We start from the raw sequence: 56,152 nt of genomic DNA, 5'->3' as shown, positions 1-56,152 counted from the left end.
GCTGCCGCCGGGCACGGCCAGCGGGCCCTTCCAAAACCCGTTGAGCACGGTGGGGTCGGGCGGCGTGGGCCGTCGGGCCGTTGGGCCCTCCGGGCCTACGGAGGCGGTTAAGTCGTTGGCAGCGGCGGCCGGCAGCGCCTGGCCTTGGGCGGCCCCAGCCAATAATGCACAACAAATAGGTAGTACGGGTAGCAATGCTTTCACGGGATTAAATATTAGCTATACTATGCAAGATAATGACGCCAAACGCAACCGTCGCCATCCCGCAATAGCCCGTCCAACGGCCCCCCGGACCCGTCGCGTCCGCTCCATTTCCTGCCCGGGCCCTCCAAAAAACGCCCCTGAATTCAGGAATCAAACTTTTCCGCCCAACCGCTCTTCAGCGGGCCGGTAGGCAGTCTAATCCAACGGCGCGGCGGCCCTTTGCTCAGGGCATTTTTTTCATGCAAAAGGCCAACGAAAAATTTCGTTGGCCTTTCAAATAATTGCGTGGGCGGGGCCACGGGGCCCGCGCCGGGCGGCGGGCTAGTGGTTGCGCACGGCAATTTCCACGCGGCGGTTTTCCTTGCGGCCGGCGGCGGTGGCGTTGCTGGCGGCGGGCATGGCCTCGCCCATGGGCTCCACGCTCACGCGGCCGGCATCGATTTTGCCGGTCGCCACGAGGTAGTTTTTCACGGCGTCGGCCCGCTTCTCGCTCAGGTCCTTGTTGTAGTCTTTGTCGCCGCGCGAATCGGCAAACCCCATCACGCGCACGTCGCTCTTGGCGAAGCGCTGGCCGATGGAGCCCGTGATTTGGGCCAGGGCCTTGGCGGCGCTGGGCTTGATGTCGGACTTGTTGGTGTCGAAGAGCACGGCTTCGTCCACGCTGTACACATTGTAGTCGCCGTCGCCGCGCACCGTGACGCCGGGCAGGTTCACCTCCGTAAATTTCACGTCTTTGAGCTTGTCCTTGCTCACCGTCCAGGCGTTGCTGATGGCTGCACCGGCCGAGGCCATGGCCCCTTTGGCCGCATCGGCCATTTTAGCGCCCACGGTGTCGGCAGAGGCTCCGGTGCGGGCCATCACGGCCGTGTCGCGGGTGGCGTCGCCGAGGGTTTCTTTGGTTTCAGACTTCTTGGTTTCGCAACCGGCGAGGAGCACGGTGGCGGCTACGAGGGAGAGGAAAGGCTTGTACATGGGAATTTTGTTAAATGAATGCTGCCATACGCAAGGCTGGGGACCCGCGTTGGGTTATTCGCTCACAAACACCCGCTTCACCCGCTCGCTCACGTTGGTGAGCAGCTCGTAGGCGATGGTGCCGATGCGGGCCGCCAGCGCCGGCAGCGGCAGCCCTTCGCCAAACACCACGGCCACGTCGCCGGCCCGCGCCGCGGGGATGTCGGTCACGTCCACCATGCACATGTCCATGCACACCGCGCCCACCAGCGGGGCCGGCCGGCCGTGTACCAGCACCGCGCCCGCCCCGTTGCCGAAGCGCCGGTCGTAGCCGTCGGCGTAGCCGATGGCCAGCGTGGCGATGCGGCGGTCCAGGGCCCCGGCCGCGCCCCGGCGGCCGTAGCCCACGGTGGCGCCGGCGGGCAGGGTTTTGATTTGCGAGATGGTGGTGCGCAGCGCGCTCACCGGACGTAGCGCGTTGGCGTCCAGCCCGCTGGCGTCGACGCCGTAGAGGCCGATGCCCAGGCGCACCATGTCGAGCTGCGCCTCGGGGAAGCGCCGGATGCCGGCCGAATTCAAGGCGTGCTTAAGTACGGGGTGGCCCAGGGCCTCCTCCAGGGCCCCCGCCATGCGGCCGAACGCGGCCAGCTGCGCGCGGGTGAAGTCGTCGTGGGCGGGGTCGTCGGCCGCGGCCAGGTGCGTCATGATGCCGGCCACCGGCAGGCGGGCGGCGTGCTGGCGCAGCAGGGCCCCCAGCGCCGGCACGTCGGCCTCCTCGAAGCCCAGGCGGCGCATGCCGGTATCGAGCTTAATGTGAATGGGTGAGTTAGTGAATGAGTGAGTTGATGAATCGGGGGCTTCGAAGGCGGCCAGGTAGGCTTCCAGGATTTCGAAGGAATAGATTTCCGGCTCCAGGCGGTGGCGGCGCAACAGCGCGAAGGCGTCGGGGGCCGGGTTCATCACCAGGATGGGCAGGCCGATGCCGGCCTCGCGCAGGGCAATGCCCTCGTCGGCGTAGGCCACGGCCAGGTAGTCGGCCCGCTGAAATTCGAGCAGGCTGGCCACCTCGTACGAGCCCGCGCCGTAGGCAAACGCCTTGACCATCACCATCAACTTGGTGCCCGGCCGCAGCTGCTGGCGAAAGTGCTGAAGGTTGTGGCCCAGCGCGTCGAGGTTCACCTCCAGCACCGTGCCGTGCTGCTGCGCCTGCAGCGCCGCCACGATGCGCTCGAACCCGAAGCGGCGCGCGCCCTTCACCAGAATGGTTTCGTGGGCGAAATCGGCCGGGTTGAGCTGGGCCAGGAAGGCCTCGGTGCTGGGGTAGAATTCAGTTATGAGTTTTGGGTTATGAGTTATGAGTTGCGGGTTTTCAGTCAAAAGTTGGGGGTTAAAAGCTAAAAGTTCTGGCTGTGCATCGTCGGCTTTTAACTCTTCACTTATAATTTTTAACTTGTTCATCTCCGCAGAAATTTCCGGCCCAATGGCCACCAGGCGGGTCACGCCGTGGGCGGGCAGCAGGGCCCCCACGCGGGCGTAGAGCGCGGGTCCCGTCAGGCCCGATTCGAGCACGTCGCTGAGGATGAGGGTGCGGCGGCCGGGGCGGGCCTGGCGGCCCAGCGCGGCCAGGGCCAGGGCCAGGCCGGCGAGGTCGTTATTATAGGTATCGTCGAGCAGGTACGAATCGTGGCGGCCCTGCTTCATTTCCAGGCGCATGGCCACGGGCTGGAGGCGGGCCAGGCGGCGCTGGATTTCGGCCGGCGCCACGCCGCGGGCCAGCAGCACGGCCAGCCCGTGCAGGGCGTTTTCCACGGAAGGCTCGTCGGCGAAGGGCAGCACGAAATCGGCCCGGGGCCCCAGCGCGCCGGCGCGGGCCTTCACGGCGGTGCGGCCGGCATCGGCCGGCGCCACGCGGAAGCGCAGGGCCGCGCCGGGCGCGTCGTGGCGCGTCCAGCCGAAGCCGGGCAGGCCCAGCGCGGCCACGGCTTCGCGCACCGGCGCTTGGTCGGCGCAGTAGTAGAGGCGCCGGAACCGGGGGCCCTCGAACAGCCGCAGCTTCTCGCGCAGCTTCTCGGCTGCGGAGGCGAAACCCGCGTCGTGGGCCGTGCCGAGGGTGGTGAAGATGCCCTCGGTGGGCTGGATGATGGCCGCCAGCTTCGCCATCTCGCCCGCCTCCGAAATGCCGGCTTCGAACAGGCCCAGCGTGTGCCGCTCGGGGCTCAATTCCCACACGCTCAGCGGCACGCCCACCTGCGAGTTGTAGGAGCGCGGCGAGCGGCAGATGACCTCGTCGGGCCCCAGCAGCTGGGCCAGCCATTCCTTCACGATGGTCTTGCCGTTCGAGCCCGTGACGGCCCACACGGGGCCCGCAAACTGCCGGCGGTGCGCCGCGGCCAGCGCTTGCAGGGCCCCCAGCGGGCTGGCCACGGCCACGAACCCCGCCCCCGGGTAGGCGGCCAGGCCGCCGGGCAGCGCGGCGTTTTCTGCCACCACAAACAGGCGCACGCCCTGGGCGTAGGCCTGCGGCAGGTAGCGGTGGCCGTCGTGGCTGGGGCCCCGCAGGGCGATGAACAGGGCCCCGGCGGGTGGCCCGGCGCGGCGGCTATCCAGCAGCAGGTGGCGCACGGCGGCGGCCGGCGCGGCGGGGCCCTGGAGCAGGTGGCCGCTGAGCAGGGCCGGCAAATCGGTGAAGAGCAAGGGAGGTAGCACGCGGCAAAGGTCGGGGCCCCGCCCGATGTAGCGCGGGCGTGTGTAACGATTGCCCGAGCAGGACGATACTCGCGGCGCTTGGGGTAGCGTGGACGCTGCGAGGCCGCGACGAGCGCAGCGGGTACGACGGTGGCCACCCACTACCACACCGGCACCTGGAGCGAAAGCGCCGACGTGACGACCAAAGACCCCTGCGACTCGCCGCACGAAATCGTGAACGAGATTGAGCGACTCCAGAAAACGCCGCCCTCGGCCGACGAGCTGAAGGGCATCCAGAACTACGAGGGCGGCATGTTCGTGCTGCGCAATTCCAACCCCGGCGGCATCATCAACCAGCTGAATGACCTGGACTTGCAGAGCCTGCCCGATTCGTTCCTCACCGAGCAGGTGAAAAACATCAACGCCGTGACGCCCGAGCAGGTGAGTGCCACGGCCCGCCAGTACATCCGCCCCGAGGCCATGACCATCGTGGTGGTGGGCGACCAGAAAGTGGTGGCCCCGCAAATCAAGAAGTTTCAGGACTCGTTGAAGAAGCCGCTGTAGGGCCCCTATCTTACCCCAGGCCGTCATGCCGAGCGCAGCCGAGGCATCTCGCGTGCAGCAGTAATCCAATCGATTGGGATAGTGCAGCACGCGAGATGCCTCGGCTGCGCTCGGCATGATGGCCTAGCCGCCCAGAAACATCCGGCTACCCGGGCTACCCCGGCTGCACCAACTGGGCTGCCTCTTTGGCCGGGCCGATGGTGGCTACGGCCCCGGCGTTGAAACCGAGGAAATCCGACTCCACACCGTCGGAGAAGATGACGCCCCCGGCCGGCATCAGCGACTCCAGCTGGAGCGGCTGGCCGGGGCGCAGGCGGCCGGCCACCAGGCCGCACTGCGTGCGCCGGCTCAAAAACGGCTCGCGCACCACGAACAGCAGCTCGTCGTCCAGCGGCCGGGGAGGGGCAGCCAGCCGCACGTCGCCGCCCGAAAAGGCTTCCACGGCGGCCGTCATGTTGAAGACGGAGCTGAGCCAGCCCGTGCTGCCGGCCGGCGTGGCCACGATGATGCCCGACGAGGAATGCTCCTCCTGGGCCCCGGCGAAGCTGATTTTGTAGCGCGCCGACACGTGCGAAGCGGCCCCGACGAACAGGTCGTTGAAGGCCAGCAGGCGCTGGCCGTCGTTTAGCACGGCCTCGGCCAGCTGGTGGGTGCGGGTGGGGGCCCGGCCGGCCAGCACGCGCTGCACGGCGGCGCGGCAGGTGTCGGGGCGGAAGGGCAGCAGCACGCCGTCGTAGCGGTCGGGGTCGGGGTTGACGGCCACCAGCGGGCGGCCGCGCACGTACTTGGCGGCGTTGGCCACCAGCCCGTCCTGGCCCACCACAATCACCAGCTGGTTGTCGGCAAATAGGAACGAGGGCAGGAAGGCCCGCTCCACGATTTTGCTTTTCACCACGCCCGTCAGCTCGCGCTGCACCTGCGCCACGGCCGCCGCGATGCGGGCGTGCTCCTGGGCGTACTCCTCGAATTCGGCCGCGCCATCGGTGGCCGTACCGGCGTTGGCGCTGGCTCGGCTGAGGTAAAACCGGGCCTGCCCCGCCGTGTTGAAGCGCTCCAGCAGCGTCTCGTAGCGGGTTTTGGCTTTGACGACGATGGCGTATTCAAGCCGGGCGCTCATCTAGCGGCGGCCGTTTTTGGGCGGGTTCGGGCCGGGGTTGTCGCGGCGCGGGGCCTCGGCGTCGCTGCCGTCGGCGGGCCGGTTGCGGCGGGGGCCCCCGGCGCTGCCGGGCCCGCCGTCGCGGTCCAGCAGGCCGTCGAGCAGGTCGGGGGTGATGTTGAGGGTGCCGATTTTGGCGGCGTTTTCGGCCAGCTCGCGGAAGGCCAGGGCGATGTTGAGGCGCGGGTTGGGGTTGTTTTGCAGGGCCGTGAGCGTGCGCCAGTCCAGGCTCTGGAAGGGCCGCAGGGTGGTTTCGGTCACGTAGCCCTGGGTTTCGGCGGCCAGGCGCTCGTTGGCGGTTTGTTGCTCCAACAGCTGGGCGCGGCTGGCCTCCACGGCAATGTCGGCCTGGATTTGCAGCTCGCGCAGCCGGCGCTCGTTGGCGGCCCGCTGGAGCTGGGTTTCGTTGCGCTTCTCGTCGATCTGCTTGCGCTTTTCCTCCACCGCGATGTCCGTGTTCAGCTCGCTTTCCTTGATGCGGCGCTCCTGCTCCACGGCGAAGTTGCGGCGCTCGTACACGGCCTGGTCGGCCTCCTGCTGGAGCCGCTCGCGGGTTTCGGCCTCCAGGGCCCGCTCCATCTCGGGCGTGGCCCGCACGGCCAGGATGTTCACGCCCAGCACCTCGATGCCCAGCAGCGCCACCGCCGCCGAGGCCCGCAGCCCGGCCACAATCTCGGCCTCAATGGCCTTGTTCGAGCGCACCGAATCCTTCAGGCCCAGGCTGTGCACGAAGGCCGAAGTGGCGGTCTGGGCCTCGTTCACGAGGCGCTGGTTCAGCTTTTCCAGCTCGTTCTTTTTGTAGATGCCGCTGCCGTTTACTGTGAAGTCCAGCAGCTCGGCCAGTTGCTTGGGCTGCGTGATGCGGTAGGTAAGCTGGCCCTGGATGCTGATGCTCTGGTAGTCGGCCGTGGTTTCGTTGAAGATGAAGGGCAGGTCGTTCGAGCCCAGCGGCACCGCCGCGATGGAGCTGCCCAGCGTGCCATAGAAGAAGGCCAGCCCCCGCCCCTCGCGCACCAGCTGCCCGTTGCGGTACTGCATGACGTAGGTCATGGAATCGAACTTGGCATAACTAAGGCCGAACATAAGCAAGGGGTTGAATGCAGCGTGAACCATGCAAAAGTAGCCCTACCGTTCGGCTAACCAACGCCCCCGCCACCCCCGGTCCACCGCCTAACCATAAAGCCGCCCCAAAGCACCAGATTAGCTTTTACGTACTTATAACTTACTGTTCAACAAATCCTTGCAGGCCCGGGGCGGAGTGCCACCCGCAGCCCGGCGGCCACGCCGGGGCCCCTGGCACGGAGGAGCAGGGAATAAATAGCCGCCCCGAACACCTATAACCAAAGTCTGTTTTTAAAATTATTTTATAAGTAGGCGTTATATTTGAAGCATGAACCTGCAACAGCTCACTTACCTCGTGGCCCTGGATACCCACCGCCAGTTTGGCCTCGCGGCCGAGAAATGCTTCGTGACCCAGCCGGCGCTGAGCGTACAGCTGCAAAAGCTGGAGGAGGAGCTGGGCGTGCTGCTCTTCGACCGCACCCAGCGCGGGGCCGAGCCCACGGCCGTGGGCGTGAAGGTGGTGGCCCAGGCCCGGCAGGTGCTGCGCGAGGCCCAGCAGCTGCGCGAGCTGGTGCAGGTGGAGAAGGGCGAGATGGTGGGCGAGCTGCGGCTGGGCGTCATCCCCACGCTGGCGCCCTACCTGGTGCCGCGCTTTCTGGTGGGCCTCACCACGGCCTACCCGCAGCTGCAGGTGCGGGTGGAGGAGCTGCGCTCGGAGGAAATCATGCAGCAGCTCAAGGACCACCGCCTCGACGTGGGCCTGCTCGTGACGCCCCTCGACGAGCGCCAGCTGCGCGAGCTGCCCGTGCTCGACGAGCCATTTCTGGCTTACGTGGCCGCCGACCACCCCCTGGCCGGCAAGGCACACATCGCCGCCGCCGACCTCCAGGCCCCCGGCTTGTGGATGATGCAGCAGGGCCACTGCTTCCGCCACCAGGTGCTGAACCTGTGCGGGGCCGCCACCGACCCCGACGCCCACGTGACCTACGAGAGCGGCTCCATCGAAACCCTGAAGGAGCTGGTGCGCCGCCACCACGGCTACACCCTGGTGCCCGAGCTGGCCGTGCTCGACGAGGTGGACGTGAACCCGCTGGTGAAGCGCTTCGCCGACCCCCAGCCCGTGCGCGAGGTGAGCCTGGTGGTGCACCACGGCTTCGTGCGCCTGCCCCTGCTCACGGCCCTGCGCCAGCTCATCCTGGAGAGCGTGCCCGAGCGCCTGTGGGCCGGGCAGTCGGGGGCCAAGGTGCGCTGGCGGTAAGTGTTTGGGTTGACTAAAAAGTCAATAAGGCGGTCATGCTTCGACAAGCTCAGCATGACCGCCTTGTTAATGCTAATAGCTTCTTCTATAAATTTCTACGGAGTGGCGCGTTGGCTCCGCCCACCGAAATATGCTTAGATTCCGCCGTCTGTTCCGCGCGCTCCTGCCGTGCTTGTTTTTACTGGCGGCCCGCAGCGTGGGGGCCCAAAACCCAGCGGGGCCCCTGGCCATAGGCCAGACGTTCACCCTGCCGTCGAAAGTGCTGGGCGAAACCCGGCGCATCAACGTGTACCTGCCGCCGGGCTACGCCGACTCGGCCGCGCTGCGGCTGCCCGTGCTGTACATGCCCGACGGGGGCTTGCAGGAAGATTTCCTGCACGTGGCGGGCCTGGTGCAGGTGCTGGTGGGCAACGGCACCATGCGGCCGTTCCTGCTGGTGGGCATCGAAAACACGGCGCGCCGGCGCGACCTGACCGGCCCCACCGCCAACCCCGACGACCGCAAAATTGCGCCCCGCGTGGGCGGCTCGGCGGCGTTCCGGCAGTTCATCCGCACCGAGCTGATGCCCGACGTCCGGCGGCGCTACCGCACCACGGCGGAAACGGCCGTGGTGGGCGAGTCGCTGGCCGGGCTGTTCGTGGTCGAAACCCTGCTGCTGGAGCCCGACTTGTTCGACACCTACCTCGCCTTCGACCCCAGCCTGTGGTGGAACAACGCGTACCTGGTGCACCAGGCGGGGGCCCTGCTGCGGGCCCGCCCCGGCCCGCCCAAAACCCTGTACCTGGCCACCAGCAGCGAGCCGCAAATCGTGGCCGACGCCCGGCAGCTGGCCCAGGTGCTGGCCGGCCCCGCCGGCCACGGCCTGGCCTGGCACTACGCGCCCCTGCCGCAGGAAACCCACGCCACGATTTACCACCCCGCGGCCTTGCAGGCGTTCCGCGCGGTTTTGGGGCCCCGGCCCGCCGGCCCGGCCAAGTGAGGCCCCGGCGGCCCGCCGCCGCACTACTGCCCAGCGCCGTAGTTTTGCGGCCTTACCCCGCCCCGCCCGCTCCGCATGTCGTCGTTTGCTTCCTGGTTTCAGCAGCGCCCCTGGGCCTTGATGGTGCTGTGCCTGCTGGTGCTGGGCCCGGCGCTGTTCATTCACCTGGGGCTGCTGCCGCTGCAAGTCGACGAGCCCATCCGGGCCCTGGTGGCGCTGGAGCTGAAGGACTCGGGCAACTACTTTGTGTCGACGCTGCAAGGGGTGTACTACTACAACAAGCCGCCGCTCTACAACTGGCTGCTGCTGGGGCTGTTCAACCTCACCGGCAGCCAGTCGGAGCTGGTGGTGCGGCTGCCCACGGTGCTCTCGCTGCTGGGCTACGCGGCCACGCTGTTTGCGGTGGTGCGGCGGTATTTGGGGCCCCGGCTGGGGTTTGTGGCGGCGTTTGCCTTCATCACCTGCGGGCGGATGCTGTTCTACGACGCCTTCCAGGGCCTCATCGACACGCTGCACGCCTGGGTGACCTACCTGGGCTTCGCGGCCGTGTTTTACTTCGCCGAGAAGGGGCAGTGGCGGCGGCTGTTCGCCATCACCTACGCCCTCACGGCGGTGGGCTTCATGCTGAAAGGGCTGCCGTCCATTGCGTTCCAGGGCATTACGCTGGTGGTGTTTTGCTGGTACACGGGCAATTTCAAGCGGCTGTTTTCGGGGGCTCATTTCCTGGGCATCGGCGTGTTTGTGGCCCTCGTGGGCAGCTACTTTCTGGTGTACAGCCGCTACAACTCGCTGCACGATTACTTCTACACCCTCTGGGACCAGTCGAGCCAGCGCACGGTGGCCGCGCAGCCGCTGCTGAAGTCCGTGCGGCACGTGCTGGCCTATCCGTTCGATTTCCTGGGCTGGTTCGCGCCCTGGACGCTGCTGGTGGTGTGCCTGGTGCGGCGGGGCTGGTGGCAGGTGGTGCAGGCGCACCCGTTTCTCAAGTTTAACGCCGTCATCTTCCTGGCCCTGACGCCCATTTTCTGGCTCTCGCCGGCCACCATTCCGCGCTACCTGTTTCCGCTCATCCCGCTGCTTATCACGGTGATGATCTACTTCTACGACCATTTCCAGGCCCAGCGGCCCTGGCAAAACCGGGTCGTGGACGGCGTGCTGACGCTGGTGCTGGCCGCGGTGGCCCTGGCGCTGCTCGCGCCGCCGTTCATCCCGCGCATCGCCGACGTGCCGGGCCTGTACGGCAAGACGGCGCTGGTGTTCGGGGCCCTGGCCGCGCTGGCCTACCTCTACTACGCGCTGCCGGCGCAGCGCCTCGTGACGCTGTGCGCCTACCTGCTGTGCCTGCGGGTGGGCTTCAACTGGTTTGTGCTGCCGGCCCGCTACAAGACCAACGCCGTCGTGCCCTACCGCGCGGCCAGCATCCGGGTGGGCCGGCTCACGAAGGGCCAGCCGCTGTACGTGTACAAGGGCAGCCGCCTCGACAACGACGAGGCCTTTTACATCACCCGCGAGCGGGGCACCATCACCCGCGCCGCGCCCGCCCCCACCGACCCGAACGCCTACTACCTGACCGAGGACTGCTACCTCAACGGCCGGCGCTACCACCGATTTTTCGACTTCGTAATTGACCGCCAAATCCACCTCAACCTGGTGAAGTTTGACGACGCGGAGCCGGCCCCGGGCACCGGGCCGGGCAACTGCCCCCCTGCCGATTACATCGACCCAAGCTACCACCGTTAAGTTCTTAGCCGTCAGACTTATCTTTTAAAAAACACATCAAGAAAGCCGTCGTGCCGAGCGCAGCCGAGGCATCTCGCGTGCCTCGTTGCATGGATTGGATTACTGCCGCACGCGAGATGCCTCGGCTGCGCTCGGCACAACGGCTTCGGAATTGCTATTTGTCGCAAGTAGCTGACAACGAGCAAATCAATACCAAGCACCAAGCACCAAAAAATGCCCCTCCTTTCCCGCCACCCGAAGCTGCGCCACACCCTCGTACTGGGGGCCAAGCTGCTGTTCGTGGTGGGGGCGTTCTACTTCGTGTTTCAGCACATCGGCGTGCGCGACGTGCGGCGGGTGCTGGCGGCGGCGCGGCCGGGGTGGCTGGCGCTGGCGGCGGGGCTGTTCGCGGCGTCGAAGTGGCTGTCGGCGCGGCGGCTCAACTACTTTTTCCGGGCCATCGGCGTGCCGCTCTCGGAGGGCGAAAACCTGCGCCTGTACTGGCTGGGCATGTACTACAACCTATTTTTGCCCGGCGGCATCGGCGGCGACGGCTACAAGGTGTACCTGCTGCGCCAGCGCTTCCCCGGCAAAACCACGGCCCTGGTGCGGGCCCTGCTGCTCGACCGCGTGAGCGGCGTGCTGGCCCTGGGCGTGCTGGCGGGCGTGCTGCTGGCCTTCGTGCCGGTCGTGCCGCTGCCCTGGCGAGGGCTGGTGCTGGCGGGGGTGCCGGTGGGCGTGGCGGCCAGCTACTGGGCCAGCGGCCGGTTTTTCCCCGAGTTCCAGCCGTTATTCGGGCGGGCGGGGTGGCTGGGGCTGGGCGTGCAGGGGGCCCAGGTGCTGTGCGCGTGGGCCATCCTGGCTGGTGTTGGTACTACAAGCCACGCGCAGGCAAGCAATGCGGACGTAGCGGCGCACACAGTGATTATCACAAGTCTTACGGGGCATATAGTGGAATACCTGGTGGTTTTTCTCGTCTCGTCGGTGGTGGCGGTGCTGCCGCTCACGGTGGGCGGCATCGGGGCCCGGGAGGTCACCTTCGTGCTGGGGGCCCGGGTGCTGCACCTCGACGCGGCGGTGTCGGTCACGGTCAGCCTCACGTTCTACCTCATCACAGCGGCGGTGGCCCTGCCCGGGGCGGTGTTCAGCTTTAAGGGCCCGGCCGCGCCCGCGCCGTAGCGGCCGGGGGCCGCCGGGCCTTTTCCTACCTTAGCGGCATGGGCAGAACCTCATTCATTCCAACGGCTGGGCTGCTCCTGGTAGCAGCCGGGCTGCTGCTGGCGGCTTGCGAGTCGCGCCCCACCGTGGCCACAACCGAGCGACCGCCGACAGTTGCGCCGCCTCCCGTAGCTGCGGGGCCCGCCGGGGCCCCGGCGGTGGCCCCGGCTCCCGACACGGTGGACTGCACCGCGCAGCTTCGCGCAGAAGAATCGCCGGCTGATTCGCTGGTGCGCATCGGCTCCCGGCACTACCGCCTGCTGCTGCAAGCCTTCGCGGACTCGGCCCGGCCGCTTTCGTACCGGCCCGACGCGGGAAGAGAGCTGACCAATGGGCAGGCAGACACCGCTTCGGTGCGGGGATACGACGTGCGCTTTGTAGTATCACTGCGCGATTCCAGCGGCCACAAAACCGTTTTTCGGCGGCAGCTGCGCAAGCGTGATTTTACGAAAGCCGTGGCGAACGACGTGCTCGTGCCCAGCGAGCCTTCGCGGCCGTTGTACCTGGGCTACAGCCCGGCCCTGGACGCGCTGCTGTTTTCGTACCGTTTCGTCATCCCCGAAACCGACGTGGGGGGCCGGGCAGCCGTTGCACTTGGCAGGCAAGGGCAGCTGCGCACCGTGAGCAGCAGCGGCGACTACGGCAGCGGCAATCCGGACTGCGACCCCGTGCTCGCGCCCGGCGGCCAAGCCGCGCTGACGTGCTCGGAAGTGCTACGCGCCCACGGGCGGCCTCTCAGTTTGGTAAAGCCCGCCGCCCACCTCATTGGGGCCCGTTTTCTAACGGATTCCGCCTTGCTTGTCGTGTACGAATACGGCACCTGGCAGGAAGTACATTACCCAGCCGAAACAATGCACGCCCCCAACCCTAACGTATTAGATTCGCCGGTGCCGGGGGCCCGCGTCACGGCTGCTTTTGACGCCACGGAACTCGTGACCACGCCCGCCCAACGCCGGGCGCTGAATGCCTTTGTCATGAGCACCGGTGGGCGGGTGCTGAAAAGCTTTCGGTACCCGGGGTGGCAGCAGGAGCTATCGTACTCCTTGCCCCGGCACTTCGTGGCCGCCAGCCGCACGTACTACTTCCTCAACGGCGAGCAAAGCATATTTCTCATCCCCAAAAGCCACCCGGCCGCCGTAGTGGAGCTGCCCTTGAAGCAGCTGGAGAAATTTCGGGCCCCGCGGCGGGCCGGCGAAGTCAGGTTCATGCTCTCGACGGTGGGCCCCCAGTTTGATTTTTACGTTGACTCGCACAACCCCCGGCAGGTGCGCTACCGGCGCGTGGCTGGCGGCGACTGACGGGTTTAAAACATTGGCGGGGCCCCAGCGTCGTCATCCCGGCGGGCAGGCGCAAGGCCGAACCGCCGCGGCCCACTACCCCTTCAAAACACGCCATGCCCGCCCCCCTCACCGCCGCCGATTTGTCCGCCGTCACGGCCTTTGCCGGGCTGCCCGACGACACCCTGGCCTGGCTGCTGGCCCACGGCGAAAACCGCCGCTACGGCCCCGACGAAACCGTGGTGCAGGCCGGCGACGCGGCCCAGTACATGATGGCCATCCTGGCGGGGGGCCTCCAATTTTATGCCGAGCGCAACGGCCGCGCCGAGCCGGTGTTCCGCATCGAGGCCGGGCAGGTGAGCGGGGTGCTGCCCTACTCGCGGCTGCGCACCATCGGCGGCCGGGGCGTGGCCGTGGGCGACACGCGCATCCTGCTGCTGCACCGCGACTTATTCCCCGAGCTGGAGCGCACCAGCCCCGAGCTGATTCAGCGCCTGGTGGCCCTGATGAGCGACCGGGTGCGCGACCAGACCCGCGGCCAGGAGCGCGACGACAAGCTGCGGGCCCTGGGCAAGCTCTCGGCCGGCCTGGCCCACGAGCTGAACAACCCCGCCGCCGCCATCAGCCGGGCCGCCGCCACGCTGGGGGCCCGGCTGGGGGCCCAGCCGGGCCTGCTTTCGGCCCTGGCCGGCCACTGCCCCGCCCCCGAGGCCCTGCACGCGCTGGCCGCGCTGGCCCACCCGCGGCCCGCCGCGGCGGGGGCCCCCACGGCCTCGGCCCTGGCCCGGGCCGACCAGGAAGACGCGCTGGCCGACTGGCTCGAAACCCAGGCCGTGCCCGACGGCTCGGCCCTGGCCGGGGGCCTGCTGGCCGCCGGCCTGGGGGCCCCCGAGCTGGAGGAAGTAGCCGCGCTGCTGCCGCCCGCTGCCCGCCCCGCCGCCTTCGCCTGGCTCGAAGGGCAGCTCGGCACCCAGGGCCTGCTGCGCGACGTGCAGGAGGCCAGCAGCCGCATCAGCACGCTGGTCGACAACGTGAAAACGTACTCGCACATGGACCGCGGCGGCGACTTCGCGCCCCTCGACGCGGCGGCCGGGCTCGAGAGCACGCTCAACATCTTTGGCTACCAGCTACGGGCCAAAAACATCCGCCTCACCCGCGACTACGCCGCCGACCTGCCCCCGGTGCGCGGCCAGGTCAGCAGCCTCAACCAGGTGTGGACCAACCTCATCGACAACGCCGTGGACGCGCTACCTCCTGGCGGCGGCCTCACGCTGCGCACCCGCCGGGTGCCGGGCTTCGTACAGGTGTGCGTGGCCGACGACGGCCCCGGCATCCCGGCCGACGTGCTGCCCCACATCTTCGAGCCCTTCTACACCACCAAGCCGGCCGGCGAGGGCAGCGGCCTGGGCCTCGACATTGCCCAGCGCATCATCCAAAACCACGGCGGCCGGCTCGAAGTAACGTCGGGGCCCCAGGGCACGGAGTTTTGCGCCTGGCTGCCGGTGGCGTAGCCGTTTTCTTCCTTTTCCTCCGACCTAGCGGCCTGCTTTGCGCGGCCTTCTTTCTGCATGAAAAAACCCGTCATCCTGGCCGTCGACGACGACCCGCAGGTTCTCAACGCCATCGACCGCGACCTGCGCGCCGAGTTCCGCCGCGACTACCGCGTGCTCCGGGCCGATTCGGGCGACGGGGCCCTGGCCATCCTGCGCGAGTTGCAAACCCGCGCCGAGCCCCTGGCCCTGCTGCTGGCCGACCAGCGCATGCCCGGCATGGAGGGCGTGGAGCTGCTGGAAAAATCGCGGGCCCTGTTCCCGGACGCTAAGCGCGTGCTGCTCACGGCCTACGCCGACACCGAGGCCGCCATTCGGGCCATCAACGGGGCCCGGCTCGACTACTACCTGCTCAAGCCCTGGGACCCGCCGCAGGAGCTGCTCTACCCCACGCTGCACGACCTGCTGGGGGCCTGGCAGGCCCAGCACAAGCCCGCCTTCCAGGGCCTGCGGCTGATTGGGTTCCAGTGGTCGCCGCTCTCGCACGCCGTCAAGAGCGCCCTGGCCGGCTACATGGTGCCCTTCGAGTGGCTCGATTTTGAAACCAACCCCGCCGCGGCCAAGCTGCTCGAAAGCACCGAATTTGAAGCCGCCGACCTGCCCGTGGTGGTGTACGCCGACGGCCACGCCGTGGCCCGCCCCGCCCGCGCCGACCTCACGCAGTACCTGGGCCTGCTCACGCAGCCCTCGGGCGATTTGTACGACGTGGTGGTGATTGGCGCGGGGCCCTCGGGCCTGGGCGCGGCCGTGTACGGCGCCTCGGAGGGCCTGAAAACCTTGCTCATCGAGCGCGAGGCCCCCGGCGGGCAGGCCGGCACCAGCTCGCGCATCGAGAACTACCTGGGCTTCCCCACCGGCCTCAGCGGCACCGAGCTGGCCCACCGCGCCTGGACGCAAGCCGTGCGCCTGGGGGCCGAGTTCCTGGCCGAGGAAGTAACCAACCTGTGCGTGCAGGATGGCTATAAAGTGCTCACCCTCAGCAATGGCAGCGAGGTGCGCACCCGCGCCGTGGTGCTCACCACGGGCGTCAGCTACCGCAAGCTGGAGGTGCCGGGCATCGACGCGCTCAGCGGGGCGGGCGTGTATTACGGGGCGGCCCGCACCGAGGCCCGCTCCTGCGACCAGCAGGACGTGTACATCGTGGGCGGCGGCAACTCGGCCGGGCAGGCGGCCATGTACCTGGCCTCCTACGCCCGCCGGGTGTTCATCGTCATCCGCAGCAAGTCGCTGGCCAGCAGCATGTCGGCGTATCTAATTGAGCAGATTGCGGGCACTGAGAACATCGAAATCCTGCCCTTTGCCCAGGTGAAGGAGGTGAAGGGCGAAGGCCACCTCGAAGCCGTGGTGCTGCAAATGGGCGAGCAAACCGAGGAGCGGCCCGCCCGGGCCCTGTTCGTGTTCATCGGGGCCAAGCCCAGCACCGAGTGGGTGTGCGGCACGGTCATCTGCGACGGCAAAGGCTACGTCCTCACCGGCCGCGACCTGGTGGCCGACCCGCGCTACGCCGCCAGCTGGAAGCGCCCACGCGAGCCTTTCGCCCTCGAAACCTGCGTGCCCGGCGTGTTCGCCGCCGGCGACGGCCGCGCCGGCGCCATGGCCCGCGTGGCCGCCGCCGTGGGCGACGGCTCCACGGCCATCAAGTTCGTGCACCAGTACTTGGACGAGTAGGGAGTGAGTTAAAAGTTGAGAGTTAAAAGTTAAGAAGGTATCAGCCGCTAGAACAGCTGATACCTTTTTAACTTTTAGAGCGGTTTCCAAGTCCGTGTACAGCTGCTTCTCGCGTGGTTGTAGAACGGAGTGGCACTCCGTTTAACGTTCGCACGGCAACGGAGTGCCACTCCGTTTTACAGGGCCCGGTACACTAACTTGAAAACCGCTCTAACTCCCAACTTTTAACTCAAACCGCGTCGTAGCGTACCAGCTGTATCTCGTTCGCAGCCAGCCACTCGGGCCAGGCTTCGTCGCGCCAGAACTCATACTCGGCCACCCGGTTCAAGTAAGAGGTTTCGCGGTTCGTCAGGGCCGGGTGGGTCATGAACTCGACCAGGGGGCCCCGGCGGAAGGCCCGCGCCAGGCCCTGGGCGAAGAGCGGCAGCGTGGCGTCCTGCGCGGCGGAGAAGTCGGCCACCAGCGCGTTGGGCGAGCGAAACCCGCGCAGGCCGTAGCGCGAGGCCACCCCGAAGGCGTTCAGCAGCTGGCCGCGCAGGGCGTAGCCGGGCTGGCTGCTCCAGCGGCGCAGGCGGCGGATGCCGTGCCGCCGCAGGATGCCCGTGAGCACGGGCCCCAGGGCCGGGTACAAGTGCAGGTGCTGGTGGCTGTCGGCGTGCGACACCGGGACATCGAACCGGGCCAGGCGGGCCAGCTGGGCCACCACTTCGGCTTCCAACTCACTCACCCGCACCCGCCCGCCGAGGAAACGCGCCAGCAGTTGCTGGCCCTTGAAAAACTGCCCGTCGGGCCCCAGCAGCGTGCGCACGGCCGAGGCCCGGCTCAGCGGGGGCCCGTCTATCAGGTTGAGGTGCAGGCCGGTGGAGACGTGCGCTTGCAGGGGGCCCAGGGCCCGCAGGTCGGCGTCGGTGGCCAGGTTGGCCATCACGGTGGTGCTGCTGATGCGCCGCCGACCGGCCAGCTCCTGGATGGCGGCGGTGGCGGGCGCGTCCCAGCCGTAGTCGTCGCAGTTGATGATGAGGCGGCGCATCGGTTACGCTTCCACGGCCTGCGCGGCCACGTGGCGCAGCACGTAGGGGCGGCGGTTGCGGCGGGCGAAGTAGGTGTAGGTACCGATTTCGGCCAGCACCCCGAAGCTCAGCAGAAAGATGCCGCCCATGATGAGAAACAAGCTGAAGATGAACTCCATCGGAAAGCGGGCCGCGATGTTGACGTGAAAGAATACCGAGCCGATGAGGAAGCCCGACGTGAGGGCCCCGCCGATGAGCAGGCTCAGAATGCCCAGCACGCCGAACAGCCGGAACGGCTTGCGGGCGTACACCACGGTGAAGCGCAAAATCAGCAAATCGACGATGACCTTGAAGACTTTGCTGAGGCCGTAGTTGCTGGCGCCGAACGCGCGGGCCCGGATTTCGATGGGGAACTCGATGTAGCGCACGCCCTTGCGGGCCACCAGGGCCCCGAGGAAGCGGTGGGCGTCGCCGAGCATTTCCACGTTGGTGAGCAGGTAGCGGCGGTAGGCCTTGTAAGTGGCCCCGAAGTACTCCAGCTTCACGCCCGACAGGCGGCTGATGATGTTGTGGGCCCCGTTGGAAATCAGCGTTTTGAGGAAGCCTTCGGGGCGCTTGCTCTTGGCCCCGCCCACCATGTCGTAGCCCGCGCGGATGAGGCGCACGAACTCGGGCAGGTAGGCCGGGTCGTGCTGCAAGTCGCCGTCCATGGCCACCACGATGCTGCCCTGGGCCTGCTCGAAGCCGGCGCGCAGGCCCAGCGTCTGGCCGTAGTTGCCGGCCAGGTCGAGGCCGATGATGCGCGGGTTGGCGGCGGCCAGGGCGCTGATGTGGCCCCAGGTTTGGTCGGCGCTGCCGTCGTTCACCAGAATCAGCTCGTAGCGGAAGCCGTGGGTTTCCATCACCTCCACGATTTGGCCGGCCAGGGTGCGCACGCTCTGCGCCTCGTTGTAGAGCGGCACCACGATGGAAATCAGCTCGTCGGCGTCGAAGGGCGGCGGGGTGGCGGGGGCCATCGGGAGGTTGGTGGGCATGGGCAGCGGCGGCGAAGGAACGGCTGGCAAAGGTACGGCTGGGGCCCGGGGCGCGGAACGGCCGGCCCCCGGGGGCCCTAAATCCGCAAACCTTACCTTCGGGCCCGGTTTCTTTTACCCTACCCCGCCCCGATGGCCGCCGTTGTTGCTTCTGCTCCTCTTGTTCGTACCGCGCCGCTGTGGCAGCGGGCGCTGCCCCACCTGCTGGCGGTGCTATTTTTCGTGGTGCTGGCCTGCGTTTACTTCGCCCCGATTGTGTTCGAAGGCAAGTCACTGGCCCAACACGACATCGCCCAGTTTCAGGGCGGGGCCCAGGAAGTGCGCAACTGGGTGGTGACGCACAACGGCCACGAGCCGCTGTGGACCAACTCCATGTTTTCGGGCATGCCGACCTACCTGATTTCGGTGCACTTCCCCGGCGACCTGACCCTGTACTTGCAAAAGGCCCTGACGCTGGGCCTGCCCTCGGCGGTGTCGAACCTATTCCTGGCGCTGCTCTGCGGCTACGTGCTGGGCGTGGCCCTGGGCCTGCCGCCGCTGGTGGCGGTGGCGGGCGCGGTGGCGCTGGGCTTTTCGAGCTACAACCTGGCCATTCTGCTGGCCGGGCACAACACCAAGTCGGTGGCCCTGGCCTGCGCGCCGCTGGTGCTGGGCGGGCTGCTCGTCACGTTCCGGCGCGACAAGTGGCTGGGGGCCGCGCTGTTTGCCGTGGGCCTCACGCTGAACCTGCGGGCCAACCACCCGCAGATTACCTATTACGTTGGTTTGTTGGTGGTTATTTACGGCATTGTGGAGCTGGTAGCAGCGGCCCGCGCCGGCCGGCTGCCGGCCTACGGGCAGCGGGTGGCGCTGCTGGCCGTGGGGGGCCTGCTGGCGGTGGGCGTCAGCTTCGGCCGCCTCTACACCACCTACGAGTACAGCAAGTTCAGCAACCGGGCCCCGTCGGAGCTGAAGGCCCTGCCCGCCGCGCCCGGCGAAGCGCCGGCCGCCAGCGCCGCCCAGCAGGACGAGGACTACGCCTTTGCCTACAGCTACGGCGTGGGCGAAACCATGACGCTGCTCGTGCCCAACTTCTACGGCGGCAGCAGCAGCATGGCCCTGGGCCCCGACTCGAACACCGCCCGCGAGCTGGGCACCCTGGGGGCCGACCCGCAGGCCGCGGCGCAGATGCCCACTTACTGGGGCGACCAGAGCTATGTGGCCGGCCCCGTGTACGTGGGCGTGGTGGTGTGCTTCCTGTTCGTGCTGGGCCTGTTCGTGGTGGACCGGCGCACCCGCTACTGGCTGCTGGCCGGCACGCTGGTTTCGTTCGTGCTGGCCTGGGGCAAGAACTTTGAGTCGGTTAACAGCTTGATTTTCCACTACCTGCCCGGCTACCGCAGCTTCCGCGCCGTGAGCATGGGCCTGGTGATGGCGCAGCTGGCCATGCCGCTGCTGGCGGCGCTGGCCCTGGCCCGCATCCTGCGGCCGCGGGCCGTAGCGATGCCCGTTGGCCCCTTGGGGGCCCCGGTGGCACCCGTGCACCCGGCGCTGGCCAAGGCCGCCCGGGCCGCGGCGGGGGCCCCGGCCGCGCTGCCCGGCTCGCCCGAAACCCAGGCGCGGCTGCGCCAGCTGCTCTACGCCGGGGCCGTTACGGCCGGGGTGCTGGTGTTGGCCTGGCTGGCCAGCTTCAGCTTCAGCTTTGCCGCCCCCGTCGACGCCGAGCTAACCAAGCAGGGCTTCACGCCGCAGCTGCTGGGGGCCCTGCGCGCCGACCGCGCCGAGCTGCTGCGCAACGACGTGTGGCGCGGGCTGCTCTTCGTGGGCCTGGCGCTGGGCACGCTGTACTTCTATTTAAAGGGCAAAATCGGCCTGGCCCCGGCCGCCGCGCTGGTGGCGCTGCTGGTGCTGGTGGACCTGTGGAGCGTGGACAAGCGCTACGTGGGCGAGAAGAACTTCCAGCCGGAAACCATTGCCCAGAGCTTCCAGCCCAGCGCGGCCGACCAGGCCATTTTGCAAGATAAAGATCTGAGCTACCGGGTGCTGAACATCCAGAACCCGTTCAACGAGGCCCAGACCTCGTACTTCCACAAGAGCATCGGGGGCTACCACGGGGCCAAGCTGCGCCGCTACCAGGACTTGATTGAGCGCGAAATTTCGCCCGAGATGCAGGCGCTGTTCAGCCCGAGCGGGGGCGACTTCACCCGCACCCCCGCCCTGAACATGCTGAACACCCGCTACTACCTCACCGGCAACGAGAAGCAGCCCGTCATCCGCAACCCCGGGGCCCTGGGCAACGCCTGGTTCGTGCGCCAGGTGCAGCCCGTGGCCACGCCCGACGCCGAGATGGCCGCCCTAACCACCCTCAACCCCGGCCGCACCGCCGTGGTGGACAACGTGAAATTCCCCGCCGTGCGGGCCGCCACCTACGCCGACACCACGGCCACCATCGCCCTCACCAGCTACGCCCCCGATGCGCTGGCCTACCGCTACAGCGCCGCCCAGCCCGGCACCGTGGTGTTCTCGGAAGTCTATTACGCCGACGGTTGGAACGCCTACCTCGACGGCCAGCCGGCCCCCTACTTCCGCGCCGACTTCGTGCTGCGGGCCATGCAGGTGCCGGCCGGGGCCCACAAAATCGACTTCAAGTTCGAGCCCAAAGAGTACGCCACCGGCAACGCCGTGTCGTTGGCCGCCAGCATCGGCGTGCTGCTGGTGCTGCTCGGGGCCGGGGCCTACGTGGCCCGGCGCAAGCCAGAGGAAGCTGCATAATCCCGTATAATCAGGCCACCGTCACACGCAGGCCGTCATGCTTCGGCTCCGCTCAGCATGACGGCCTGGTTATTTATTTCAATCAAAAGCTTGCCGTCCAACCCCTTCCTTCAGGACCTACCCGAGCCCGTGGCCACGGCCGCCGGGGTGCGCCTGCTGCTCTGGCGCGACGACCTGGTGAACCCCGCGCTGCCCGGCAACAAGGCCCGCAAGCTCAAGTACAACCTGCGGGAGGCCCGCCGCCTGGGCCGCGGCCGGCTGCTCACCTTCGGCGGGGCCTACTCCAACCACCTGGCGGCCGTGGCCACGGCCGGGCGCCTGCACGGCCTGGCCACCGTGGGCCTGGTGCGGGGCGAGGCCACCGGGGCCCCGAACCCCACCCTGGCCCGTTGCGCCGCCGACGGCATGGCCCTGCACTACCTCGACCGCGCCGCCTACCGCCGCCGCGCCGAGCCCGCCTTCCTCGCCGAGATGCTCCGGCAATTCGGCCCCGCCTACCCGCTGCCCGAGGGCGGCACCAACGCCCTGGCGCTGCCCGGCGTGGCCGAGCTGGCGGCCGAAATCCGCCAATGCGTGGCGTTCGACGCGCTGGCCGTGGCCGTGGGCACGGGCGGCACGCTGGCCGGCCTGCTCGGGGGCCTGGCGGGCCCCGAAACGGCCCTGGGCGTGGCCGCTCTGAAAAACGGCGGCTTCCTGCGCCGCGATGTAGACGCCCTGACGCTGGCCGCCACCGGGCGGGCACACACTAATTATGGGTTAGCTACGAATTATCATTTCGGCGGCTACGCCAAATATTCGGCCGACTTACTGGCTTTCATTCACGGGTTTGAAGCCCGGCACGGCGTATTGCTCGACCCGATTTACACCGGCAAGCTGCTGTTCGGCGTGCTGGATTTGATCGGGCAAGGGCACTTCCGGCCTGGCAGCACCGTGGTGGCCATCCACACCGGCGGCTTGCAGGCCTGGGCCGGGTGGCACGAGCGTTTCGGCGGCGGCGAGGGAATGGGGGAATGAAGGAATGGGGGAATGGGGGAATGAAGGAATGGAAAGAAGAATAAAAGGCCGTCATTTCCCCATTCCTTCATTCACCCATTCACTCTTCCACAGGCCCAGGGCGGCCAGGGCGAAGACGAACGGCAGCACCGGGGCCAGGAAGCGCACGTCGTAGTCGTCCACGGTCAGCATCACCACGGCGGCTTGCAGCAGCGGCACGGCCGCCAAAAACACCCGCGCCGGGGCCCACACGTCGCGCCGCCCGGCCCCGCGCACGGCCAGCGCGTACAACGGCCACAGCACCAGCACGCTCGTCAGGCGATGCCCGAGCGAGTAGTAGGGCTTGATGCTGCCGAAAAACACGAACAGCTTGCCGGCCATCAGCCGCGCCAGGAAGCCGGGGTTGTGGGCCGCGAAGTAGAGCACCCGCGCCACCTGGCCCGTGCCGGCGGGCGGCAGCAGCAGCGGCGCGGCCGGGTGCAGGGCCCACACCGGCGAGCCGTACATCAGCTCGCCGCGCTGGTAGGTTTCGACGATGAAGTACGTCACGAGCTGGCGGTCGAGGGCCCGCAGCAGCAGCGGCACGGCCAGCACCCCCGCCCCCACCGCCGCCCAGAACCAGGGCCGCCGGCGGGCGTACAGCGCGGCCAGCCCGGCCAGCGCCGCGGCCCCGCCCACCACAAACCCGTTGGGCCGCGCCAGGGCCGCCAGCACCAGCAGGGCCCCCAGCAGCGCCCCGGCCCGCCACCCGCCGCCGCGCACCCGCACCAGGGCCCAAAACGAAAGCACCGAGAGGCTGATGAACAGCGACTCGGTGAGCAGGTAGCTGTTGAATTGCTGCACGTCGGGCCACCCCACCAGCAGGCCTGTGGCCACGGCCGCCGCGCCGCGCCGCCCGCCCGCCAGCCGCCGCACGGCCCCGTACAGGGCCGCCGCCGCCAGCCCCGAAAGCGCCATTTGCGCCAGCACGATGCCCCAGCGCCCGGTGTGCAGCCGCAGCCACACGCTCTGAAACCACGGGTACAGGATGTAGCGCTGGCTGTGCTCGTACGCAAAATTGTTGCTGCCGCCCTCCACCCGGGCCGTGGCCCCGGGCACCGCGGCGCTGGGTTGGTAGTAGCCGTGGGCGGCCACGTTGGCCGCGTACTCGAGGTACAGGGCGCTGTCGTTGGCGAAGTGGGGGCCGTGGAACTTCGCTAGAAATGCCGCTTGCACCAGCAGCCACGCGCCCAGCAGCAGCGGGCGGTGGTAGCGCCCCAGTCGGCGGCGCACTTGGGCAAGCACGGGGCGCACCCGCGGCGGAAGTAAAGGCAGTGGCACCGGCCAAAGCTACGAAGGCCGCCCGGGGGCCCCGGGCCCAACGGCGCGGCCCCGCCGCCGTATTCAACCCCCTATGAACCTCGTCCGTCTGATTCGCCGCCTCATTCCCCTCGTTTTTTTAGTGGCCCTGGGCTGGTTTCTGTGGAAGAAAGTTGGGCCCGCCCTCGACGGCCTCAACCCGCTGGTGCAGGCGCCGCGCGTGACCGTGACGCACAACACCGTGCTTACGCAGGTGGAGGCCCTGGGCAAGCTGGAGCTGGTGCGCTACCGCTTCAAGGACGTGGTGGAGTACAAGCGCGCCAACCGCCTCGCCATTCTGCCCGACGCCAAAGTGGCCCTCATTGTGGCCGGCGAAGCCACGGGCTGCCTCGACCTGCGCAAAATTCGGCCCCAGGACGTGGTGCTGGAAGGCGACTCGGTGGTGCGCGTGTTTCTGCCGGCGCCCGAGCTGTGCAACTTTCAGGTGCGGCACGACCAAAGCCGGGTGTTCAGCACCGAAAACGGCTTTTTCCAGGACGCCGACCTGGTGGACCAGGGCTACAAGTACGCCGAGGCCCAGGTGCGCACCGCCGCGCTGCAATCGGGCATCTTGGCCGAAACCCAGCGCAACGCCCAGCAGATTCTGGTACCCTTGCTGCACACCCTCACGGGCCGGCGCGTGGTGCTGGGCCAGCAAATGGTGCTGCCCGCCCCGGGCCGCAAAGGCTAACGCATCATTAAATTCAGTATGGAAATTGTTGAATACAGCCGCCGCCTGCAATGGGTAGGCAACCTGCGCTGCCCGGCCTGCGAGCAGCTGACGCCCGGCTGGCGCTCCAGTGGCATGAGCGAGTGCTTTCCCCATTTCTTTTGCTCGGATTGCTCCAACGTCATCCACCGCGAAGCCGATAAGGAACTCGTGTACGAGGCCGCCACGCCGGAGCTGTTGGCCCAGATAGCGACCACGTTGCCGGCCTGCCCGTGTGGCGGGCGCTTCACGCCCGGCGCCGGCCCTAAGTGCCAGCACTGCCACGCGAAAATTCCCCTAGTGGCCGATGCCGTTGCGTACTTGCACAACCCCAACATGGTGGTGCTGGACGGGGCCGTTAGCTTCTCAGACCGACGCCCGCCGTACCAGGTGCGCATCGTGGATTAGCGGCGGTTACTCGTCCTCCGGCACTTTGCCCAGCTCGTCGAGGGCAATTTTGATCAGGTCCTGCTCGTAGCCCTTGCCGGTGAGGTACACGCTGATTTTCTGGCGGCGCAGGCGCGGGTTCTTTTCCTTTTCCTGGCGGTCCTTTTTTTCCAGCGCGCTCACCAGGTTCTGGTAGTACTCGTCGCCGTCGATTTCCTTCAGGCCCGACTTGATGCAGTACTCGCTGATGCCTTTCTGCTTGAGGTCCTGCACGATGCGGCGGCGGCCCCACTGCTTGTTGCGGTAGTGGCCGCGCACGAAGGCCTGGGCAAACCGCTCCTCGTCCAGCAGTTTCTCGCGGCTGAGGCGGATGATGATTTCGCCGGCCTCGTCCTCGTCGAGGCCGTAGGAGCGCAGCTTTTGCTCCACCTCCTTCTGGTGGCGCTCCTGGTAGGCGCAGAAGGCGGCAATCTTTTGCAGGGCCTCGCCGGGGGTGTAGGTCTTGGGCGTTTTGTCGGTTTTGAACATCGGGCGGGAAAGAGTGACGGGGCGTAACAGCCAGCGGGGCGGGATAATTGGCAAGGTGCTAAAATATTTTCCGGGGCCAGCCGTCCTGCCCGGCGACCGGGGCTTGGGGGCCGCGTCAGAAATACTTATGGAAACTTTGAATCCGTTTAAAGTTTCCTTTGTATCTTTGCCGCGTTGATTATGGAAACCAAAGACCGCATCCTAACCCACGCCGGGGCCCTGTTCCTGCGCAACGGCATCAAAAGCGTGAGCATGGACGACATCGCCGCCGGCCTGGCCATGTCGAAGAAAACGCTTTACAAAAGCTTCGCCAACAAAGACGACATCGTGCAGGGCGTCATCGTCCGGCACCTGGCCCACTCGCAGAACGAGTGCGCCAGCCTGGCCAGCCACGCCACCAACGCGGTGGAGGAGATGCTCAACATCTCGCACTGGGCCGAGCGGGAGTTCAGCGACATCCACCCCAGCATTTTTTACGACCTCAAGAAGTACCACCCGGCCGCCTGGGCCCTGTTCTCGGCCCACAAAAACACGTTTATCCTCAACCAAATCACCCAGAACCTGCGGCGCGGCATGGCCGAAGGCCTGTTCCGCCCCGACCTCGACCTGGAGGTGCTGGGCCGCCTCAGCCTGGCCCAGATTGAGCTGGCCTTCGACCTGGACCTCTACCCGCCGATGCAGTTCGGGGCCGCGCGGGTCAACCGGGTGTTCGACGAGCACTTCCTGCTGGGGGTGGCCTCGCTCAAGGGCCACCGGCTCATCAACCAGTACCAACACGTGACGGAGGAGGAATAGCCCCCGGGCCCCTCCCACTTTAACACTTTTATCTCTGATGGACAACACGTTATTCAAATCCAAGCGCTGGCTCTGGGCCGCCCTGCTAGGCGCGGCCCCGCTGGCCCTGGCGGCCCAAACTTCCGCGCCGGCCGTCGGCGCGGGGGCCCCCGCCATGCTCCTGAGCCTGCCGCAAGCCGTGCACTACGCCGTGCAAAGCAAGTCGAGCCTGCTGGCCACGCGCCTGGCCGAGCAGACGGCCGCCGCCCGCATCGGCGAAATCAAGGCCCAGGGCCTGCCGCAGCTGAACGTGGGGGCCAACGTGGCCGACAACTTCAAGCTGCAAAAGACCCTGGTGGACTTCGGGTCTTTTGCCGGGGCCCCGCTCAGCGGCACGACCCTGACGCAGGCCGACATTGCCCGGGCCCAAACCGGCCAGGCCGTGACCCTGAGCCCGGCCTACGGGCAAGTGGTGGCCACGTCTCCCCAACCGTTTGCCTTCGGCCTGCAATACGCGGGCAACACGTCGGCCTCGTTTTCGCAGCAGCTCTTCAACGGCTCGTACCTCATCGGCCTGAAGGCGGCCAAGGTGTACCAGGAGCTGGCCCGGAAGCAAACCCAGCAGGCCGAAATCGACGTGGTAGAGCAGGTGAGCAAGGCCTACTACAGCACGCTGGTGGCCCGCTCGCGCCTGGCCCTGCTGGCCCGCAACGTGCAGCGCCTCGACACGGTGCTTTACCAAACCAACCAAACATTTAAGGCCGGCTTCGCCGAGAAGCTCGACGTGGACCGCCTGCGCGTGCAGCGCAACAACCTGGTGGTGGAGCAGCAGAAAGCCCAGCGCCTCACCGAGTTGAGCCTCGCGCTACTCAAGTTCCAGATGGGCCTGCCCCAGGCCCAGGCCGTGCAGCTCACCGACTCGCTCGGGGCGGCGGTAGTGGATGCCGGGGCCCTGCGCCAGCGCCTGGGCGCGGCCAGCTTCGGCACCGGCAGCGGGCCCGGCGGCCTGCCCGCGCCGCCCACGCCCGGCGTGGGGGCCACCGGCGGCCAGCCCGCCCCGACCATCAACAACGGCCAGCCCGTGCAGGCCGACGCGGCCTTTAACTACAACAACCGCATCGAGTTTTCGACCCTGCAAACGCAGCAGGCCCTGGCCGGCCTCGACCTGCGCAACCGCTCCGCCGGGGCCTACCCCATTCTCTCGCTCACGGGGGCCTACGGCTTCACGGGCTCGGCCAACGCGGCGAAGGACTTGTTTGCTTTCCGGGGCCCCGACTCGCGCAGCGCCAACGGCTTCGTGAACCAGAACTGGTTCGGCTTTGGCAACGTGGGCCTGGCCCTGAACGTGCCGGTGTTCGACGGCTTCCGCCGCAAGTACCAGGTGCAGCAGGCCCGCATCGCGCAGCAAACCATCGAGCGCGGCTTCGAAACTTTGCGCCAAAGCATTGACTTACAAGACGCGCAAAGCCGCGCCACGCTCATCAACGCCCTCGACGTGCTCGACAACCAGCAGGACAACCTGATTCTGGCCGCCGACGTGGCCCGCGTGACGCGCATCAAGTTCAACGCCGGCGTGGGCTCCAACCTGGAGGTGATTACGGCCGAAACCTCGCTGCGCGAGGCCCAAACCAACTACTACGCCGCCATCTACGACGTGCTCGTGGCCAAGGTGGACCGCGACAAGGCCACCGGCGAGCTGCTGCCGAAGTAGCTTAAATGGCTGTTGGCTTATGGCTATTGGCTGTTAGCTTTTTCCTTGCCTGAAAAATACTTTTTTCTATATGACTTCTTTTTTTTCAAAAGCCAGCCGCCTAAAGAAAGCTAACAGCTATCAGCTAGTGGCCATCAGCCTGATAATGGCTTCCTGCGGCGGGGCCAAAGACCCCAAGGCCGAGCTGACCAAGCTCAAGGCCGACCAGGCCGCGACCCAGGCCAAGATTGCCGCCCTCGAAGTTTCGACCGGCGCGGGCAAGGCCGACTCGGCCGCCGCGGCCGTGCCGGTGTCGGTGCTGACGGTGGCCCCGCAGCGCTTCGCCGGCTACCTGGAAGTACAGGGCCGGGTGGACTTCGACCAGAATGCCACCGTGGGGGCCCGCGCCGCCGGCACGCTCACCAGCGTGCGGGTGCAGCGCGGCGACCGGGTGCACCAGGGCCAGGTGCTGGCCACCGTCGACGCCGGCGTGCTCGACGCCAGCATGGCCGAGCTGCGCACCCGCCTCGACCTGGCCCGCATCGTGTACCAGAAGCAGGCCGGCCTGTGGAAGCAGCAGATTGGCACCGAAATCCAGTACCTCCAGGCCAAAAACAGCTACGAGGGCCTGGAGCGCAACCTGCGCACCATGCAGCAGCAGCGGGCCATGTACAACGTGGTGGCCCCCTACGCCGGCACCGTGGACAACGTGCTGCCCAAGCTGGGCGAAACCGTGGCCCCCGGGGCCCCCGTGGTGCAGCTCAACAGTGGCCGGGGCGGCAAGGTGCTGGCCGATGTATCAGAGGCTTACGCCGGCAGCATCAAGGCCGGCGATAAGGCCCTGGTGAGCCTGCCCGACCTGGGCAACGAGGAAATTATGAGCACGGTGCGCACCGTGAGCCGTACCATTTCGGCCAACAGCCGCGCCTTCACCGTGGAGCTGCACCTGCCCGCCGGCGCGGCCGCCAAGCTGCGACCCAACATGATAGCCACCGTGCGCATCCAGAACTACGGCCAGGCCAGCGCCACCGTGCTGCCGGTGGACCTGGTGCAGCACGACGAACAAAACGCTTTCGTGCTCGTGGTGGCCCGCCAGGCCGGCAAGCCCGTGGCCCAGAAGCGCATCATCAAGGTGGGGCAGACCTACAACGGCCAGGCCGAAATCACCAGCGGCCTGAAAACCGGCGACGAAGTAATCTCGGCGGGCTACCAGAACCTGAACGAAGGCCAGTTATTGGCCGTTGGCGCTTAGCTGTTGGCTGTTGGCTTTTTTGCAATGAAAAATTACAAGGAACTGAGGGTCTGGCAGCACGGGTTAGAAATTGTGCAGGCCACGTACGACTTGGTTCGCCAGCTGCCGCGCGAGGAGGTGTACGGCTTACGCAGCCAGATGACCCGCGCGGCGGTTTCAATTCCCTCCAACATTGCCGAAGGCAGCAGCCGCACAAGCGAAAACGAGTACAAACACTTTCTGGAAATTGCGCTGGGCTCTTGCTTCGGGTTGGACACGCAATTGCTGGCCGCCACGAGAATTGGGTTTATTACCCTCCTGCCGGACAGTCGGTTGCCGGACCTACTGGAAGAAGAGACTAAAATGCTGCACAGTTTCATCGGCCGCCTGTCGGCCACCCAAAAGCCAACAGCCAATAGCTTACAGCCAAAAGCCTACTAATATGCAAGATATTGAAAAGGAGTTTGGACCTACCAGCTGGTCCATTAACAACAAAACGAGCATCTACGTCATCACGCTGCTGCTGACGATAGCGGGGCTGTTTGCCTACATCAAGCTGGGCAAGGAGAAATTCCCCGACATCGTGATTCCGCGCATCATCGTGGCCACGGTGTACCCGGGCACCTCGCCGGCCGACATCGAAAACCTGGTGACGCGCCAGCTCGAAAAGGAAATCAAGGGCGTGAACGGGGTGAAGAAAATCAACTCCACCTCGAACCAGGACTACTGCATCGTGGACGTGGAGTTCAACTCGAACGTGAACGTGCAGGCCGCCAAGCAGCTCATCAAGGACGCCGTGGACAAGGCCGCCACCGAGCTGCCCAACGACCTGCCCAGCGCCCCGGTGGTGAAGGAAGTCAACATCTCGGAGCAGCCGATTATGTACGTCAACCTGAGCGGCAACCTGCCCGCCGCCCAGCTCAAAAAGCTCGCCGACGACTTTCAGGACAAAATCGAGGCCCTGCCCGAAATCACCCGCGTCGACATCGTGGGGGCCCTGGAGCAGCAGGTGAACGTGGACGTGGACCTCTACAAATTGCAAGCCTCGCAGCTGAGCTTCAGCGACATTGAGAGCGCCATTGCCCGCGAGAACATCACCGTGTCGGGCGGCAGCATCGACGTGGGGGCCCAGAAGCGGGCCGTGCGCGTGGCCGGCCAGTACGTGCGGGCCGCCGACATCGCCAACATCCAGGTGAAGAACCTGCGCGGGGCCCCGGTGCGCCTCGGCGACATTGCCACCGTCGTCGACGGCTTCAAGGACCGCGAGAGCTACGCCCGCCTCGACGGCCAGCCCGCCATTGCCCTGAACGTGGTGAAGCGCCAGGGCGAAAACCTGCTCGACGCCTCCGACAAAATTCATAAGCTGGTGAAAGACTCGCAGGCCAGCATGCCCAAGGGCCTGAAAATCACCATCACCGGCGACTCGTCGAACGACACCCGCAACACCCTCTCCGACCTGCTCAACACCATCATCATCGGCTTTTTGCTGGTGACGCTGATTCTGATGTTTTTCATGGGCACCACCAACGCCCTGTTCGTGGGCCTGTCGGTGCCGCTGAGTATGTTCCTGGCTTTCATTATGTTGCCGGTGCTGGGCTTCACGCTGAACACGATTGTGCTCTTCGCCTTTTTGCTGGCGCTGGGCATCGTGGTGGACGACGCCATTGTGGTGATTGAGAACACCCACCGCCTGCTGCACGAGCACCCCGAGCTGAGCACCACCAAGGCCGCCAAGTTTGCGGCGGGCGAGGTGTTCGTGCCGGTGCTGGCGGGCACGCTCACCACGGTGGCCCCGTTCGTGCCGCTCATGTTCTGGCCGGGCCTCATCGGCTCGTTCATGTACTACCTGCCGGTCACGCTCATCCTCACGCTGGGGGCCTCGCTCATCGTGGCCTTCATCATGAACCCGGTGTTCGCGGTGAGCTTCATGGAGCGCGAGGAGCACCTCGACCGGGTGCAGAAGCCGCAGCTTACCCGCAACTTCCTGCTCGGCATGGGCGGGCTGCTGCTGGTGGCCATCGCCGGCTACCTGGCCGGCTCCACGTTCCTGGGCAACCTGATGGTGACGCTCATCGTGCTGTGCTTCCTCGACAAGTACGTGTTCGTGTACCTGATTGCCGGCTTCCAGCGCAGCATTCTGCCGCGCTTTCAGAACGGCTACGCCCGCCTCGTGGAGCTGGCCGTGGGCGGCCGGGTGTGGCGGCAGCTCGCCATCGTGGGCTGCCTGGTGGTGCTGATGGTGGTGAGCATCATGGCCTTGCAGGCCCGCAACCCCAAAATCGACTTCTTCCCCAAGGGCGACCCCAAGTTCATCTACACCTACCTGCGCATGCCGGTGGGCACCCGCGTGGAAGTCACCGACTCCATCACCCGCATCCTGGAGCAGCGCGTGTACAAGGTCGTCGGCCGCCACAACCCCGACGTGGAATCCATCATCAGCAACGTGGCCATCGGGGCCGGCGACCCCACCGAGGCCACCGCCACGGGGGTTTCGCAGTCGCACCTGGGCAAGGTGGCCGTGGCCTTCAAAGAGCTGAGCGACCGCACGGGCCAGGCCACCCACATCTACATGGACGACATCCGCGAGGCCGTGAAGGGCGTGCCCGGCGCGTCGGTGTCGGTGGACCAGGAGGCCAGCGGGCCGCCCCAGGCCAAGCCGATAGCCATCGAAGTGAGCGGCGACGACTACCCCAAGCTGGCCGCGCTGAGCAAGCGCGTGGAGCGCTACGTGGACTCGCTCAAGATTGGCGGCATCGAGGACCTGCGCACCGACCTGGAAGACCGCAACCCCGAAATCGCCGTCAACATCAACCGCACCCGCGCCAACCGCGAGGGCATCACCACGGCCCAGATTGGGCAGGAGGTGCGCACGGCCATCTACGGCTACGAGGCCAGCAAATTCAAAACCCCCGACGACGAGTACCCCATCCAGGTGCGCTACGCCAAGCCCTACCGCGACAACGTGGACGCCATCGTAAACGCGCCCATCACCTTCCGCGACCTCACCAGCTTCGCCATCCGCCAGGTGCCCATCTCGGCCGTGGCCGACGTCACCTACGGCACCACCTACGGCGGCATCAAGCGCAAAGACACCCACCGCCTCATCACCATCAGCTCGAACGTGCTCAACGGCTTCGCCCCCGTCACCGTGGTGCAGCAGGTCACGCAGGCCCTGAAGTCCTTCCCCACGCCGCCCGGCTACACCATCCGCATGGGCGGCTCGCAGGAAGACACCCAAGAAACCACCAGCTTTCTCGGCATCGCCGCCGTGGGGGCCCTGGCCCTCATCTTCCTGGTGCTCGTCACGCAGTTCAACTCGGTGGCCAAGCCGCTCATCATCCTCACCGAAATCATCTTCTCGGTCATCGGCGTGATGCTGGGCCTGGCCGTGACGGGCATGAACATCAGCATCGTGATGACGGGCGTGGGCGTCATTGCCCTGTCCGGCATCGTGGTGAAGAACGGCATCCTGCTGGTCGAGTTCACCGACATGCTGCGGGCCCAGGGCATGAGCCTGCACGACGCCCTGGTGCTGGCCGGCCGCACCCGCCTCAACCCGGTCATCCTCACGGCCACGGCCGCCACGCTGGGCCTGATCCCGCTGGCCGTGGGCCTGAACATCGATTTCTATGAGCTGTTCAACTCGGGCCACCCCCACTTTTTCCTGGGCGGCGAGTCGGTCGTGTTCTGGGGGCCCCTGGCCTGGACGATTATTTTCGGGCTCACGTTTGCCACCCTCATCACGCTGCTGGTGGTCCCGGTGATGTATTTGCTCAACGAAAAGTTGCAAGCCCGGCTCACCGGCCGCAACGTGAACACGCCCCCGCCCGCCCAGGAAGTAGACGAAGAAGAGGTGAACGCGGCCACGCCGGCAGTACTGGCCTAAAATTTGTACCCCGTGTATTTGCCCCATTAATCGGTCGAGCAACCGCATTCCGTCGATTATCCCGGTCGGCGGCGTGCGGTTGTCCCGCACCCACGCGTTAGGAGCCCGCTTCGCCGCCGTTTTTTATACCCTGCCCCCTAAGCCCTTTGCAAAAAATGTACGTATCCACTGCCGCCGCCCTCCCCGCTGCTTCCATCGAGCAGCAGGTTTTTCGCATCATCAGCAAGCGCAAAGCCATCCGGGCGTCGCGCGTGCGCAAAACGGCCAGCCTGGCCCGCGACCTGCGCTTCGACACCGTCGATGTGGTGGACATCATTTTGGAGCTGGAGCGTAACTTTCACATCGTCATTCCCGACGAAGTGCCCCTGTACACGGTGGGCGACTTCGTGCGCTTCGTGCGCGAGCACGCCGCCGCCTAGGCCCACCGGGCCGGGCGGCAACAAAAAAGCCCCGAAACTTACGTTTCGGGGCTTTTTCAGCACTGTACCGAGCGTGTCTTAGCCGGGGCCCTACCGCACGTTGCCGCCGGTGGCCACGGTGCCGTGGCTGGCGTCGCGGCTGCTGTCGGTGGTGGCAGCGGCCACGCCGGCGTGCGGCGCGGTGACGGTGCCGCCGTACTTGGCCGACCCAGAAGAGGGCACCAGGTCGTCGTGGGCCGCCGGCGCGGGCTTGGGCGCGGCCGCCACCTCGCTGGGCCGGGTCAGCTCCCACTCGTGGAACTTGTCGATTTCGGTTTTGATGGTGAGCGAGAACCAGGCAATCAGGGCCATGTCGTCCACCAGGCCCACCACGGGGATGAAGTCGGGAATCAGGTCGATGGGGCTGATGAAGTAGATGAGCACGGCCACGGCGGCGGCCACCGTGGTGCCCGGCACGCCGGTGTAGTCGCCCGCCACCGACGCCCTGATGAGGCGGAACAGCGTTTGCAGGGTCGTCCAGGCTTCGTGGGCGAGGCTGCCCAGCTCGTTCTTCTGCTGGGCCTTGGTGTAGGCGTCCAGCAGCAGCTTGCGCAACAGCGTGGGCTGCCGCAGGTAATTTTCGGCCTTGGCCAGGAATTTTTTGAACAGGGCCGAGCCGGCCACGTCGGCACCGGAGGGAGGGGTCTGGGTATTCATATAAGCGCAATGTCAAGGGAAGGAAAAAACCCGGGGCCCCGCGGGGCCGCCGGCCCGCTGTTATACCGATTGCGCGGGGGTGGGGTTGGGCTACGCGGCCGCGGGGCGAAAAAAAAGCCCCGCACGGGGTGCGGGGCTCTCAAAACTTTGCGCGGCGCGGGCTACTGCGGCGCGGGCGCGGCGGCCTCGGCGGCGCTGGCCACGGCGTCGGCCAGGGTGGCGGCGTCGGCGCGGGCGGCGGCCGGCACGCGGCCGGCGGCGTAGAAATTGCGGCGGTAGTACGTTTCGTCGAGCGAGCTGACGCGCACGCCCCCGTTGCAGGCCGAATGGGCGAACTTGCCATCTTTCAGGTAAATGCCCACGTGGTAGATGGCCCCCTTGCCGTGGCGGAAAAACACCAGGTCGCCGGTTTGCATGTCGGTCTTGGCCACATGCTGCACGGACCCGAACATCGAGCGCGAGCTGCGTTGCAGCGCGATGCCGTACACCTCGTTGAACACGCGGGTCACGAAGCCCGAACAATCGGTGCCGCGGCGCGAGCTGGCCCCGAAGCGATACGGGGTGCCAATCCAGTCCGTCACGGTCTGGAGCAAGCCCTTGTTTTCGGTGTGGGCCAAGTTCAGGCCCAGGGTTTGGGCGTAGTAGCCGTAGGCGAGCGAGTCGCGGGCAGCGGCGGCTTCGGGTGAGGTGGGCGGCCCGGTGGGCCCACCGGGCTCGTTCGTCATCAGGCCCGAAAGCAGCGATGCTTCGGCCACGGCCGGCGCGTTGAGGGCGCGGGACGTGAGCGAAGCATCGGGGACGCGCTCAAAGCAGAAGGAAAGAACCAGGGAGGCCGCGGCGAGGCAATACAAAAGGCTGTTTTTCATTGTCCGTCGTAGAGGGGGTAAGCCCGGGTTCCGAAAAGTGGCGGAAATACCGGCAAAAAATGGTTTCTTAGGCAATAGGCAAGGCCACAAGCGGCCAAAAACAAAGGGATAAAGCGACGCGGCCCAGGGGTTATTCGCTATGATTAACCACCACCCCGCCGGGTAAAACTAAGGCAAAGTTTCGGTACGGCCGCACCCAAAAAAAGGAGAAAGATGTCTTTTATCAGTAAAACACTAGCCTTTAGCTAAATAATCATACGGTCTTCGACAACCGGCCATAAAGTTGTACCGTATGTGGCAGTTCGCGAATTTTTAGCTATCCGCTCCCATGCCCGACGCCAAGCTCCGCACCTGGGTCAACTCGCCGCTGGCCCGCGTGGCCCGCGCGGTGCTGGGCGGCAACGCCCGGGTGGCGATGGTCATCGGCGGCACCGTGCACCTGAGCGGGGCCTCCCGCGCCGAATTTTTGGCCGACCCCGAGTGGGTGGCCCACGAACAGGTGCACCTGCGCCAGTACCGCGAGCAGGGCCTGCTGCCCTTCCTCTACCGCTACTTGGTGGAGTCGGCGCGGGTGGGGTATTACAATAATAAGTATGAGGTGGAAGCCCGGGAAGAAGCCCGGCGCGTGGTGCAGACCCTGGCCGCCGGCCAGGCTCCCCAGGCCTAAAAAAACCTCCTCAGCGTTGGTCGAGAAGGTTTTACCAAAATTATTTGGGGCTTATTAGAGCTGCGCTAGCCGGCCGCCGTCCACCACCAGCGTAGTGCCGTTGATGAAGTTGGCTTCGTCTGAGGCCAGGAAGCAGATGGCGGCAGCCAATTCGTCGGGCGTGCCCACCTGGCCGGTCACCTGCTCGGTGCCGTTCTTGATGTTGGGGTTATTCCGAAGCATGGGCGTATCGACGGCCCCGGGGGCCACGGCGTTGATGCGGGCGTGGGTGTGGGGAATTTCGAGGCTGAGGCCCCGCACGAAGGCTTCGGTGCCGCCCTTGCTGGCGGCGTAGGGCACTACGTTGGGCGTGGTTTGGAAGGCGTGGACGGAGCTAACGGCCACCACGGCCCCGCCCTTCATGTGGGGCAGGCACAGCTGGCAGAGCCGGAACAGGGCCCGCAAGTTCACGTTCAGCACCAGGTCCCAATCGGCGGGGTCCATTTTCAGGATGGGCTTAAAGGTCATGATGGCGGCGTCGTTCACCAGCACGTCGATGCGCTTCCACTTGGCCAGGGCCTGCGCCACGGCGGCTACTAGGTCGGCGTCCACGCCCACGTCGGCCCGGATGAACAGCACTTTGCCGCGGGTTTTCTTTATCTCGTCGGTCAGCGACTTTCCTTCGGCCACGTCGCGGCCCAGGGCTACCACCCGGCCGCCCTCGCGGGCCAGCTGCAAAGCGGTGGCCCGCCCGATGCCCGAGGTGGCTCCGGTAACGAAGCATACTTTGTCTTTAAAACGACCCATACGGTGGGGATGAGGATGAATGCGGGATGAACAGGCCAAGGCAAGGGCCGGGGGCACAACCGCCGAACGGCCCCACGGTTCAGCCAAAAGCGGGGCGGGGCAAAAAAACCGCCGGTTCGGCAACCCGCCCCGGCCCGTTTGCGAATAACCAGCCCGCACGCACGCCGCGTTCGCTTCACTTTTCTACCCACCCCTTCCCATGCGCTCTACCCCCCACCCCGACGCCGCTTCGGACGCCCCCGCAGCCGCTCCTACCGCCGCCGCACCCCAAGCCGCTCCTACCGCCGCCGCACCCGAAGCCGCCGGCCATCCCCTCGACGACGCCGTTGCCCAAGGCAAGCAGTGGCTCGACGGCGTGGACCTAAACCAGTTGGTAGGCCAGTTACCACAATCGGTGCGCGACTTAGGCACCCAAGTGGCCGGCCGGGTGCGCGGCCTCTCTCCCACCCAGCAGGCCGTGGGCGCGGCCGCGCTGGCCTTCGGCTTAGGCCTATTGGTGGTGCGCAGCCGCCGCAACGACCGCACCGCCGACGCCAAAGCGTCGGGCAAATACCGCTCAAAGTTCGACGGCAAGCCGTTCAAAGGCCGGGGCAAGTCTAAGTTCGCCGCCAGCTAGCCGCCCCGGCCCAGCAGCACGAAGCCCCCGGCAACTGCGTTGCCGGGGGCTTCGTGCTGCTGGGCTCTAAAGAGCCGCTTATTGGACTCGAACCAACGACCTGCTCATTACGAATGAGCTGCTCTACCAACTGAGCTAAAGCGGCATTTCCCGGCTGCCGGTGGCAAATCGGGAGCACAAAGATAAGGCCCCACCCCAAAAAACCGCGTTCCGGGGCGCACTTTTTTCGCGTGGCCGCCGGCCTAGTGGCGGTCGTGGTACCAGGTATTGTAGCGGCGCACCACCGCCGGCAGGGTGCGCGGCGGGTAGCGGCCGGCCCGCAGGTCGGCGGCCAGGGCGGGGCAGTCGGCGAAATACTCGGCGGCGCGGGGCCGGAAATTCCACCAGTACGTGCCTACGAACGCGCCCGTGCCGGTGCGCAGCAGCACGTCGCGCAGAAAAGAGTTGCCGCCCCGCACGGGCAGGTATTGCTCGTACACCTGCACCCGCCCCGCTTGCAGCACCTTCAGCAACGAGCCCAGCCGCAGCCGCGAAGTAGGGTACAGCGCGGCCGCGCTCCGGCTGCTGGCCAGCACCACGGGCACGCTGGCCAGCGCGGGGCCGCAGTTGCGGTAGCGCACCGTGTCGGGCCCCTGCACGTAGCCGTAGGCCCGCACCACGTCGTCGGATAGGCGCAGCGGCTTGGGGCTGTCCGCGGCCAGCGGCACGAACTTCACGAACTGCTGCTGCTCGAAGTCGCTGGTCAGGTACACGGCCCCGCGCAGGCTATCGCCGTTGGCCAGCACCACGTAGCCGGGGCACACGCGCTGGGCCCGCGCGGCGGCGGGCGGCAGGCCCAGGAGTAGCAAACACCAAAGCAAGTGACGCATAACCGGCGGGTGAGCGGTGATGAACGACTACACTGTTTCGAACCGAGGGGGGTTAAACCAAATGTACGGCAAATGCCGTTATGTTGCTACCGGCCCCACCGCGCCGCCTTTTACCTTTGCCCCATGTCTGTCTGGCTGACCCTGCTGTTCTCGTTTTTCCTCATCCGCTACGTGCTGCCCTCGCTGGTGCGGGCCGTGCTGGGCGGCTTCGTGCGCCAGCAGGTGCACAAGGCCCAGCAGCAAGGCGGCGGGCCGTTCGGACCCATGCCCGGCAACCCGTTCGGGCCCCAGGGCCCCGGCCGGCCCACGGGGCCGCCGCCCGCCCCCGGACAGGTGCGCGTCGATTACGTGCCGCCCAAAAACGGCAAGGGCGAGCGTCCCACCGAGTTCCGGGGCGGCGAGTACGTCGATTACGAAGAAGTGAAGTAGCGGCGAGCGTGGACTGAGAAGCAGACGTTTTCTACTGCTTGTTTCTCTTCCCCTAAAAGCCGAACCCGGCCCGCACGCCGGTGCCCGTGCGCTGGCCCGATTGCAGGCCGGTGTAGAAATCGATCCGCAGCAGCTTGAATACGTGCTCGATGCCCGCGCCCAGCTCCACGTAGTGGCCGGCCTGGGCCGTGTGCAGGTAGTTGAGGGAGAGTACTTCCTGCCACTTGAGCTGGCGCAGCAGCGGGACTTTGTTGAAGATGAAACCGTTGAAGTGGTGGCTGTAGTGGGCTTCCTGGTAGGCGGCGCGGGTGCTGTACTCGTAGTAGTCGAGCAGCTGGAAGTCGTTGAAGTTGCCGGTGAGCAGGGTGCGGTTGCCGGAAAAGTGGCGAAAATCGGCAAACGTGAGGCCCTCCTGCTTGCCCACGAAGCCGCCCACCACCACGCGGTACGTGCTGCTGCCGAGCAGGCCCAGGTCGAGGCGCTGGCTCACGCCGGCTTGCAGCAACAGGTAGCGCACGTCGGCGCCCAGCACGTGCGGCACGGCCAGCCGCCCCTGCGCGTTGAAGGTGGGCCACTTCGAGCCCAGGTTGAACTTGCCGTCGGGCCGGTTGACGTAGCGCTGGCCGGGCTTGAAGTCCAGGCTGGCCCCCACCGTCAGGGCCTTGCTTTGGCCGAAGCCGGTGCCGCCGGGGGCCTCCTCGGCCACGGGCTGGTTGGGGGTGAAGGCGCGGTCTTTCACGTCCACCAGCAGCCGGTCGGTGGTGTTGAACAGCTCGCGGCGGTCGAAGTAGCTGGCCGTGGTGCGCAGGGTGAGGCCGTTCACGGGCTCGGTGAGGAAGGTGAGGTCGAGGCCGTCGCGGCGGTAGAGCTTGGCGTAGTTGTAGTTGGCAAACAGGGTGTAGAGCGAGTTGATGGCCGGCGTGAGCTGCGAGTTGCGGTCGAAATTTTCCACCGTGCGGCCCGCCACCAGGCTGAGCTGGCGCAGCACCACGGGGTCGAATTGCCACGTCAGGCCCACGCTGGGGTTGAGCTGCCGGCTGCTGAAGCCGTAGCGCAGCACCGGGGCCAGCGTCACGAAGCGGCGGTCGTCGGTGCGCTTCGCGAACTCTACCCGGGCGTTGGCCACCACGCCTTCCACCGTGTTGTATTGCAGGATGTTGGCCACTGGCTGCACCGTCACGCTCGTCATCCTGAACGAGTTGCGGTAAGTGTAGCCGCCCACCGCCAGGTTGATGGGCTCGAACTGGTTGCGCTTGCGGTCCATCGAGTCCTGGTAGGGGCGCGAGCGGCGGATGACCTCGGTGCTGTCCTTGGTGCGGTAGTCCTTTTTCTCTTCGTCGGACAGCGGCACGGGGCGGATTTGGGCCCAGTAGGCGGTGTCGCGGGCGTTGGCTCCTTTTTCTACCAGCTGCACCTCGCCGCGGGGCATGCGGGCCAGCGGGTCGCGGCGCAGCGAGTCGCGCTGGGCCTGCTTCACCCGGCGGCGCACCTGGGCCCCCAGGCCCCGCAGGTCGGGCTTGAGCTTGCGGATGTCGGCGGCGGTTTCGCGGGCGGCGGGGGCCCCGGGCGCGGCCGGCGCGGGGGCCGCGGCCACGGGCGGCGCGGGGTAGGTGGGCACCACGGCGGCGTAGTTTGAGAGCACCGACGTGATGTAGGCCGAGCCCTTGAAGCCCAGGCCCGACAGGTTGGCCCGCAGCTCCTGCGACTGCATCACCCACACGTTGGGATTACCGGGGGCCGGGGCAAACAGCTGGCCGATGTGCAGGCCGTCCACGTAGTCGAGCTGGGCTTCCTTGCCCAGGTTCAAGTCGATGGAATGCAGGCGCCACGAGCCGTCCACGATGTACACGAAGCCGGTGAATACAGGGTCGGTGCGGCGGCGCGGCGTGACGCGGATTTTGTGCACCAGGGCCCCGTCGGCCTGCCGGGTGCTGCCCACCAGCTCGTACTGGTAAAACAGCATGGCGCTGGCCGCGATGGGCGACACGAAGCCGCGCTCCGAGAAGCCCGATTTAATCAGGTTGTCGTAGAAGTTCAGCCCCCGCCCCGCGCTGGCCCGGTTGAAGCTGATGCCCCGCGAGTCGCCGCTGACCCGGCTCGATAACATCCGTTCCTTGACGACGTTGGGCTGGGTGAAGGAAATATCGGACAGGCTCTCGGAGAGGTAAAAGATACCGGGCTTGATGTCGGGCCCCAGCTTGAAGAGGCCCATGATTTTGCCCGGCGTTTCGAGGATGCGGCCCAGGCTCTTGCTGTAGAGGCGGGCCCGGAAGGCGGCCACCTCGCGCCGGTGGTAGGGCCGCCACTGCTGCGCCTGCTGGATGATGGCGTAGGCCGGGTCGCGGTCCGACGCGCGCACCGTCACCTCGCCTAGGCTGTAGGCTTCGGCGGCCAGCTGCACGTTGAGCACCAAGGTCGAGTCGCCGCCCGGCACGCGCACGGCCTCGGTGCGCGGCCGGTAGCCCACGTACTGGAACACCAGCTCGTAGCGCCCGGCGGGCAGGCGCAGCGCGTACTGGCCCTGGTCGTTGGCCCCGGTGCTGGTGGCGTCGCCGCGCACGGCCACGTTGGCGAAGGCTAGCTTGCTGCCGTCGGCCCCGCTGATGACGCCCTTTACCACGCCCGCCCGGGCCCCCGGCCCCCCCGCCAGCAACAGCAGGCCCAACCACCAATAGCGCATAGCAAACAAAAGCGTAAATAACCGGTCGGGCCGGGTAGACGAATGAAGCACCATAATGTTGTCCCAAAGTACGGCTGATTCGGAGCGGGGCCCGCGGGCGCCCCCCCCGCCGGCCGCCGATACCTTTGTTCCTTTCCCACTTTCTGTTCTGTTTCGTTATGAAAATCCGCACCGGCTTCGGCTACGACGTTCACCAGCTAAAAGAAGGGCTGCCCTTCTGGCTCGGCGGCATCCAGGTGCCCCACACCCACGGGGCCCTGGGCCACTCCGACGCCGACGTGCTCATCCACGTCATCTGCGACGCCCTGCTGGGGGCCGCCAACCTGCGCGACATCGGCTTCCACTTCCCCGATACCGACCCGCAGTACAAGGGCATCGACAGCAAGCGCCTGCTGGCCGAAGTGCTGCGCCTGCTGCGCGGCAAGGGCTACGAGGTGGGCAACATCGACTCGACCGTCTGCCTGGAACAGCCCAAGGTGAACCCCCACATCCCGGAGATGCAGCGCGTGCTGGCCGCCGTGATGGGCATCGCCGAGGACGACGTATCTATCAAGGCCACCACCACCGAGAAGCTCGGCTTCGTGGGCCGCCAGGAGGGCGTGGCCGCCTACGCCACGGTGTTGATTTACAAAATTATATAGCTATAATTTGGTAAAATTACGGTCATGCTGAGCGCAGCCGAAGCATCTCTCCCGCTCACTAATCATGAATTACTGCTGCGGGAGAGATGCTTCGGCTGCGCTCAGCATGACGTTCAAATTAGGTAGTGTTTTCGCCCTTTTCATGTTTTTCATGTTATGCTGAAAAACCTCCTGCTGCCGGCGCTGCTGGCCCTGGCCCTCGGTGGCCCGGCCCACGCCCAGGGCCGGGTGAAAACCAAACCCAGGCCCGGCGTGATGCCCACCCTGGGCACCCCGCCGGCCGACCTGGTGGACTGGGCCCCGCGCTACGCCGACCTGGTGACGGCCGCCCGCCTGCGCACCCACCTGGCCGTGCTGGCCTCGGACGAGTACGGGGGCCGCGAAACGGGCCAGCCGGGCCAGCACCTGGCCGCCGCCTACGTGGCCGCGCAGCTCCAGGCCGCCGGCCTCGCCGGCCCGGGGCCCGACCCCACGGCCCCGTACCTCCAGAAATTCCAGCTCGAAACCGTGGCCTGGGCCCCCGGGGCCACGCTGCAAGTGGGCGGCACCCATTACCAGTGGCCCAACGACTTCTACGGGCGCGGCTCGGCGGGCTTCGACCTGGAAACCGAGGCGCGGCCGGTGTTTGTGGGCTTCGGCATCGAGCAGGCCGGCTATGCTGATTACCAAGGCCTTGACGTGGCCGGAAAGGCCGTGCTCATTATGCAGGGCGAGCCCACCACGGCCAGCGGCAAGCCCCTGCTCAGCCCCGACGGCAGCTACACCCGCTGGGGCCGCGACGACCGCGCCAAGCTGGCCGTGGCCCTGCAACACGGGGTGCGCAGCGTGTTTTTCGTCGATTTCCGGCCCAACGGCAACTTCGAGAAAACGGCCGCCCGCCTCGCCCCCGCCCTGGCCCAGCCCAGCCTGGGGCTGCCCGGCGCGGTGCCTCCGCGCCCGCCGGTGTTTTACCTCGCGCCGGCCGTGGGCTATAAATTACTGAGTACCAACGCCGCCGCCGTGGCCCGGTACCTGGCCCAGACCGGCACGCGGGGCCAGCCGGTGGCGTCGCCCTTCAAAGCGGAGGCCCTGCGCATCAGGGCCCCGAAAACGCGCACGCTGGTGGGCACCGAAAACGCGCTGGGCTTCGTGGAAGGCACCGACAAGAAGAACGAAATCCTGGTCGTGTCGGCCCACCACGACCACCTGGGCGTCATCGACGGCCGGGTGTACAACGGGGCCGACGACGACGGCTCGGGCACGGCCGCGCTCCTCAACCTGGCCGAGGTGTTTGCCCAGGCCAAAAAGGACGGCCACGGGCCCCGACGCAGCCTGCTGTTTCTGAGCGTGACGGGCGAGGAGGAAGGCCTTTTCGGCTCGGAGTACTACGCCGGCCACCCGGTGTTTCCACTCGCCGGCACCGTGGCCGACCTGAACATCGACATGGTGGGCCGCACCGACCCGGCCCACGAAGGCCAGCCGGACTACGTGTACGTCATCGGCTCCGACAAGCTGGCCTCGCAGCTCAAAGTGGTGGTGGAGGCGGCCAACCAGCAGTACACGCACCTCGCCTTGGACTACAAGTACGACGACCCGGCCGACCCCAACCGCTTCTACTACCGCTCCGACCACTACAACTTCGCGGTGCACGGGGTGCCGGTGGCGTTTTTCTTCAACGGCGTCCACGCCGACTACCACCAGGCTTCGGATAAAATCGAAAAGATTCAGTTCGATAAAATGGAAGCGCGGGCCCGGCTGGTTTTTTTCACGGCGTGGGAGTTGGCGAACCGGGAGGCGCGGGTGGTGGTGGATTCTGATAAGCCTTGAGCGCAAGGTTTTGCAAGGTTAAAATAGGTTTCGCTAAAGCTAGATTTTCGTATGCAGGAGCAAGAGCAGTTGTACAAACCAGAGAATGTGGCGGCGGGGCACATCATGCGGGCTGCTTTTCGGGTGCATTCTGCATTGGGCCCCGGCCTATACGAATCGGTGTACGAAGCAGCGCTGGCCCACGAGTTACGCAAGCTTGGCTTGGCTGTCGAGACCCAAGTTGGGCTCCCGGTTGTTTATGACGGGATTAGACTGGACGTAGGTTTTCGGGTAGATATTTTGGTAGAGCAGAAAGTAATCGTGGAATTAAAGTCAGTAGAGCATCTAGCACCTGTCCACAGCAAACAACTCTTGAACTACCTGCACTTATCCCGACTTAAACTTGGGTTGCTGATTAACTTCAATGTCATTTCGCTCAAAGAACACATCATCAGGCTAGTCAACGGGTTATGAAAGACCAATTACCAGCGAAACCTATTTTACCCTTGCGAAACCTCGCGCTTCAATTTCAAATCGACGCCGAAACCAAGGCCTTCGACCGGGAGCACCGCCGCAAAATCCGCTTCAACATCGGTAAGTACGACGCGGCCGTGGCCTTGGGAATGAACTACTTCCAGGACCACGAGCTGGCCCGCGACCGGGGAGCCTACCTCAAGGCGCTGGTGCTGGAGAAGCTCGACGAGTACCTGCTGCAATTCGAGGCCGCCTTCACCGCCCGGGGGGGCCGGGTGGTCTGGGCCCGCGACGCGGCCGAGGCCCTGGCCGAAATTGGCCGGCTGGCCGACGCGCGCGGGGCCCGCACCGTGGTGAAGGCCAAAAGCATGACCACCGAGGAAATCCACGTCAACCAGTACCTGGCCGGCAAGGGCATTGAGTCGGTGGAAACGGACCTGGGCGAGTACATCGTGCAGCTCAACGGCGAGCGGCCCTACCACATCGTGACGCCCGCCATGCACCTGAGCAAGGCCGACATCAACGACATTTTCGTGAAGCACCTGGGCACCGAAAGCACCGACGACGCCCAGCAGCTCGTGCTCACGGCCCGCCACCTGCTGCGCGACAAGTACACGGCGGCCGAGCTGGGCATCACCGGCGGCAACTTCCTGGTGGCCCGGGAAGGGGCCGTGGCCGTGACCGAGAACGAGGGCAACGCCCGCCTGTCGGCCACCTTCCCCAAGCTGCACATTGCGGTGGTGGGCATCGAAAAAGTCATTCCCCAGCTCACCGACCTCGACCTGTTCTGGCCCCTGCTGAGCACCAGCGGCACCGGCCAGCAGGTGACGGTGTACAACACGGTGTACTTCGGCCCGCGCCGGCCCGGCGAGCCCGACGGCCCCGAGGAAATGGTCGTGATTCTGCTCGACAACGGCCGCACCACCCTGCTGGCCCAGCCCGACAAGCGGGCCGCCCTGCGCTGCATCCGCTGCGGGGCCTGCCTGAACGTGTGCCCGGTGTACAAAAACATCGGCGGCCACACCTACGAAACCACTTACTCGGGCCCCATCGGCGCGGTCATCAGCCCGCACCTGAGCGGCCTGCCCGAGCACATGCACCTGAGCTACGCCAGCAGCCTGTGCGGGGCCTGCACCAGCGTGTGCCCGGTGCGCGTACCGTTGCACAACCTGCTGCTGCTCAACCGCCAGCAAGCCGTGCGCGAGGGCCACGCCCCGGTGGCCGAGCGCGCCGCCATCGGCCTGTGGCGCTGGAGCATGCAGCACCGCTGGGCCCTGAACGTGCTGCCCGGAGCCCTAAAAGACTGGAGCCTGGGCCGCCTGCTCGACCAAGTGGGCTGGAGCAAGCGCCGCACCGCGCTGGCCGCCGCCCCCCAGTCGTTCGGGGCCCTGTGGAAAGCCGCCCACTGATTGCTTGTTGGCGGCGTTTTGGGCGGCGCTTCCGTTAGAAGCGGTCTATGCACGCAGAACTTTGGATACACCCGGCCCTGCGCCTGCTGGCGGGCGCGGCCGGCACGGTGGTGGTCGTCACCACGCTGTCGGCGGCGGTGCGCTCGTTTGTGCTGCCCCGCAACGAGTCGGTGCGGCTGAACAACCGCATCTTCGCCGGCATCCGCTGGGTTTTTGACCTGGCCGCCGGCCGGGCCAACAACTACGCCCGGCGCGACCGGATCATGGCCCACTACGCGCCGGTGGCGCTGGTGGCGCTGCCCATTGCGTGGCTGGCGCTGGTCAGCCTGGGCTACACCGCCATCTACTGGGCCCTGGGCCTCGATTCGTGGCTGAAAGCCTACGAGCTAAGCGGCAGCTCGCTGCTCACACTGGGCATTTCCAAAGAAAACGACCTGCTGGTCAACGTGTTCAACTACTCCGAGGCCACCATCGGGCTGCTGCTGCTCACGCTGCTCATCTCGTACCTGCCCACGCTGTACCAGGCGTTTTCGCGGCGCGAAGTGACGGTGGCCCGGTTGGAGCTGCGGGCCGGTACGCCGGCCACGTCCACCCACCTCATCGAGTGGCTGAACTCCAGCGGCTCGCTCACCGACGACGACGCGCAGTGGGCCGAGTGGGAGCAGTGGTTCGTGGAAATCGAGGAAAGCCACACCTCGCTGCCCATCCTGAACTTCTTCCGCTCGCCGCAGCCGGGCCGCTCCTGGGTGATGGCCGCGGGCTTGATTTTGGACACGGCCAACCTCCTGTTTTCGGCCCTCGACGTGCCCCGCACCCGCCAGATGGAGCTGACCTTCAAGGCCGGCTGCCTGTCGGTGAACCGGGTGTACCGCTTCTTCGACGTCCGGGCCGGCGTCAATGCCGCCGCCGAGCTGCCCGGCCCCGCGCCCAGCACCGCGCCCGACCACCCCGAGTTCGACCGGGCCCTCGACGAGCTGGCCGGCCTCGGCCTGCCCGTGTGCGACGAGCGCGCCGCCGCCTGGGGCCATTTCCAGGAGCGCCGCACCCGCTACGCCCCGGCCCTCAAGTACCTGGCCGAGCTGACGATGTCGCCCGAAACCCGGTCGTTGTAACCGCGGCCCGGCGCTATTCGCCGTCGTCGGGCAGGATGTTGACGTCCTGCACCAGCACCATTTTCTCGATTTCGCGGCCCCGCACGGTGTTGGCCAGGCCCCCGAGGGCGGTTTCCTTGTAGCGGGTTTCCATGCTCTGGCCCACCTCGCCGAGGGCCGCCACGCACTGGTCCACGGGAATCACCGGGTCGATGCCGGCGATGGCAATCTGGGCCGAAGAGAAGGCGATGGCCGCCGCCGAGGCGTTGCGCACCACGCAGGGCACCTCCACCAGGCCCGCCACGGGGTCGCACACCAGCCCCAGCATGCACTGGATGGTGACGGCCACCGCCGCCAGCACCTGCGCCACAGGGCCCCCGAGGCAGTACACGATGGCCCCGCTGCCCATGGCCGCCGCCGAGCCGGTTTCGGCCTGGCAGCCGCCCACGGCCCCGGCCAGCGAAGCATTTTGCTCGATGATGAGGGCGATGCCAGCCGCCACCAGCAAGCCCTCCAGGATTTTACGGTCGGACAGCTGGTGAATGCCCTGGATGGTGACGAGCACGCCCGGCAAGATGCCCGAGGCCCCGGCCGTGGGCGCGGCCACCACCCGGCCCATGCACGAATTCACCTCCTTGGCCCCCAAAGCCCGCGTAATCAACTGCTTGAACTCGGGCGAGAGGACGGTAACGGGCGAAGCGGCAATTTTCTTGGCCCCGTTGTTAATCATGCCCGAGCGCGAAGTCATGTCGCCGGTCATGCTTTCTTTCACCGCGTCGCGCATCACGTCGTAGGCCCGCTGCAAGCCCACCCAGATTTCCTCTTCCGTGCGGCCCTTCTGCTCAATTTCGTAATCGAGCACGGGCTGGTACAGGGGCTCGCCGGTGGCCGCGCAGTGGGCCTGCCAGGAAGCAAAATCGGTGAAGAGCAACGACATGGCGGGTGGGGAAGGATGGTAGAAAAACGGATAAACGCAAAGCCCCGGCCGAAGGTGTCTTCGGCCGGGGCTTTAAAGCTACGGGATGCGGCACCGCCTAAGCGGCCGGCTGGGGCGTGCTTTCTGCCACCAGCTTGACGCTGGCCGAGTTGATGCACAGGCGCAGGCCGCTGGGCGCGGGCCCGTCGGGGAACACGTGGCCCTGGTGGGCGTCGCACACGTTGCAGAGCACCTCCACGCGGGTCATGCCGTAGCTGGTGTCTTTGTGGTAGCGGATGGCGCTTTCGTCGACGGGCTGCGTGAAGCTGGGCCAGCCGGTGCCGCTCTCGAACTTGGTGCGCGAGTCGTAGAGCGGGGTGCCGCAGCACACGCAGGCGTAGAGGCCGGCCTCGTGGGCCTCGCAGTACTCGCCGGTGAAGGCCCGCTCGGTGCCGTGCTCGCGCGTGACGTGGTACTGCTCGGCCGTGAGCTGGGCTTTCCACTCGGCGGCAGTTTTCTCGACCCGGCGGGGCGAGGGCACGGGGTGGTTGGCCAAGCGGATGACGTCGTTCCAGGTTTGCATGGTTGGGTTTGAATGAGGAGAAAAGCAAAACGAAAACGCTCGCCGGGACCGGGGCCTTTTCCGTAGCAGGTATAACGAGGGGCCCCGGGCTTTTTGTTTCATTGCCGCGTTCGCCGGCCCGCTCCGCTCATCCATTTGCCCCGTCCATGAAAATCCTTACCGCCGCCCAAACCCACCAGCTCGACCAGGCCACCGTGCAGGCGCAAGGCATTACCTCAGCCGAGCTGATGGAACGGGCGGCCCAGGCGCTGGCCGAGTGGTTTTATGGGACGTTTCCGAACGAAACAAGCGAAATCTTGGTGCTGTGCGGCCCGGGCAACAACGGCGGCGACGGCCTGGCCCTGGCCCGGCTGCTGCACCGGGCCGGCTACGCCGTGCGCGTGGCCCTGCTGCCGGCCGAAAAACAATCGGCCGACTGGCAGCACAACCGCCAGCGCCTGCCGGCCGCCGTACCCGTGGCGGCGCTGGCGGCGGGGGCCCTGCCGCCGCTGGGGCCCGGCGCGGTGGTGGTCGATGCGCTGTTCGGCACGGGCTTGGCGCGGCCCCTGGCCGGGCTGGCCGCCGCCGTGGTGGCGCACCTGAACGCCGCCCCGGCCCGCGTGGTGGCCGTGGACCTGCCCAGCGGCCTGCTGGCCGACGCGCCCCAACCTGCCCCCGGCGGGCCCGTGGTGCGGGCCGCCCACACCGTCAGCTTCGGGCCGCCCAAGCTGGCCTTTTTACTGCCGCAGAACGCGGAGTTTGTGGGCGAGTGGCACGTCGAAGACATCGGGCTCGACCAGAATTTCATCGATCAGGCCGACACGCCCTGGCACTTCACGCAGCTGGCCGATGCCGATGTGGCCCTGCCGCGCCGCGGCAAGTTTGGCTACAAGAATACCTTCGGCCACGCGCTGCTGCTGGCCGGCAGCCGGGGCAAAATGGGCGCGGCGGTGCTGGGCGCGGGCGCCTGCCTGCGCGGCGGCGTGGGCCTGCTCACGGCGCACGTCCCCGGCGGGGGCTACGACATTTTCCAAACCACCCGCCCCGAAGCCATGTGCCTGACCGACGCGCAAGCCGATTTCATTAGCGAGCTGCCCGACCTGGGGCCCTACCAAGCGGTGGGCATCGGCCCCGGACTGGGGCAGCAAGCCGCCACCCGCGCCGTGCTGGAGCTGTTGCTGCGCACGGCCACGGTGCCGCTCGTCATCGATGCCGACGCGCTGAACCTGCTGGGCGCGCACCGCGAGCTGCTGGCGTTGCTGCCCGAAAACACCGTGCTCACGCCCCACATCGGCGAGTTCACGCGCCTCACCGAAAAGGCCCGCGACGACTACCACCGCCTCGATTTGCTGCGCGCCTTCACCCAAAAATACCGCTGCGTGGTGGTGCTGAAGGGCGCCTACACCGCCGTGGGGGCCCCCGACGGCCAAGTGTACTTCAACAGCACCGGCAACCCCGGCATGGGCACCGGCGGCAGCGGCGACGTGCTGACGGGCCTCGTGCTGGCCCTGCGCGCCGACCAGCGCCTGGGGCCCCTGCACGCCGCCCGCCTCGCCGTGCTGGCCCACGGCCACGCCGGCGACCTGGCCGCCGCCGAAACCGGCGAGGCCGGCCTCACCGCCGGCGATTTGGTGCAGCACATCGGGCCCGCGCTGCGCAACTTGACGGTTTGAGCGGGGCCTGGGCCCGGGCCCTGAATTTTTATTGCGCGCCGGGGGTGATGTTTTTCCGAAACCAGGATTAATAAGTGGACTTCATCACCGTGCCCGCCATGACCTCATCCGAAGTTTTGCCCACCGCCCCGGTCGTAGCCCCTGGCCTGCGGGAATCGCTGCTAGCCGACCGCACCCGCGCCCTGACCCGGCTGTACCAGCGCACGTTTCCGGCGGTGCGGCGGCACGTGCTGCGGCGCGGGGGCACCGACCAGGACGCCCAAGACGTGTTTCACGACGCCCTGGTTGTTTTCTACGAAAAAGTAGTGGGCGAAACCCTGGCCCTGACCGCCGCCCCCGGCACCTATCTGGTGGCGGTGTGCCGCCACCTGTGGCTGCGCGAGCTGGACCGCCGCGCCCGCCACCCGCGCGCCGACCTGGCAGCAGCAGCGGATTGCCCCGCGGAACCCGCCGCGGAAGAAGCCACCGAGCCGCTGCCCGTGCTGGCCTACGTGGAGCAGCTGGGCGAGAAGTGCCGCAACATTTTGCTGGCCTTCTACTATTTCCGGCAGCCGCTGGCGCAAATCGCGGCCACCCACGCCTACCGCAGCGTGCGCTCGGCCACGGTGCAAAAATTCAAGTGCCTGGAGCGCTTGCGCAACGCGGTGCGCGCTGCCTCCCCCACCGCTTCGCCCCGCTGACGCCATGCGCCCCGAACTCGAACACCTGCGCCGCCTTGAGCAGCACCTGCTGGGGGCCCCCGACCCAGCCCGCCCGCTCCTGCCCCCCGCCCTGGCCGCCGACGCCGAGGCCCAGCGCCGGGCGTACGGGGCCCTGCACCTGGCCGGGCAGCGGCAATTGCGCCGCGAGCTGGCCGCCATTCACCAGGCGCTGTACGGCCCCCGGGCGGGGCGGTGGGCGTGGACGGCCGCCGCGGACGGCCTGCGCCTGGTGTTTGCGCGCTGGGGCCGCCGCGCGCGGCCGTAGGCGGCCCTTATTTCTGATTCTCACCCCGGGCCGTTGCGGCCGGGGCCCCACGGCTGGGGCCCCGGGTGGCCGCTGCACGCCCATTTTCTTCCCTTTTTATGCGCAATCAACCAGAATTTCGAAAATTTGCCGTGCATAGCCGCGGCGTCAACGGGTTGTTTTTCGACCAGTATTTCCAGCACCAAGCCGGCGCCAGGGCCCCCTCCATCGCGGGCATGACGCGCTCGGTGATTGAGGAGCGCCCCACGCGCTTCGCCGAAATTGACGTGTTTTCACGTTTGATTATGGACCGCATCATCTTCCTGGGCCAGGCCGTGGACGACAACATTGCCAACATCATCAACGCCCAATTACTGTTTCTGGAGTCGGCCGATGCGCGCAAGGACATTTTGCTCTACATCAATTCGCCGGGCGGTTCGGTGTACGCCGGCTTTGGCATGTACGACACCATGCAGTACGTGGCGCCCGACGTGGCCACCACTTGCACCGGGCTGGCGGCCAGCATGGGGGCGTTTCTGCTGTGCGGCGGCGCCCTCGGCAAACGCTCGGCCCTGCCCCACGCCCGCGTCATGATTCACCAGCCCTCGGGCGGGGTGCAGGGGCCCTCGGCCGACATTGAAATCACGGCCCGCGAGGTGGTCAAACTCCGGCAGGAACTCTACGGCATCTACGCCGAGCGCACCGGCAAAACCTACCAGCAAATCCACGACGACTCCGACCGCGACTATTGGCTGCGCGCCGACGAAGCCAAAAACTACGGCCTTATCGACGAAGTATTGACGCGCCAACCGGCCGAATGACGGCCCCAGGCGGTGCCTTCCCCCTCAAAACACAAAAACCGCCGCCGCCTGCACCAGCAGCACGCCATCGGCCAGCAGGGCGAAGAAGTAGTCGCCGCGCGATTCTTCGGCCGCGGCGATGACGGCGGCGGCCAGCGCCGCCGGCAGCAGCACGGCCAAGGGGGGAGCCCCGCGCCCCAGGCCCAGCGCGGCGCTCGCGGCCAGCAGGCCCAGCGCCAGCCGCCGGGCCCCCGCCACCCCCAGCACCCCCGGAAACGTGCGGGTGCCCGCCCGCCGGTCGCGCCCGTAGTCGCGGATGTCGAACACGATGGCCAGGGCCAGCACCAGCAGAAACCGCTGCCCCAGCAGGCCCGCGCCCTCGGCCAGGGGGCGGTGCAGGGCCAGCACGGGCAGCCCCACGGTGATGGCCGCCCACACCCCGGCAATCAGAAACACCTTCAGCAGCGGGATTTCGCGCAGCGAGCGGGGCCGCCCGCGCCAGCGGCCCAGCGGCCACGAGTACAGCAGCGCCAGCGCCGCCAGTGGCACCAGCAGCGGCAGGTAGTGCCACCAGCCATCGGCCAAAAACAGGTAGCCGCCGCCCAGCGCGGCGGCGGCGGCCAGCCCGGCCAGAGCCCGGCGGTGGCGCTGCTGCCAAGCCTTACGGCCCGAGGTGCCGGCCGGCTCGCGGTGCTTGAAGGGCAGCACGGCGTCGAGGTTGTACACGAGTAGGGTGGCGGCAAACACCAGCGCCACCACGCGGTAGCCGGAGGCCCCCACGGGCCCCCAATGGTGTAGGGTGGCCGCCGTTTGGGCCGCGGCCGCGCCCGCCAGCCACGCGCTGCTGTAGAGCACGGCGTCGAGCAGGCGCAGGGGCAGCGGGCGGCGAAACATGTACGCAAAGAACGGCCCCGCACCAGGCGTTTGCCTGAAGCGGGGCCGGATAAAGGCGGCTGCCGGACAGAAATTACTGGACTTGCTGGGCTTTTTCGCCGTAGGTTTCTTCGTAGAGCTTGATGCTGGCGTCGATGATGCGGTAGGCATCCTCGCGGCCCAAAAATTTCTTCACGATGACCTGTTTCTGCTCCAGGGCTTTGTAGTCTTCGAAGAAGCGCTGCATTTCCCGAATCATGTAGGGCGGCAGGTCGTCCAGCTCGTTGTAGTGGTTCACCGACACGTCGTGGGCCGCCACGGCAATAATCTTGTCGTCTTCCTCGTCCTGGTCCATCATCTGCATCACGCCGATGACCTTGGCTTCCACCACGCACATGTGCGGAATGTCCACCGAGCAAAGCACCAGGATGTCGAGCGGGTCTTTGTCGTCGCAGTACGTCTGCGGAATGAAGCCGTAGGCCGCCGGGTAGTGCACGGCCGAAAACAGCACCCGGTCGAGCTTCAGCAGGCCGCTGTCCTTGTCCAGCTCGTACTTGCCTTTACTGCCTTTGGGAATCTCGATGATGGATTGCACGGATTGCGGGACGTTTTCACCGCGCGACACGTCGTGCCAGGGATTGAAATGAGGAGTCATTCAGGAATGAGGGGAGTAATGAGAAATCGAAGAAAGTAGATATGACTGCTTAAAAAAAATTGGCCGGCACCGGCCGCCCCCGCTTGCCTAGTCGGCCGGGGGGTTGCTAAACGAAAAAACCCGAGCTTGGTTGGGGCCCTGGGGCCCGCGGCTGGCCTTAGCGGCCCAGCACCTCGCGCAGGGGCACGCCGGTGCACCCGCTGGGCTCCTGGATGTGCAGCCACTGGGCCACGGTGGGGGCCACGTCCACGGGGTGCACCGGCGCGGCCGACTCGCCGTGCTTCACGCCCCAGCCCCAGAACAACAGCGGCACGTGCGTGTCGTAGGCCCACGAGGCCCCGTGGGTGGTGCCCTTCACCACGGGGTAGCCGTAGGCTTCGAGCCAGCCGGGCTCCAGCACCACCAGCACGTCGCCCGAGCGCGGGGCGTAAAACCCGTTTTCCTGGTACATGCCGGTTCCCTCGCTCCAGTGGCCGTGCTGCAACGTGGTGGCGGTGGTGGTTTGCGCCACGTGGGGCATGCGCAGCAGGATTTCGGCCACTTCGTCCTGGGTTTTGGCCAGGTCGAGGCCCTTCTGAGCCAGCAGCGGCCGGTTCAGGTACGCCTGCTGGTTTTCGTAGTCGAGCACCCACGCGCCGGGGCCGTGGCGGCGCACCAGGGCCCGTTGCAGCGAGTCGCGCATGGCCCCGGGGCCCACGCCGCCGCCGGGCAGGCGGTGGGCTTGCAGGAAGCCGGGGGCCTGGTCGGCGGCGTGGTCGGCGGTGAGGAACACCAGCGCCTGGTCCTTGCCCACGGCGCGGTCGAGGTAGTCCAGCAGGCGGGCCAGGTCCTGGTCGAGGCGCAGGTAAGTATCCTCCGTTTCGATGGCCGTGGTGCCGAACTGGTGGCCCACGTAATCGGTACAGCTAAAGCTCAGGGCCAGGAAATCGGTGGCCCCCCGCTGCCCCAGCTGCTCGGCCCGGATGGTTTCGAGGGCGAAGTCGGCCGTGAGCGAGTTGCCAAACGGCGTGGAGCGAATCAGGTCGAGGTTTTGCGCGGCGGCTTTAGGGGCGGTTTCGTCGGTGGCCTTCAGCGTGGCCTTCACGGTGGGCGAGCCGCCGCTCAGCACGGGCAAATCATGCGGAAAAACGGGCTTGTCCTCGCCCTTGAACGTGCCTTCCCAGGGCTCGTCGTCGGGGCTGCTTTCGGTGTACTCCGCAATGGGCAGCAGCGTGTTCCAGGGCTTGCTGAGGTAGGCGGCGGCGTGCCCGGCGGCGTTGAACTTGCCCACCCAGCCGGGCAGGGCCGGGGTGTAAAAGGTGCTGCTGATGAAGGCCCCGTTGGTGCCGTCGTACCAGTAGGCCGCGCTGGCCGCGTGCCCGGCCGGCAAAATGCTGCCCCGGTCCTTGATGCACACGCCGATGGTTTTGCTCTGGAAGTTGGTGGCCAGCCGCAGCTCGTCGGTGATGGTGGTGGTGAGCAGGTGGCGCGGGCTCTGCTGCCCGGCCGCCCCCGAGCCGCCCACCGCCTGCACGGTGTTGTCTTCCGTCACGTAGGTGCTTTTGCCGGTTTCGCGCACGAACCAGTTGTTGCCCACGATGCCGCTCACCGCCGGCGGGGCCCCCGTGTACACGCAGCTGTGGCCCGGCCCGGTGTAGGTGGGCACGTAGTTGTAGTGGCAGCTGGCGTAGCTGAAGCCCTGCCCCAGCAGCCGCCGAAACCCGCCGCTGCCGTACTTATCCCAGTAGCGGTAGAGGTAGTCGTAGCGCATCTGGTCGACGACGATGCCCACCACCAGCTTGGGGCGGGGCACCGGCGCGGGGCCGGGCTTGTGGGCGGCCGCGGGGCCCGCCAGCAGGGCGGCCACCGGCAGGGCGGCGGCAAATAGCTTTTTCAAAGGCTGAAACCGCGCGTTTAGGGCAGCGGCGGGCAAATATACGCCCCGTGCCAGGGGTGCGGCCAGCCGGTTTTGCCCCCGCTACGTATTCTTTTTGTCATCATTTGATGGACGAATCCTAAATTTTCGCTTTTGAAGCCTGCCCTCATCTTCGACATGGACGGCGTCGTCGTCGATAACACCGCTTACCAGGCCCGGGCCTTCCAGCTCCTGTTCCGCGACCTGGGCCTGACCACCAACGCCCGCCAGCTGCTGAAACGCCTGAACGGCATGCCCGCTACCGACATTCTCCAGACCGTGTTTCGGCACCCCGTGCCCGCCAAGCAACTCAAGGAATACGCCGCCCAGCGCGAGCTGCTCTACCGCACCCTGTACTGGACCAAGCGCCGCGAAATGCCCGGCCTCAGCGCTTTTTTGCAGGCCGCCCGGGCCGCCGGCCACCCCGTGGGCCTGGGCACGGGCTCCGGGGGCCCCGCCCTGCGTTACATCCTCGACCACCTGGGGCTGCGCCGCTACTTCGACGCGGTGGTGGGCGAAGACGACGTTAGCCAGGGCAAGCCCCACCCCGACACGTTCACCGCAGTGGCCCGCAAGCTGGGCGTGGCCCCCGCCGATTGCCTCGTATTCGAAGATGCCGTGCTGGGCGAGCAAGCCGCCTACCGTGCCGGCATGCGTTGCGTAGCTGTTACCTCTACCTTGCCCGCCAGCGCTTTTCAAGCCCCATTACTGGCCATCCGCGACTTCACCGCCCTGACTGTGCCCCAGTTGCTTGCGGCGGGGGCCGCCCAGCCCACCGCACCGCGGCCCCGCCGGCAGCCCGCCTCCTAGGCCCGTGCCCACGCCATCGAAGCCAAGCCCAAGGCCCCCGTCGCGCTGCCCGCAGGGTGGCCGGCCACGGCCAGCGGTACCAGGTGCAGCCAAAAACGACCCGGTGCGGCCGCTACCGCTGTAAACACGTAGGTGGACTCCTGCCGCAAGTTTATGCGTACCCCCGCGTGGGCGTCAACGAGCCACACCGCCGTGGCTGAGAAGTTATGCAGTCCATCAGCCAGCAAGGCGTAGCGGCCGGGAGCCAGGCCGGCCACGCTCAGGGCTACCGTAGTGGACGCCGTGAGCTGCGCCAATGGAAGGGTGTGCACCACCTCGCCGCTGGCCACGCCCGGCGTCAGTAGCCGCAGGGCGGCCCCGGGGGCGGGGGCATCAGCCTCGAAACTAACGATAGCACTAACTACCAATTCGTTGGGGCCAAACAAGGTGAGCTGCACCTGCGGACGACAGTCGTCGACCTCAGCGTATGTTTCGTCCGTTCGTCCGCCCATCGGAAAATGGACAGGGTAGGTGTGCGCATCGGGGGCCGGCTCAAAGTATTGTTTTTGCATTGCTGCGCGTTTTTTTACCTGGGCCCGGGCGGACGCAGCCAATAAAGAAGTAACCGTTCAAAGCCGCCCGCTACTACGGCTGTAAAAACAACTTGGGTACGATTGCGCTAACGAATGGTAAGGTTAAACTGGTATGTGATAATTTTCCGCTAAAAATACATACTTTTTAGTTCTAAATTAATAAGTATCTCAAACCCGTCTTGTGCAGACACCCACTGGCAGGTATTTTTTTATAAATTAGCATTATTCAAAGAGAACGGTCGGGTTCTGTACCACGAAGTTCCACCCGGCAGCTAGTGTGGCTATACCAGCGGCCGGCCGCGCAAAAAAGCCCCTTGACCCCCCGGGGTCGGGGGCGCGTGGGGCGGGCGGGGGGGGGGGGGGGTAACAACCGGCCCCGCCACGGGGGTGGGGAACGAGTCG

Annotated in this window: 50 protein-coding genes, 1 tRNA gene and 1 pseudogene (1 of these 52 cut by a window edge); 31 read left to right on the top strand and 21 right to left on the bottom strand. The window is 66.8% G+C overall.

The genetic code is table 11. From position 1 onward, the window contains the following. From HNP98_RS03725 to alr, 3 genes are all read right to left on the bottom strand, one after another. A protein-coding gene (locus tag HNP98_RS03725; RefSeq protein WP_173808715.1) for an alpha/beta hydrolase family protein crosses the window boundary here: on the bottom strand, nt 1–162 show its start. The gene continues 1,257 nt to the left of window position 1, outside the view; the window shows 162 of its 1,419 coding nt (coding positions 1–162); its start codon is at nt 160–162; its stop codon lies off the left edge, out of view. 363 nt (nt 163–525) lie between these two features. Continuing rightward, on the bottom strand, nt 526–1,176 hold the full coding sequence (locus HNP98_RS03720; protein WP_173808714.1) for an OmpA family protein: 651 nt from the start codon (nt 1,174–1,176) through the stop codon (nt 526–528). Between the two features lie 54 nt (nt 1,177–1,230). Then, on the bottom strand, nt 1,231–3,861 hold the full coding sequence (alr, locus tag HNP98_RS21750) for an alanine racemase (RefSeq protein WP_317171038.1): 2,631 nt from the start codon (nt 3,859–3,861) through the stop codon (nt 1,231–1,233). A gap of 129 nt (nt 3,862–3,990) precedes the next feature. Here alr and HNP98_RS03705 point away from each other — a divergent pair, with 129 nt between their 5' ends. Beyond that, entirely contained in the window at nt 3,991–4,404 is a 414-nt protein-coding gene (locus HNP98_RS03705) for a M16 family metallopeptidase (RefSeq protein WP_173808713.1), read from the top strand. A 154-nt stretch (nt 4,405–4,558) separates the two neighbouring features. Here the strand turns inward: HNP98_RS03705 and HNP98_RS03700 are convergent, their stop codons facing one another. Continuing rightward, the gene (locus HNP98_RS03700) at nt 4,559–5,521 is read right to left on the bottom strand and encodes an NAD(+)/NADH kinase (protein WP_173808712.1); all 963 of its coding nucleotides are present in this window, start codon (nt 5,519–5,521) and stop codon (nt 4,559–4,561) included. After that, nucleotides 5,522–6,673: an SPFH domain-containing protein gene (locus tag HNP98_RS03695; protein ID WP_246274960.1), complete on the bottom strand. Its 1,152-nt coding sequence runs from the start codon at nt 6,671–6,673 to the stop codon at nt 5,522–5,524. A gap of 277 nt (nt 6,674–6,950) precedes the next feature. On the opposite strand from HNP98_RS03695, the gene HNP98_RS03690 reads away from it, so the two are divergent. The 7 genes from HNP98_RS03690 (at nt 6,951) to HNP98_RS03660 (ending at nt 16,291) form a co-directional block, all read left to right on the top strand. Then, a complete protein-coding gene (locus HNP98_RS03690; RefSeq protein WP_173808710.1) occupies nt 6,951–7,880 on the top strand; it encodes a LysR substrate-binding domain-containing protein in 930 nt (309 codons plus the stop codon). A 130-nt stretch (nt 7,881–8,010) separates the two neighbouring features. Beyond that, complete coding sequence (locus tag HNP98_RS03685; RefSeq protein ID WP_173808709.1) at nt 8,011–8,859, top strand: alpha/beta hydrolase; 849 nt, start codon at nt 8,011–8,013, stop codon at nt 8,857–8,859. A gap of 75 nt (nt 8,860–8,934) precedes the next feature. After that, the gene (locus tag HNP98_RS03680; RefSeq protein WP_173808708.1) at nt 8,935–10,599 is read left to right on the top strand and encodes an ArnT family glycosyltransferase; all 1,665 of its coding nucleotides are present in this window, start codon (nt 8,935–8,937) and stop codon (nt 10,597–10,599) included. A gap of 213 nt (nt 10,600–10,812) precedes the next feature. Beyond that, entirely contained in the window at nt 10,813–11,757 is a 945-nt protein-coding gene (locus HNP98_RS03675) for a lysylphosphatidylglycerol synthase transmembrane domain-containing protein (RefSeq protein WP_173808707.1), read from the top strand. A gap of 38 nt (nt 11,758–11,795) precedes the next feature. Further along, on the top strand, nt 11,796–13,094 hold the full coding sequence (locus HNP98_RS03670; protein ID WP_173808706.1) for a hypothetical protein: 1,299 nt from the start codon (nt 11,796–11,798) through the stop codon (nt 13,092–13,094). Nucleotides 13,095–13,189: 95 nt separating this feature from the next. Further along, nucleotides 13,190–14,584 (top strand): sensor histidine kinase, encoded by a 1,395-nt coding sequence (locus HNP98_RS03665; RefSeq protein ID WP_173808705.1) that lies wholly within the window; start codon nt 13,190–13,192, stop codon nt 14,582–14,584. Nucleotides 14,585–14,641: 57 nt separating this feature from the next. Next, nucleotides 14,642–16,291 (top strand): FAD-dependent oxidoreductase, encoded by a 1,650-nt coding sequence (locus HNP98_RS03660; protein ID WP_173808704.1) that lies wholly within the window; start codon nt 14,642–14,644, stop codon nt 16,289–16,291. Between the two features lie 229 nt (nt 16,292–16,520). On the opposite strand, the gene HNP98_RS03655 is transcribed toward HNP98_RS03660, so the two are convergent. Then, a complete protein-coding gene (locus tag HNP98_RS03655; RefSeq protein ID WP_173808703.1) occupies nt 16,521–17,321 on the bottom strand; it encodes a carbohydrate deacetylase in 801 nt (266 codons plus the stop codon). 3 nt (nt 17,322–17,324) lie between these two features. Continuing rightward, a complete protein-coding gene (locus tag HNP98_RS03650) occupies nt 17,325–18,335 on the bottom strand; it encodes a glycosyltransferase family 2 protein (RefSeq protein ID WP_246274959.1) in 1,011 nt (336 codons plus the stop codon). Nucleotides 18,336–18,467: 132 nt separating this feature from the next. Here HNP98_RS03650 and HNP98_RS03645 point away from each other — a divergent pair, with 132 nt between their 5' ends. Then, complete coding sequence (locus tag HNP98_RS03645) at nt 18,468–21,086, top strand: glycosyltransferase family protein (RefSeq protein WP_173808702.1); 2,619 nt, start codon at nt 18,468–18,470, stop codon at nt 21,084–21,086. A gap of 90 nt (nt 21,087–21,176) precedes the next feature. Beyond that, nucleotides 21,177–22,100 (top strand): 1-aminocyclopropane-1-carboxylate deaminase/D-cysteine desulfhydrase, encoded by a 924-nt coding sequence (locus HNP98_RS03640; RefSeq protein ID WP_246274958.1) that lies wholly within the window; start codon nt 21,177–21,179, stop codon nt 22,098–22,100. 51 nt (nt 22,101–22,151) lie between these two features. Here HNP98_RS03640 and HNP98_RS03635 read toward each other — a convergent pair whose 3' ends face one another. Further along, nucleotides 22,152–23,372 (bottom strand): glycosyltransferase family 39 protein, encoded by a 1,221-nt coding sequence (locus tag HNP98_RS03635; RefSeq protein ID WP_173808700.1) that lies wholly within the window; start codon nt 23,370–23,372, stop codon nt 22,152–22,154. Between the two features lie 100 nt (nt 23,373–23,472). Here HNP98_RS03635 and HNP98_RS03630 point away from each other — a divergent pair, with 100 nt between their 5' ends. Then, nucleotides 23,473–24,108 (top strand): DUF4230 domain-containing protein, encoded by a 636-nt coding sequence (locus HNP98_RS03630; protein WP_173808699.1) that lies wholly within the window; start codon nt 23,473–23,475, stop codon nt 24,106–24,108. Nucleotides 24,109–24,126: 18 nt separating this feature from the next. Then, entirely contained in the window at nt 24,127–24,534 is a 408-nt protein-coding gene (locus HNP98_RS03625; RefSeq protein ID WP_173808698.1) for a hypothetical protein, read from the top strand. Between the two features lie 6 nt (nt 24,535–24,540). Here the strand turns inward: HNP98_RS03625 and HNP98_RS03620 are convergent, their stop codons facing one another. Beyond that, nucleotides 24,541–25,041 carry a regulatory protein RecX gene (locus tag HNP98_RS03620; protein WP_173808697.1) on the bottom strand — a complete coding sequence of 167 codons (501 nt, stop codon included), beginning with the start codon at nt 25,039–25,041 and terminating at the stop codon, nt 24,541–24,543. A gap of 180 nt (nt 25,042–25,221) precedes the next feature. On the opposite strand from HNP98_RS03620, the gene HNP98_RS03615 reads away from it, so the two are divergent. From HNP98_RS03615 to HNP98_RS03590, 6 genes are all read left to right on the top strand, one after another. Further along, nucleotides 25,222–25,836 carry a TetR/AcrR family transcriptional regulator gene (locus tag HNP98_RS03615; RefSeq protein WP_173808696.1) on the top strand — a complete coding sequence of 205 codons (615 nt, stop codon included), beginning with the start codon at nt 25,222–25,224 and terminating at the stop codon, nt 25,834–25,836. A 37-nt stretch (nt 25,837–25,873) separates the two neighbouring features. Beyond that, a complete protein-coding gene (locus tag HNP98_RS03610; protein ID WP_173808695.1) occupies nt 25,874–27,526 on the top strand; it encodes a TolC family protein in 1,653 nt (550 codons plus the stop codon). Nucleotides 27,527–27,596: 70 nt separating this feature from the next. Then, complete coding sequence (locus HNP98_RS03605) at nt 27,597–28,757, top strand: efflux RND transporter periplasmic adaptor subunit (RefSeq protein WP_173808694.1); 1,161 nt, start codon at nt 27,597–27,599, stop codon at nt 28,755–28,757. 24 nt (nt 28,758–28,781) lie between these two features. Next, entirely contained in the window at nt 28,782–29,177 is a 396-nt protein-coding gene (locus tag HNP98_RS03600) for a four helix bundle protein (RefSeq protein ID WP_173808693.1), read from the top strand. A 1-nt stretch (nt 29,178) separates the two neighbouring features. Then, nucleotides 29,179–32,622: an efflux RND transporter permease subunit gene (locus HNP98_RS03595; RefSeq protein WP_173808692.1), complete on the top strand. Its 3,444-nt coding sequence runs from the start codon at nt 29,179–29,181 to the stop codon at nt 32,620–32,622. A 155-nt stretch (nt 32,623–32,777) separates the two neighbouring features. Continuing rightward, nucleotides 32,778–33,041, top strand: a complete 264-nt coding sequence (locus HNP98_RS03590) for an acyl carrier protein (RefSeq protein ID WP_173808691.1) — start codon at nt 32,778–32,780, stop codon at nt 33,039–33,041. Between the two features lie 339 nt (nt 33,042–33,380). On the opposite strand, the pseudogene HNP98_RS21745 reads toward HNP98_RS03590, so the two are convergent. Together HNP98_RS21745 and HNP98_RS03580 are read right to left on the bottom strand one after the other, a co-directional pair. Next, nucleotides 33,381–33,473, bottom strand: a pseudogene (locus tag HNP98_RS21745) (YkvA family protein); the annotation flags it as partial. Nucleotides 33,474–33,898: 425 nt separating this feature from the next. Continuing rightward, entirely contained in the window at nt 33,899–34,603 is a 705-nt protein-coding gene (locus HNP98_RS03580) for a C40 family peptidase (protein WP_173808689.1), read from the bottom strand. Nucleotides 34,604–34,931: 328 nt separating this feature from the next. On the opposite strand from HNP98_RS03580, the gene HNP98_RS03575 reads away from it, so the two are divergent. Beyond that, nucleotides 34,932–35,270: a DUF4157 domain-containing protein gene (locus tag HNP98_RS03575; RefSeq protein ID WP_173808688.1), complete on the top strand. Its 339-nt coding sequence runs from the start codon at nt 34,932–34,934 to the stop codon at nt 35,268–35,270. Nucleotides 35,271–35,324: 54 nt separating this feature from the next. Here the strand turns inward: HNP98_RS03575 and HNP98_RS03570 are convergent, their stop codons facing one another. After that, the gene (locus HNP98_RS03570; protein ID WP_173808687.1) at nt 35,325–36,056 is read right to left on the bottom strand and encodes an SDR family NAD(P)-dependent oxidoreductase; all 732 of its coding nucleotides are present in this window, start codon (nt 36,054–36,056) and stop codon (nt 35,325–35,327) included. 199 nt (nt 36,057–36,255) lie between these two features. Here HNP98_RS03570 and HNP98_RS03565 point away from each other — a divergent pair, with 199 nt between their 5' ends. Beyond that, complete coding sequence (locus HNP98_RS03565; RefSeq protein WP_173808686.1) at nt 36,256–36,672, top strand: hypothetical protein; 417 nt, start codon at nt 36,256–36,258, stop codon at nt 36,670–36,672. Nucleotides 36,673–36,744: 72 nt separating this feature from the next. On the opposite strand, the gene HNP98_RS03560 is transcribed toward HNP98_RS03565, so the two are convergent. Together HNP98_RS03560 and HNP98_RS03555 are read right to left on the bottom strand one after the other, a co-directional pair. Next, nucleotides 36,745–36,817: transfer RNA gene (locus HNP98_RS03560), tRNA-Thr, on the bottom strand. 97 nt (nt 36,818–36,914) lie between these two features. Then, a complete protein-coding gene (locus tag HNP98_RS03555) occupies nt 36,915–37,541 on the bottom strand; it encodes a hypothetical protein (RefSeq protein ID WP_173808685.1) in 627 nt (208 codons plus the stop codon). A gap of 123 nt (nt 37,542–37,664) precedes the next feature. Here HNP98_RS03555 and HNP98_RS03550 point away from each other — a divergent pair, with 123 nt between their 5' ends. After that, on the top strand, nt 37,665–37,970 hold the full coding sequence (locus HNP98_RS03550; RefSeq protein ID WP_173808684.1) for a hypothetical protein: 306 nt from the start codon (nt 37,665–37,667) through the stop codon (nt 37,968–37,970). Between the two features lie 52 nt (nt 37,971–38,022). Here the strand turns inward: HNP98_RS03550 and HNP98_RS03545 are convergent, their stop codons facing one another. Further along, nucleotides 38,023–40,650 carry a DUF5686 and carboxypeptidase regulatory-like domain-containing protein gene (locus tag HNP98_RS03545; RefSeq protein WP_173808683.1) on the bottom strand — a complete coding sequence of 876 codons (2,628 nt, stop codon included), beginning with the start codon at nt 40,648–40,650 and terminating at the stop codon, nt 38,023–38,025. Between the two features lie 158 nt (nt 40,651–40,808). Between HNP98_RS03545 and ispF the strand changes: the two genes are divergently transcribed. The 5 genes from ispF to HNP98_RS03520 all read left to right on the top strand — a co-directional run bounded on the left by ispF (nt 40,809) and on the right by HNP98_RS03520 (nt 46,071). Then, nucleotides 40,809–41,291 (top strand): 2-C-methyl-D-erythritol 2,4-cyclodiphosphate synthase, encoded by a 483-nt coding sequence (gene ispF / locus HNP98_RS03540; protein ID WP_173808682.1) that lies wholly within the window; start codon nt 40,809–40,811, stop codon nt 41,289–41,291. Between the two features lie 156 nt (nt 41,292–41,447). Continuing rightward, entirely contained in the window at nt 41,448–43,097 is a 1,650-nt protein-coding gene (locus HNP98_RS03535; protein WP_173808681.1) for a M28 family peptidase, read from the top strand. Nucleotides 43,098–43,148: 51 nt separating this feature from the next. Further along, nucleotides 43,149–43,550, top strand: coding sequence for a GxxExxY protein (locus HNP98_RS03530; RefSeq protein ID WP_173808680.1), 402 nt, complete (start codon nt 43,149–43,151; stop codon nt 43,548–43,550). Between the two features lie 32 nt (nt 43,551–43,582). Then, entirely contained in the window at nt 43,583–44,959 is a 1,377-nt protein-coding gene (locus HNP98_RS03525) for a lactate utilization protein B (RefSeq protein ID WP_246274957.1), read from the top strand. A gap of 47 nt (nt 44,960–45,006) precedes the next feature. Beyond that, nucleotides 45,007–46,071 carry a hypothetical protein gene (locus tag HNP98_RS03520; RefSeq protein WP_173808678.1) on the top strand — a complete coding sequence of 355 codons (1,065 nt, stop codon included), beginning with the start codon at nt 45,007–45,009 and terminating at the stop codon, nt 46,069–46,071. Nucleotides 46,072–46,084: 13 nt separating this feature from the next. Here the strand turns inward: HNP98_RS03520 and sdaAA are convergent, their stop codons facing one another. Further along, nucleotides 46,085–46,987, bottom strand: coding sequence for an L-serine ammonia-lyase, iron-sulfur-dependent, subunit alpha (gene sdaAA / locus HNP98_RS03515; RefSeq protein ID WP_173808677.1), 903 nt, complete (start codon nt 46,985–46,987; stop codon nt 46,085–46,087). 97 nt (nt 46,988–47,084) lie between these two features. After that, a complete protein-coding gene (gene msrB / locus HNP98_RS03510) occupies nt 47,085–47,549 on the bottom strand; it encodes a peptide-methionine (R)-S-oxide reductase MsrB (protein WP_173808676.1) in 465 nt (154 codons plus the stop codon). Nucleotides 47,550–47,695: 146 nt separating this feature from the next. On the opposite strand from msrB, the gene HNP98_RS03505 reads away from it, so the two are divergent. The 4 genes from HNP98_RS03505 to HNP98_RS03490 all read left to right on the top strand — a co-directional run bounded on the left by HNP98_RS03505 (nt 47,696) and on the right by HNP98_RS03490 (nt 50,967). Further along, nucleotides 47,696–49,201 carry an NAD(P)H-hydrate dehydratase gene (locus HNP98_RS03505; RefSeq protein ID WP_173808675.1) on the top strand — a complete coding sequence of 502 codons (1,506 nt, stop codon included), beginning with the start codon at nt 47,696–47,698 and terminating at the stop codon, nt 49,199–49,201. Nucleotides 49,202–49,275: 74 nt separating this feature from the next. Beyond that, nucleotides 49,276–49,881 carry an RNA polymerase sigma factor gene (locus tag HNP98_RS03500; protein WP_317171037.1) on the top strand — a complete coding sequence of 202 codons (606 nt, stop codon included), beginning with the start codon at nt 49,276–49,278 and terminating at the stop codon, nt 49,879–49,881. A 4-nt stretch (nt 49,882–49,885) separates the two neighbouring features. Continuing rightward, the gene (locus HNP98_RS03495) at nt 49,886–50,167 is read left to right on the top strand and encodes a hypothetical protein (protein WP_173808674.1); all 282 of its coding nucleotides are present in this window, start codon (nt 49,886–49,888) and stop codon (nt 50,165–50,167) included. A 98-nt stretch (nt 50,168–50,265) separates the two neighbouring features. After that, nucleotides 50,266–50,967, top strand: coding sequence for a ClpP family protease (locus tag HNP98_RS03490; RefSeq protein ID WP_173808673.1), 702 nt, complete (start codon nt 50,266–50,268; stop codon nt 50,965–50,967). Between the two features lie 24 nt (nt 50,968–50,991). Here HNP98_RS03490 and HNP98_RS03485 read toward each other — a convergent pair whose 3' ends face one another. From HNP98_RS03485 to pafA, 3 genes are all read right to left on the bottom strand, one after another. Beyond that, nucleotides 50,992–51,840, bottom strand: coding sequence for a UbiA prenyltransferase family protein (locus HNP98_RS03485; protein WP_173808672.1), 849 nt, complete (start codon nt 51,838–51,840; stop codon nt 50,992–50,994). A 73-nt stretch (nt 51,841–51,913) separates the two neighbouring features. After that, nucleotides 51,914–52,474, bottom strand: a complete 561-nt coding sequence (locus tag HNP98_RS03480) for an inorganic diphosphatase (protein WP_173808671.1) — start codon at nt 52,472–52,474, stop codon at nt 51,914–51,916. Between the two features lie 157 nt (nt 52,475–52,631). Beyond that, entirely contained in the window at nt 52,632–54,350 is a 1,719-nt protein-coding gene (gene pafA, locus HNP98_RS03475; protein WP_246274956.1) for an alkaline phosphatase PafA, read from the bottom strand. A 132-nt stretch (nt 54,351–54,482) separates the two neighbouring features. Between pafA and HNP98_RS03470 the strand changes: the two genes are divergently transcribed. Beyond that, nucleotides 54,483–55,178 (top strand): HAD family hydrolase, encoded by a 696-nt coding sequence (locus HNP98_RS03470; protein WP_173808670.1) that lies wholly within the window; start codon nt 54,483–54,485, stop codon nt 55,176–55,178. Here the strand turns inward: HNP98_RS03470 and HNP98_RS03465 are convergent. Further along, entirely contained in the window at nt 55,175–55,729 is a 555-nt protein-coding gene (locus tag HNP98_RS03465; RefSeq protein WP_173808669.1) for a hypothetical protein, read from the bottom strand. The two genes, HNP98_RS03470 and HNP98_RS03465, sit on opposite strands and share 4 nt — an antisense overlap. Nucleotides 55,730–56,152: the final 423 nt, after the last annotated feature.

Source organism: Hymenobacter caeli, assembly GCF_013294115.1.
GTDB lineage: Bacteria > Bacteroidota > Bacteroidia > Cytophagales > Hymenobacteraceae > Hymenobacter > Hymenobacter caeli.
The sequence above is the reverse complement of the archived record's forward strand: the minus strand, read 5'-3'. Positions and strand labels throughout refer to the sequence as shown.

Coding starts and splice junctions, on each gene's coding strand:
- HNP98_RS03720 (WP_173808714.1), bottom strand. CDS start 1,176: ATGTACAAGCCTTTCCTCTCCCTCGTAGCCGCCACCGTGCTCCTCGCC.
- HNP98_RS03700 (WP_173808712.1), bottom strand. CDS start 5,521: ATGAGCGCCCGGCTTGAATACGCCATCGTCGTCAAAGCCAAAACCCGC.
- HNP98_RS03695 (WP_246274960.1), bottom strand. CDS start 6,673: ATGGTTCACGCTGCATTCAACCCCTTGCTTATGTTCGGCCTTAGTTAT.
- HNP98_RS03690 (WP_173808710.1), top strand. CDS start 6,951: ATGAACCTGCAACAGCTCACTTACCTCGTGGCCCTGGATACCCACCGC.
- HNP98_RS03685 (WP_173808709.1), top strand. CDS start 8,011: ATGCTTAGATTCCGCCGTCTGTTCCGCGCGCTCCTGCCGTGCTTGTTT.
- HNP98_RS03680 (WP_173808708.1), top strand. CDS start 8,935: ATGTCGTCGTTTGCTTCCTGGTTTCAGCAGCGCCCCTGGGCCTTGATG.
- HNP98_RS03675 (WP_173808707.1), top strand. CDS start 10,813: ATGCCCCTCCTTTCCCGCCACCCGAAGCTGCGCCACACCCTCGTACTG.
- HNP98_RS03670 (WP_173808706.1), top strand. CDS start 11,796: ATGGGCAGAACCTCATTCATTCCAACGGCTGGGCTGCTCCTGGTAGCA.
- HNP98_RS03665 (WP_173808705.1), top strand. CDS start 13,190: ATGCCCGCCCCCCTCACCGCCGCCGATTTGTCCGCCGTCACGGCCTTT.
- HNP98_RS03660 (WP_173808704.1), top strand. CDS start 14,642: ATGAAAAAACCCGTCATCCTGGCCGTCGACGACGACCCGCAGGTTCTC.
- HNP98_RS03655 (WP_173808703.1), bottom strand. CDS start 17,321: ATGCGCCGCCTCATCATCAACTGCGACGACTACGGCTGGGACGCGCCC.
- HNP98_RS03650 (WP_246274959.1), bottom strand. CDS start 18,335: ATGCCCACCAACCTCCCGATGGCCCCCGCCACCCCGCCGCCCTTCGAC.
- HNP98_RS03645 (WP_173808702.1), top strand. CDS start 18,468: ATGGCCGCCGTTGTTGCTTCTGCTCCTCTTGTTCGTACCGCGCCGCTG.
- HNP98_RS03630 (WP_173808699.1), top strand. CDS start 23,473: ATGAACCTCGTCCGTCTGATTCGCCGCCTCATTCCCCTCGTTTTTTTA.
- HNP98_RS03625 (WP_173808698.1), top strand. CDS start 24,127: ATGGAAATTGTTGAATACAGCCGCCGCCTGCAATGGGTAGGCAACCTG.
- HNP98_RS03620 (WP_173808697.1), bottom strand. CDS start 25,041: ATGTTCAAAACCGACAAAACGCCCAAGACCTACACCCCCGGCGAGGCC.
- HNP98_RS03615 (WP_173808696.1), top strand. CDS start 25,222: ATGGAAACCAAAGACCGCATCCTAACCCACGCCGGGGCCCTGTTCCTG.
- HNP98_RS03610 (WP_173808695.1), top strand. CDS start 25,874: ATGGACAACACGTTATTCAAATCCAAGCGCTGGCTCTGGGCCGCCCTG.
- HNP98_RS03605 (WP_173808694.1), top strand. CDS start 27,597: ATGACTTCTTTTTTTTCAAAAGCCAGCCGCCTAAAGAAAGCTAACAGC.
- HNP98_RS03600 (WP_173808693.1), top strand. CDS start 28,782: ATGAAAAATTACAAGGAACTGAGGGTCTGGCAGCACGGGTTAGAAATT.
- HNP98_RS03595 (WP_173808692.1), top strand. CDS start 29,179: ATGCAAGATATTGAAAAGGAGTTTGGACCTACCAGCTGGTCCATTAAC.
- HNP98_RS03590 (WP_173808691.1), top strand. CDS start 32,778: ATGTACGTATCCACTGCCGCCGCCCTCCCCGCTGCTTCCATCGAGCAG.
- HNP98_RS03580 (WP_173808689.1), bottom strand. CDS start 34,603: ATGAAAAACAGCCTTTTGTATTGCCTCGCCGCGGCCTCCCTGGTTCTT.
- HNP98_RS03575 (WP_173808688.1), top strand. CDS start 34,932: ATGCCCGACGCCAAGCTCCGCACCTGGGTCAACTCGCCGCTGGCCCGC.
- HNP98_RS03570 (WP_173808687.1), bottom strand. CDS start 36,056: ATGGGTCGTTTTAAAGACAAAGTATGCTTCGTTACCGGAGCCACCTCG.
- HNP98_RS03565 (WP_173808686.1), top strand. CDS start 36,256: ATGCGCTCTACCCCCCACCCCGACGCCGCTTCGGACGCCCCCGCAGCC.
- HNP98_RS03555 (WP_173808685.1), bottom strand. CDS start 37,541: ATGCGTCACTTGCTTTGGTGTTTGCTACTCCTGGGCCTGCCGCCCGCC.
- HNP98_RS03550 (WP_173808684.1), top strand. CDS start 37,665: ATGTCTGTCTGGCTGACCCTGCTGTTCTCGTTTTTCCTCATCCGCTAC.
- HNP98_RS03545 (WP_173808683.1), bottom strand. CDS start 40,650: ATGCGCTATTGGTGGTTGGGCCTGCTGTTGCTGGCGGGGGGGCCGGGG.
- ispF (WP_173808682.1), top strand. CDS start 40,809: ATGAAAATCCGCACCGGCTTCGGCTACGACGTTCACCAGCTAAAAGAA.
- HNP98_RS03535 (WP_173808681.1), top strand. CDS start 41,448: ATGCTGAAAAACCTCCTGCTGCCGGCGCTGCTGGCCCTGGCCCTCGGT.
- HNP98_RS03530 (WP_173808680.1), top strand. CDS start 43,149: ATGCAGGAGCAAGAGCAGTTGTACAAACCAGAGAATGTGGCGGCGGGG.
- HNP98_RS03520 (WP_173808678.1), top strand. CDS start 45,007: ATGCACGCAGAACTTTGGATACACCCGGCCCTGCGCCTGCTGGCGGGC.
- sdaAA (WP_173808677.1), bottom strand. CDS start 46,987: ATGTCGTTGCTCTTCACCGATTTTGCTTCCTGGCAGGCCCACTGCGCG.
- msrB (WP_173808676.1), bottom strand. CDS start 47,549: ATGCAAACCTGGAACGACGTCATCCGCTTGGCCAACCACCCCGTGCCC.
- HNP98_RS03505 (WP_173808675.1), top strand. CDS start 47,696: ATGAAAATCCTTACCGCCGCCCAAACCCACCAGCTCGACCAGGCCACC.
- HNP98_RS03495 (WP_173808674.1), top strand. CDS start 49,886: ATGCGCCCCGAACTCGAACACCTGCGCCGCCTTGAGCAGCACCTGCTG.
- HNP98_RS03490 (WP_173808673.1), top strand. CDS start 50,266: ATGCGCAATCAACCAGAATTTCGAAAATTTGCCGTGCATAGCCGCGGC.
- HNP98_RS03485 (WP_173808672.1), bottom strand. CDS start 51,840: ATGTTTCGCCGCCCGCTGCCCCTGCGCCTGCTCGACGCCGTGCTCTAC.
- HNP98_RS03480 (WP_173808671.1), bottom strand. CDS start 52,474: ATGACTCCTCATTTCAATCCCTGGCACGACGTGTCGCGCGGTGAAAAC.
- HNP98_RS03465 (WP_173808669.1), bottom strand. CDS start 55,729: ATGCAAAAACAATACTTTGAGCCGGCCCCCGATGCGCACACCTACCCT.